This is a genomic window from Croceicoccus gelatinilyticus (assembly GCF_018398395.1).
Taxonomy (GTDB): domain Bacteria; phylum Pseudomonadota; class Alphaproteobacteria; order Sphingomonadales; family Sphingomonadaceae; genus Croceicoccus; species Croceicoccus gelatinilyticus.
In genome coordinates, this window is record NZ_JAHCBF010000002.1 from 169574 (window position 1) to 227244 (window position 57671).

52 protein-coding genes and 1 tRNA gene (2 of these 53 running past the window's edge) are annotated in these 57671 nt (G+C 63.5%); 28 read left to right on the top strand and 25 right to left on the bottom strand.

Going from position 1 to position 57671, the window contains the following annotated elements:
- On the bottom strand, positions 1 to 556 hold the 5' portion of the coding sequence (locus KIH45_RS04670; RefSeq protein ID WP_213174848.1) for an IclR family transcriptional regulator domain-containing protein. 251 nt of this gene lie to the left of the window's left edge; only the first 556 of its 807 coding nucleotides appear in the window; its start codon is at positions 554 to 556; its stop codon lies off the left edge, out of view.
- 285 nt (positions 557 to 841) lie between these two features.
- Here KIH45_RS04670 and leuC point away from each other — a divergent pair, with 285 nt between their 5' ends.
- Genes leuC through KIH45_RS04690 form a run of 4 tightly spaced genes read left to right on the top strand, consistent with a single transcriptional unit; the run spans position 842 to position 4836 of the window.
- Positions 842 to 2254 (top strand): 3-isopropylmalate dehydratase large subunit, encoded by a 1413-nt coding sequence (gene leuC / locus KIH45_RS04675; protein ID WP_213174849.1) that lies wholly within the window; start codon positions 842 to 844, stop codon positions 2252 to 2254.
- Positions 2251 to 2865: a 3-isopropylmalate dehydratase small subunit gene (locus tag KIH45_RS04680; protein ID WP_213174850.1), complete on the top strand. Its 615-nt coding sequence runs from the start codon at positions 2251 to 2253 to the stop codon at positions 2863 to 2865. Before leuC ends, KIH45_RS04680 begins: the two co-directional genes overlap by 4 nt.
- Positions 2858 to 3712, top strand: coding sequence for an isocitrate lyase/PEP mutase family protein (locus tag KIH45_RS04685; RefSeq protein ID WP_213174851.1), 855 nt, complete (start codon positions 2858 to 2860; stop codon positions 3710 to 3712). The genes KIH45_RS04680 and KIH45_RS04685 overlap by 8 nt, the downstream gene beginning before the upstream one ends.
- Positions 3709 to 4836, top strand: coding sequence for a zinc-binding dehydrogenase (locus tag KIH45_RS04690; protein WP_213174852.1), 1128 nt, complete (start codon positions 3709 to 3711; stop codon positions 4834 to 4836). The genes KIH45_RS04685 and KIH45_RS04690 overlap by 4 nt, the downstream gene beginning before the upstream one ends.
- Before the next feature lie 16 nt (positions 4837 to 4852).
- On the opposite strand, the gene KIH45_RS04695 is transcribed toward KIH45_RS04690, so the two are convergent.
- From KIH45_RS04695 to KIH45_RS04705, 3 genes are read right to left on the bottom strand one after another with little or no spacing between them, the layout of a single operon-like run.
- On the bottom strand, positions 4853 to 5485 hold the full coding sequence (locus KIH45_RS04695; protein WP_213174853.1) for an isochorismatase family protein: 633 nt from the start codon (positions 5483 to 5485) through the stop codon (positions 4853 to 4855).
- Positions 5482 to 7365 carry a hydantoinase B/oxoprolinase family protein gene (locus KIH45_RS04700; protein WP_213174854.1) on the bottom strand — a complete coding sequence of 628 codons (1884 nt, stop codon included), beginning with the start codon at positions 7363 to 7365 and terminating at the stop codon, positions 5482 to 5484. The genes KIH45_RS04695 and KIH45_RS04700 overlap by 4 nt, the downstream gene beginning before the upstream one ends.
- Before the next feature lie 19 nt (positions 7366 to 7384).
- On the bottom strand, positions 7385 to 9433 hold the full coding sequence (locus KIH45_RS04705; protein WP_213174855.1) for a hydantoinase/oxoprolinase family protein: 2049 nt from the start codon (positions 9431 to 9433) through the stop codon (positions 7385 to 7387).
- A 169-nt stretch (positions 9434 to 9602) separates the two neighbouring features.
- Between KIH45_RS04705 and KIH45_RS04710 the strand changes: the two genes are divergently transcribed.
- Positions 9603 to 11111, top strand: coding sequence for an MFS transporter (locus KIH45_RS04710; RefSeq protein WP_337925403.1), 1509 nt, complete (start codon positions 9603 to 9605; stop codon positions 11109 to 11111).
- 25 nt (positions 11112 to 11136) lie between these two features.
- On the opposite strand, the gene KIH45_RS04715 is transcribed toward KIH45_RS04710, so the two are convergent.
- Positions 11137 to 12489, bottom strand: coding sequence for a dihydroorotase (locus KIH45_RS04715; RefSeq protein WP_213174856.1), 1353 nt, complete (start codon positions 12487 to 12489; stop codon positions 11137 to 11139).
- Complete coding sequence (locus KIH45_RS04720) at positions 12486 to 13457, bottom strand: CobW family GTP-binding protein (RefSeq protein ID WP_213174857.1); 972 nt, start codon at positions 13455 to 13457, stop codon at positions 12486 to 12488. Before KIH45_RS04720 ends, KIH45_RS04715 begins: the two co-directional genes overlap by 4 nt.
- A 135-nt stretch (positions 13458 to 13592) precedes the next feature.
- Here KIH45_RS04720 and KIH45_RS04725 point away from each other — a divergent pair, with 135 nt between their 5' ends.
- Genes KIH45_RS04725 through KIH45_RS04750 form a run of 6 tightly spaced genes read left to right on the top strand, consistent with a single transcriptional unit; the run spans position 13593 to position 19084 of the window.
- Complete coding sequence (locus tag KIH45_RS04725; RefSeq protein ID WP_213174858.1) at positions 13593 to 14465, top strand: isocitrate lyase/PEP mutase family protein; 873 nt, start codon at positions 13593 to 13595, stop codon at positions 14463 to 14465.
- The gene (locus KIH45_RS04730) at positions 14462 to 15157 is read left to right on the top strand and encodes an isochorismatase family protein (RefSeq protein WP_213174859.1); all 696 of its coding nucleotides are present in this window, start codon (positions 14462 to 14464) and stop codon (positions 15155 to 15157) included. Before KIH45_RS04725 ends, KIH45_RS04730 begins: the two co-directional genes overlap by 4 nt.
- On the top strand, positions 15154 to 15513 hold the full coding sequence (locus KIH45_RS04735; RefSeq protein ID WP_213174860.1) for a hypothetical protein: 360 nt from the start codon (positions 15154 to 15156) through the stop codon (positions 15511 to 15513). Before KIH45_RS04730 ends, KIH45_RS04735 begins: the two co-directional genes overlap by 4 nt.
- The gene (locus KIH45_RS04740) at positions 15500 to 16321 is read left to right on the top strand and encodes an alpha/beta fold hydrolase (protein ID WP_337925404.1); all 822 of its coding nucleotides are present in this window, start codon (positions 15500 to 15502) and stop codon (positions 16319 to 16321) included. Before KIH45_RS04735 ends, KIH45_RS04740 begins: the two co-directional genes overlap by 14 nt.
- Positions 16322 to 16325: 4 nt before the next feature.
- A complete protein-coding gene (locus tag KIH45_RS04745; protein ID WP_213174862.1) occupies positions 16326 to 17540 on the top strand; it encodes a class I SAM-dependent methyltransferase in 1215 nt (404 codons plus the stop codon).
- Positions 17537 to 19084, top strand: a complete 1548-nt coding sequence (locus KIH45_RS04750) for an FAD-binding oxidoreductase (RefSeq protein WP_213174863.1) — start codon at positions 17537 to 17539, stop codon at positions 19082 to 19084. Before KIH45_RS04745 ends, KIH45_RS04750 begins: the two co-directional genes overlap by 4 nt.
- A 7-nt stretch (positions 19085 to 19091) precedes the next feature.
- Here the strand turns inward: KIH45_RS04750 and KIH45_RS04755 are convergent, their stop codons facing one another.
- The gene (locus KIH45_RS04755; RefSeq protein ID WP_213174864.1) at positions 19092 to 20069 is read right to left on the bottom strand and encodes a VOC family protein; all 978 of its coding nucleotides are present in this window, start codon (positions 20067 to 20069) and stop codon (positions 19092 to 19094) included.
- Positions 20070 to 20209: 140 nt separating this feature from the next.
- On the opposite strand from KIH45_RS04755, the gene KIH45_RS04760 reads away from it, so the two are divergent.
- Positions 20210 to 21352 carry an FAD-dependent monooxygenase gene (locus tag KIH45_RS04760; protein ID WP_213174865.1) on the top strand — a complete coding sequence of 381 codons (1143 nt, stop codon included), beginning with the start codon at positions 20210 to 20212 and terminating at the stop codon, positions 21350 to 21352.
- Here the strand turns inward: KIH45_RS04760 and KIH45_RS04765 are convergent.
- Positions 21325 to 22149, bottom strand: coding sequence for an alpha/beta fold hydrolase (locus KIH45_RS04765; protein ID WP_213174866.1), 825 nt, complete (start codon positions 22147 to 22149; stop codon positions 21325 to 21327). The genes KIH45_RS04760 and KIH45_RS04765 overlap by 28 nt on opposite strands.
- A gap of 267 nt (positions 22150 to 22416) precedes the next feature.
- On the opposite strand from KIH45_RS04765, the gene KIH45_RS04770 reads away from it, so the two are divergent.
- Genes KIH45_RS04770 through KIH45_RS04780 form a run of 3 tightly spaced genes read left to right on the top strand, consistent with a single transcriptional unit; the run spans position 22417 to position 26658 of the window.
- Complete coding sequence (locus KIH45_RS04770) at positions 22417 to 23247, top strand: alpha/beta hydrolase (protein WP_213174867.1); 831 nt, start codon at positions 22417 to 22419, stop codon at positions 23245 to 23247.
- Complete coding sequence (locus tag KIH45_RS04775) at positions 23244 to 24506, top strand: MFS transporter (protein ID WP_213174868.1); 1263 nt, start codon at positions 23244 to 23246, stop codon at positions 24504 to 24506. Before KIH45_RS04770 ends, KIH45_RS04775 begins: the two co-directional genes overlap by 4 nt.
- A gap of 46 nt (positions 24507 to 24552) precedes the next feature.
- Complete coding sequence (locus KIH45_RS04780) at positions 24553 to 26658, top strand: TonB-dependent receptor (protein WP_213174869.1); 2106 nt, start codon at positions 24553 to 24555, stop codon at positions 26656 to 26658.
- Positions 26659 to 26735: 77 nt separating this feature from the next.
- Here the strand turns inward: KIH45_RS04780 and KIH45_RS04785 are convergent, their stop codons facing one another.
- The 12 genes from KIH45_RS04785 to KIH45_RS04840 form a co-directional block, all read right to left on the bottom strand.
- Complete coding sequence (locus KIH45_RS04785; RefSeq protein ID WP_213174870.1) at positions 26736 to 27506, bottom strand: GntR family transcriptional regulator; 771 nt, start codon at positions 27504 to 27506, stop codon at positions 26736 to 26738.
- A 90-nt stretch (positions 27507 to 27596) separates the two neighbouring features.
- Positions 27597 to 29000: an MFS transporter gene (locus tag KIH45_RS04790; RefSeq protein WP_213174871.1), complete on the bottom strand. Its 1404-nt coding sequence runs from the start codon at positions 28998 to 29000 to the stop codon at positions 27597 to 27599.
- Positions 28997 to 29851, bottom strand: coding sequence for an alpha/beta fold hydrolase (locus KIH45_RS04795; RefSeq protein WP_213174872.1), 855 nt, complete (start codon positions 29849 to 29851; stop codon positions 28997 to 28999). The genes KIH45_RS04790 and KIH45_RS04795 overlap by 4 nt, the downstream gene beginning before the upstream one ends.
- Positions 29848 to 31119, bottom strand: coding sequence for an NtaA/DmoA family FMN-dependent monooxygenase (locus KIH45_RS04800; RefSeq protein WP_213174873.1), 1272 nt, complete (start codon positions 31117 to 31119; stop codon positions 29848 to 29850). Before KIH45_RS04800 ends, KIH45_RS04795 begins: the two co-directional genes overlap by 4 nt.
- Entirely contained in the window at positions 31116 to 32009 is an 894-nt protein-coding gene (locus tag KIH45_RS04805) for an LLM class flavin-dependent oxidoreductase (protein ID WP_213174874.1), read from the bottom strand. The genes KIH45_RS04800 and KIH45_RS04805 overlap by 4 nt, the downstream gene beginning before the upstream one ends.
- A gap of 16 nt (positions 32010 to 32025) precedes the next feature.
- On the bottom strand, positions 32026 to 33330 hold the full coding sequence (locus KIH45_RS04810; RefSeq protein WP_213174875.1) for a M24 family metallopeptidase: 1305 nt from the start codon (positions 33328 to 33330) through the stop codon (positions 32026 to 32028).
- Positions 33323 to 34651, bottom strand: a complete 1329-nt coding sequence (locus tag KIH45_RS04815) for an MFS transporter (protein WP_213174876.1) — start codon at positions 34649 to 34651, stop codon at positions 33323 to 33325. The genes KIH45_RS04810 and KIH45_RS04815 overlap by 8 nt, the downstream gene beginning before the upstream one ends.
- A gap of 22 nt (positions 34652 to 34673) precedes the next feature.
- Complete coding sequence (locus KIH45_RS04820; protein ID WP_213174877.1) at positions 34674 to 35690, bottom strand: phosphotransferase enzyme family protein; 1017 nt, start codon at positions 35688 to 35690, stop codon at positions 34674 to 34676.
- Complete coding sequence (locus KIH45_RS04825; RefSeq protein WP_213174878.1) at positions 35690 to 36532, bottom strand: alpha/beta fold hydrolase; 843 nt, start codon at positions 36530 to 36532, stop codon at positions 35690 to 35692. Before KIH45_RS04825 ends, KIH45_RS04820 begins: the two co-directional genes overlap by 1 nt.
- A complete protein-coding gene (leuD, locus tag KIH45_RS04830; RefSeq protein WP_213174879.1) occupies positions 36529 to 37125 on the bottom strand; it encodes a 3-isopropylmalate dehydratase small subunit in 597 nt (198 codons plus the stop codon). Before leuD ends, KIH45_RS04825 begins: the two co-directional genes overlap by 4 nt.
- Positions 37122 to 38540 carry a 3-isopropylmalate dehydratase large subunit gene (locus KIH45_RS04835; protein WP_213174880.1) on the bottom strand — a complete coding sequence of 473 codons (1419 nt, stop codon included), beginning with the start codon at positions 38538 to 38540 and terminating at the stop codon, positions 37122 to 37124. The genes leuD and KIH45_RS04835 overlap by 4 nt, the downstream gene beginning before the upstream one ends.
- A gap of 176 nt (positions 38541 to 38716) precedes the next feature.
- Positions 38717 to 39817, bottom strand: a complete 1101-nt coding sequence (locus KIH45_RS04840; protein WP_213174881.1) for a CaiB/BaiF CoA transferase family protein — start codon at positions 39815 to 39817, stop codon at positions 38717 to 38719.
- A gap of 72 nt (positions 39818 to 39889) precedes the next feature.
- On the opposite strand from KIH45_RS04840, the gene KIH45_RS04845 reads away from it, so the two are divergent.
- From KIH45_RS04845 to KIH45_RS04890, 10 genes are all read left to right on the top strand, one after another.
- A complete protein-coding gene (locus tag KIH45_RS04845; RefSeq protein WP_213174882.1) occupies positions 39890 to 40834 on the top strand; it encodes a hydroxymethylglutaryl-CoA lyase in 945 nt (314 codons plus the stop codon).
- The gene (locus KIH45_RS04850; protein WP_213174883.1) at positions 40831 to 41508 is read left to right on the top strand and encodes an isochorismatase family protein; all 678 of its coding nucleotides are present in this window, start codon (positions 40831 to 40833) and stop codon (positions 41506 to 41508) included. The genes KIH45_RS04845 and KIH45_RS04850 overlap by 4 nt, the downstream gene beginning before the upstream one ends.
- Positions 41508 to 42425 carry a polysaccharide deacetylase family protein gene (locus tag KIH45_RS04855; protein ID WP_213174884.1) on the top strand — a complete coding sequence of 306 codons (918 nt, stop codon included), beginning with the start codon at positions 41508 to 41510 and terminating at the stop codon, positions 42423 to 42425. Before KIH45_RS04850 ends, KIH45_RS04855 begins: the two co-directional genes overlap by 1 nt.
- Positions 42425 to 43354, top strand: a complete 930-nt coding sequence (locus KIH45_RS04860; RefSeq protein WP_213174885.1) for a polysaccharide deacetylase family protein — start codon at positions 42425 to 42427, stop codon at positions 43352 to 43354. Before KIH45_RS04855 ends, KIH45_RS04860 begins: the two co-directional genes overlap by 1 nt.
- An 18-nt stretch (positions 43355 to 43372) precedes the next feature.
- Positions 43373 to 43693, top strand: a complete 321-nt coding sequence (locus tag KIH45_RS04865; RefSeq protein WP_213174886.1) for a hypothetical protein — start codon at positions 43373 to 43375, stop codon at positions 43691 to 43693.
- Entirely contained in the window at positions 43690 to 44853 is a 1164-nt protein-coding gene (locus KIH45_RS04870) for a class I SAM-dependent methyltransferase (protein ID WP_213174887.1), read from the top strand. The genes KIH45_RS04865 and KIH45_RS04870 overlap by 4 nt, the downstream gene beginning before the upstream one ends.
- Positions 44823 to 45851, top strand: a complete 1029-nt coding sequence (locus tag KIH45_RS04875) for an alpha/beta fold hydrolase (RefSeq protein ID WP_213174888.1) — start codon at positions 44823 to 44825, stop codon at positions 45849 to 45851. Before KIH45_RS04870 ends, KIH45_RS04875 begins: the two co-directional genes overlap by 31 nt.
- A gap of 50 nt (positions 45852 to 45901) precedes the next feature.
- Positions 45902 to 46927: an alpha/beta fold hydrolase gene (locus KIH45_RS04880; RefSeq protein WP_213174889.1), complete on the top strand. Its 1026-nt coding sequence runs from the start codon at positions 45902 to 45904 to the stop codon at positions 46925 to 46927.
- Positions 46928 to 46966: 39 nt separating this feature from the next.
- Positions 46967 to 47797, top strand: a complete 831-nt coding sequence (locus KIH45_RS04885) for an alpha/beta hydrolase family protein (RefSeq protein WP_213174890.1) — start codon at positions 46967 to 46969, stop codon at positions 47795 to 47797.
- A 268-nt stretch (positions 47798 to 48065) separates the two neighbouring features.
- Positions 48066 to 50540, top strand: a complete 2475-nt coding sequence (locus tag KIH45_RS04890) for a TonB-dependent receptor (RefSeq protein WP_213174891.1) — start codon at positions 48066 to 48068, stop codon at positions 50538 to 50540.
- A 162-nt stretch (positions 50541 to 50702) separates the two neighbouring features.
- Here KIH45_RS04890 and KIH45_RS04895 read toward each other — a convergent pair whose 3' ends face one another.
- The 5 genes from KIH45_RS04895 to KIH45_RS04915 are packed head-to-tail and all read right to left on the bottom strand — an operon-like array spanning position 50703 to position 56029.
- Entirely contained in the window at positions 50703 to 52133 is a 1431-nt protein-coding gene (locus tag KIH45_RS04895; RefSeq protein WP_213174892.1) for a flavin monoamine oxidase family protein, read from the bottom strand.
- On the bottom strand, positions 52130 to 52591 hold the full coding sequence (locus KIH45_RS04900; protein ID WP_213174893.1) for a (2Fe-2S)-binding protein: 462 nt from the start codon (positions 52589 to 52591) through the stop codon (positions 52130 to 52132). The genes KIH45_RS04895 and KIH45_RS04900 overlap by 4 nt, the downstream gene beginning before the upstream one ends.
- The gene (locus KIH45_RS04905; RefSeq protein ID WP_213174894.1) at positions 52588 to 53478 is read right to left on the bottom strand and encodes a formylglycine-generating enzyme family protein; all 891 of its coding nucleotides are present in this window, start codon (positions 53476 to 53478) and stop codon (positions 52588 to 52590) included. Before KIH45_RS04905 ends, KIH45_RS04900 begins: the two co-directional genes overlap by 4 nt.
- Entirely contained in the window at positions 53475 to 55640 is a 2166-nt protein-coding gene (locus KIH45_RS04910) for a xanthine dehydrogenase family protein molybdopterin-binding subunit (RefSeq protein WP_213174895.1), read from the bottom strand. The genes KIH45_RS04905 and KIH45_RS04910 overlap by 4 nt, the downstream gene beginning before the upstream one ends.
- Positions 55637 to 56029 carry a c-type cytochrome gene (locus tag KIH45_RS04915; RefSeq protein WP_213174896.1) on the bottom strand — a complete coding sequence of 131 codons (393 nt, stop codon included), beginning with the start codon at positions 56027 to 56029 and terminating at the stop codon, positions 55637 to 55639. Before KIH45_RS04915 ends, KIH45_RS04910 begins: the two co-directional genes overlap by 4 nt.
- 172 nt (positions 56030 to 56201) lie before the next feature.
- Between KIH45_RS04915 and KIH45_RS04920 the strand changes: the two genes are divergently transcribed.
- The 3 genes from KIH45_RS04920 to KIH45_RS04930 all read left to right on the top strand — a co-directional run.
- Positions 56202 to 56277, top strand: a tRNA-Thr gene (locus tag KIH45_RS04920).
- A 95-nt stretch (positions 56278 to 56372) separates the two neighbouring features.
- The gene (locus KIH45_RS04925; RefSeq protein ID WP_213174897.1) at positions 56373 to 56831 is read left to right on the top strand and encodes a MaoC family dehydratase; all 459 of its coding nucleotides are present in this window, start codon (positions 56373 to 56375) and stop codon (positions 56829 to 56831) included.
- On the top strand, positions 56828 to 57671 hold the 5' portion of the coding sequence (locus tag KIH45_RS04930) for an HpcH/HpaI aldolase/citrate lyase family protein (RefSeq protein WP_213174898.1). It continues 47 nt past the right edge of the window; 844 of the gene's 891 nt are visible here — the first part of the coding sequence; the start codon lies at positions 56828 to 56830; its stop codon lies beyond the right edge, outside the window. Before KIH45_RS04925 ends, KIH45_RS04930 begins: the two co-directional genes overlap by 4 nt.

Here is a 57671-nt window from a genome sequence, read left to right on the forward strand (position 1 = left end):
GGATCTTGTTCAGCGTGTTGACCGAAACATAGGCGGTCATCTCCTGCTCTTCCGGCGCACCGACGAGCGAGATCCAGCCCATGACCGAATCCAGTTCCTGCTGCGACATGTGCGCAAGGCAGACCCGGCCCGACGCGCAATCCATCAGGGGCAGGCGGAAGCCCGGATAATAGCGTTCGAAGGTCAGCGAGGTATCGGCGTGCGTAGAATCGCGCACCACCATCTGCGTCCCGACGCGAACCGTGACCGATACCGGCCAGCCGATCTTCTGGGTCAGTGCGCGAATGTGGCGGCGGGCAGTTTCGACCACGACGCTATCGGCCTGGAAGCCCTGCGAAAGCGACTGCACCAGCGCGGTCGGGCGATAGTACTTGCGGGCAGGTTCCTGTTCCAGCAAGCCTTCGTGGATCAGCGTCTGCACGATGCGGCAGGCCGTCGGGTAAGGCAGGTTGCCGCGCTTGGCGATCTGCATCATCGACAGCGATCCCAGCTGGTTGACTGCCTGCAATACGCCGATCGCCCTGCTGACCGATCGAATGGGTACACCTCGTTCCATATGTCCGTCCTATGGCTGTGTTACACATCCGTGAACATGACTGTTCCGCTGTGCGATCATCCGCCCTTCGGAACATTTATCCGCACTGCGGATAAAAAGCGAGGGTCAAAAAGCCGATCGCACTGATCGCCTGTCGGGCACGACTGGCTCGATCGGAAATAATATACATATACTTTCAATGTCTTATAAAATTCAGGACATCGTTTCCGCCCTCTGACTATCCGCGCGTCGGACAGGGCCGTCTGATTTGTCGCGAAAGCACCAAAGCTGCGCCATCGCAGGGTCATGGGAGAGCAGACACCCTTCGAATCGCCCGGCGCCGCCACTCTGTATGAGCGTCTCTGGACCCGCCATGTCGTGGCAGGGGACCCGAACGGGCGCGCCCTGCTCTACATCGATCGCCACCTGCTGCACGAAGTCAGCACGCCGCAAAGCTTCGAACTGCTGCGCGCGAACGACCTGTCGGTCCGCCGCCCCGCAACGAACCTTGCCGTGCCCGACCATGCCGTGCCGACCCGCAATCGCGCGCTGCCCCTGCCTCCGGGGCTTGCCCGCGACCAGGTGGACCTGCTGCGCCGTAACTGCGGCGAATTCGGGATCGAACTGCTGGACCTCGATGATGTGCGGCAGGGTATCGTTCACGTCATTTCGCCCGAACAGGGTTTCACTCTTCCCGGCATCACGCTGGTCTGCGGTGACAGCCACACCGCCACCCACGGCGCTTTCGGGGCGCTGGCCTTCGGCATCGGTGCCAGCGAATGCGGCACCGTCATGGCGGCCCAGTGCCTTTGGCAGACGCGGGCGAAGACGATGCAGGTCCGCTTTGACGGCAAGCTGGACGACAACGTCACGACCAAGGACCTGATCCTTGCCCTGATCGGCCAGATCGGGGCCGCTGGCGCAACCGGCTATGCCATCGAGTTTACCGGAGACGCCATCGCCAGCGCATCGATGGAAGCGCGGATGAGCCTGTGCAACATGGCGATCGAAGCCGGTTCACGCACAGGCCTGATCGCGCCCGATGACACAACTTTCGAATACCTCGCCGAACGCCCCCGCGCGCCCAAGGGCAAGGATTGGGATGCGGCCCTCGCCTATTGGAAGACGCTGAAAAGCGATGCGGGCGCGCATTTCGACAAGACGGTCGTGATCGACGCGTCGGAAATCGCGCCACACGTCAGTTGGGGCACCTCGCCCGATCAGGTTGCACCAATCGACACGGCCCTGCCCTCCCCCGCCGCCGGATCGCGCGACGCCAAGGCGCAGGATTACATGGGTCTCGAACCCGGCAAGCCACTGCTCGGCACCCAAATCGATTTCGCTTTCATCGGAAGCTGCACCAACGGGCGGATCGAGGATCTGCGCAAGGCCGCTGGTATCGTGAAGGGCCACAAAGTCGCGCCGCACGTGCAGGCGATCGTCGTACCCGGATCGGGGCAGGTCAAGGCGCTGGCAGAAGCCGAAGGGCTGGACCGCGTGTTTACCGAGGCAGGCTTCGAATGGCATTCGGCCGGCTGCTCGCTCTGCGTTGCGATGAACGGCGATACCGTGCCCACCGGCAAGCGCAGCGCATCCACCAGCAACCGCAATTTCGAAGGGCGGCAGGGCCCCGGTGCCCGCACCCATCTTGCCAGCCCGGCCACGGTCGCGGCTTCTGCCATCGCCGGCCATCTCGCGGACCCGAGAAAGACGTCATGAAACCTTTCGACACCCTTGCCGCCAAGGCGATCTCGCTGCCCGATGACGATGTCGACACCGACATCATCTATCCGGCGCGCTTCCTCCTCATCACCAGCCGCGACGGGCTTGGTGAATACGCCTTTGCCGACCGTGTCGCCGGCGGCGATACCCGCATCGGGGCAGGCACCGGCGCACCGATCCTGATCGCGGGCCGCAATTTCGGTTGCGGTTCCAGCCGCGAGCACGCCGTCTGGGCCATTGCCGATCTGGGCGTGCGCGCGATCTTCGCCACCTCTTTCGGAGAAATCTTCCGCGGCAACTGCGCCAACAACGGCATCGTTGCAGGCGTGGTCACCGAAGACGTCGCCGAAACCCTGCACGCCGCAGCGCAGGCCGGAGACCGGATCGAAGTCGATCTGGTGGGCCGCACCGTCGCGTGCAGCGCGGGTACGTTCGCGTTCTCCATCGGAGAGGCGGAGCGCGAGAGCCTTTTGAACGGGTGGAACGAGACCACCCGCATCCTTGCCCTTCACGAACAGCAGATCGCCCGTTTCGAAAAGCGCCAGCGCGTTGCCGAACCGTGGCTCTGGGCGAACGAAACCGAACAGGAGATCACCGAAAATGTCTGACACCACCCTGCGCGACAAGCTGGCCACCGGCGAGTTCTTCGTCGTCCCCGGCGTCCAGGACATGATCACGGCGGTCGTCGCAAAGAAAGTCGGTTTCGACGTGCTTTATGGCAGCGGCTACTGGCTGACCGCCTCGGCGTACGGCCTGCCCGATGCCGGCCTTGTTTCCTACAACCAGATGCTGGACCGGATGCAGACGATCCGCACGACCACCGGCCTGCCGCTGATCGCCGATGCCGATACGGGCTTCGGCGGTTTGCTCAACGTCGATCACACCGTGCGCGGCTATGAGGGCGCCGGCATCTCGGCCATCCAGATCGAGGACCAGGAATTCCCCAAGAAGTGCGGCCACACCCCCGGCCGCCGCGTCGTGCCCATCGAGGACATGGTCGAGAAGGTGAAGGTCGCGGTCGAGGCGCGTGACGAAATGCTGGTCATTGCGCGCACTGATGCGCGCCAAGCCGAAGGTCTCGACGGCACGCTGCGCCGTCTTGAAGCCTATGCCAAGGCCGGTGCCGACATCCTTTTCCCCGAAGCGCTGGAAAGCGAAGAGGAAATGCGCAAGGTCTGCGAGACTTTCGAACAGCCGGTTCTGGTCAACATGGCCAATGGCGGGTCGACCCCGCCGATGAAGGGCGACGTGCTGGGCGAGATCGGCTTTGCCTTTGCAATCTACCCCTCGCTGACCAGCCTTGTCGCGGCGCAGGCCGCCGAAACCGCGCTGACCCGCCTTCGCGACGATCTGGACGGTGAGCCTGCCGATGTGCCGCTGTTCAACTTCAAGGAATTCTGCGGCCTGATCGGCTTCGAACACGTCTGGGAATTCGACCGCAAGTGGGCGCGATGAAAACCCGGCAGATCACGGCGGCGGTTCTCGACCGATCGGGAGAGAACCCCCGCCCATACGTGCGGAACGAGGCGATGCGCGTCGCCTCGCTCGATCTTGACCCTCCGGGGCAGGACGAGCTGCTGATCCGCATGGAAGCGGCGGGGCTGTGTCACTCCGACCTTTCGGTCGTGAACGGTGACCGGCCCCGTCCAATGCCCATGGCGTTGGGCCACGAAGGCACCGGCATCGTCGAACAGGTCGGCCCCGGTGTCACGGGCTATGCCAAGGGCGACCGTGTCGTCCTGGCTTTCCTGCCGTCGTGCGGACAGTGCGTGCCGTGCCAGTCGGGCGAAGGCTACCTTTGCGAACGCGGCGCAGCCGCCAACGGCAAGGGCGAGATGCTGAACGGCGGCTTCCGCCTGCATGAATGCGGGCATGACGTGCACCATCACCTCGGCGTGTCGGCATTTGCCAGCCATGCTGTCGTCGATCGCCGCTCCGCCGTGAAGGTCGATGCCGACATCCCGGCAGAGATCGCCGCCGTCTTTGGTTGTGCGGTGCTGACCGGCGTTGGTGCGGCCATGAACAGCGCGAAGATCACGCCTGGCGAAACGGTCGTCGTCTTCGGCCTTGGCGGGGTCGGCCTTGCCGCCGTCATGGGCGCATTGGCAAGTGGCGCAGCCAAGGTGATCGGCGTCGATCCCGTGGTCGAAAAGCTGCGGCTTGCCGAGGAAGTCGGCGCTTACGCTGTCGCTCCCGACGATCTGGAAGCGGTCATGAAGCGCGAGATGCCCGCAGGGCCCGACGTGGTGATCGAAACCGCAGGCCACGCGCGCGTGCTGGAAACCGCCTATCGCGCTGCGCGGCGCGGTGGTCGTATCGTGACCGTGGGCCTGCCCGCCCCCGACCAGACCTTCGGCATTCCCGCCGTGTCGCTGGTGGCAGAGGGCAAGACCCTGATCGGTTCGTACATGGGATCGTCGATCCCGGCGCGCGACATCCCGCGTTACATCGCCCTTTGGCGTGCGGGTAAGCTGCCGGTCGAAAAGCTCATCACGTCGACCCATGAACTGGGTGAGTTGAACGCGATGATGGACCGGATGGCTGACGGACAGGGTGTCCGCCAGATCATCCTGTTCTGATCGGGCCCGAAGCCCGTCAGCGCTGCATTAGCGCGACGGCTTCGGCCTCGCTCAGGACTTCTGCATATTTCTGCGAAAGGTCAAACAGGTTCGATTCGTGCGGGCGCGCATCGCGGTCGCCGCAGGCATCGGCCACGACCAGCGGAACGAAACCGTTCTGCATCGCGTCGAGCGCGGTGGCCCTGACACAGCCCGAGGTCGAGAACCCAGTGATGAACAGGGAATCGATGCCCATCGCCGTCAGCGTAGCCGCCAGCGACGTGCCGAAGAACGACGAGGCATATTGCTTGGTCACCACGACCTCGTCCGCGCGCGGGTCGAGATCAGGCGGGAAAGCGCCTAGCTCAGAACCTTCAAGGAACGACTGAAGCGCAGGCACCTTGCGATAGAACAGCCCGCCGTCGAGCCCGCCTGCGCGGTAGACGACGTTCGTGAAGATCACCGGAACGCCGGCCTCTCGCGCCGCGGCGACGAGGCGGCGGCAGCTGTCAGCCGCATCCTCGAATCGCGGGGAATAGAGCGGGCAATCCGGCGTCAAATACGCCATCACCACGTCGACGAGGATGAGAGCGGGGTTCTTCCCGCTCTCCAGCGCGCCGCCGAAACCGCCGCGCGCATAATCCTCGTTAAGGTCCTTTTCCTCGCTCACTCCGCGGCCTCCGCCAGCGAAGAGTGCCACTGCGGCTGCTTGGGAGCGGGCAGGCCCGTTTCCTCAAGGCAGTTGGCGCGCAGCGTCTCGATGTCGGGGCCGAAGTTGAACGGGCCACCATCGGCGGGACGTTCGGCCCGCATCGTCGTGCGCAGGACTTCCGTCGCATCGGCATCGACCGAGCCGTCGTCGGCAATGACCACGCCGTAATCCAGCGCGCCCTGCGCCGTGACTAGGCCCTGGCCAATTTCCTTCAACACCAGTGCCGGATCGCGTTCCAGCGGGTCGCCCCAGCCGCCACCGCCCCAGGTGATGAAGTGCAGCATGTCGCCCGCTTCGACCGGATAGTCCTCGACCTTGTTGCCCATGACGATCTCGGTCCCGTCGGCCTTGACCAGCAGCTTGCGCGCTCGCTTGCCCGGAAGGCCGCCATTCACACCCCAAGGCGGAACGAACCAGCGGTCGTCGTGGATGGCGATGACGCCGGGTTCGAGAAAGCGGTAGACCATGTCGATGCCGTTACCGCCGCGATGCAGGCCTGCGCCGCCGCTGTCGGGCACGGTTTCATACCGTTCGATCCGCAGCGGGAAGTAACGCTCAAGGAACTCGTTCGGCACGTTGGTAAAGCCCGGCCAGAGCGAGTGGCCGTCCGGCCCGTCGCCCAGCGGACGGCCCGGAATACCACCGAAGCCGATCTGGAAAAGCTGGAACCACTTACCGTTCTTGTCCGTGCCCGCGTAGAACAGGTGCGGCGAGGACGAGAAGCCCGCGGCATTGAGGAATTCCGGCGTCTTCTGGCCCAGCAGGCCGCCGAGAATGTCGAAGAGGCGGCCCAGCGCGTGGGTGCGGCCCGACAGGGCGGCGGGGAACTTGGGCTTCAGCAGCGAGCCCTTGGGAATGCGAACCTCGATCAGGTCGTAGAACCCGTCGTTGAACAGGATCTGCGGATCGAAAACCATGATCATGTAGATGCCGAAGAACATCTTCATCATGTTTTCATTGAGAAAGAAGTTGATCGAGGCCTGGCTCTGCGGATCGGTGCCATCGAAGTCGAGGATCACCTTCCCGTTCTCGCGCCACATCGTGCAGCGGATCTTGTAGGGGCCGTAGCCAAGGCCATCGTCGCAGATGTAGTCCTGGAAGCTGACCTTCTCTTCCGACACCGACGTTTCAACCAGGTGCTTCATCGCGCGGTAGTTGCGATCGAGCAGCAGGTTCGTGGCCGAGGCATAGACGTCGTCGCCGAAACGCTCGCAAAGCTCGACAACGCGGCGCGCGGCCACGCGGCAGGCCGCGATCAGGGCGTTGAGGTCGGCCGAACACCATTCGGGCGTACGGACCTGGTGCAGCACCAGCTTCATAAGGTCTTCGTTGTACTGGCCCTGCTTCCACAGCTTCACCGGCGGAATGCGCACACCTTCCTGGAAGATGCTGGTCGCGTCGATCGGCATCGATCCGGGCACCTTGCCGCCGATGTCGGACTGGTGCCCAAACATAGAGGTATAGGCGACGAGGCGGCCGTCCTTGAACACCGGCATCAGCACCAGCCAGTCGTTCGAGTGGCTGATCGCGCCGCCGACCGAATAGGGGTCGGACAGGAAGATCAGGTCGCCGTCTTCGACCGTGCCGTCGAACCCGTCGAGGAACGGGCCGATATAGCTGCCGAACTGGCCGACGATCATGCGGCCCTTGCTGTCGGCGATAAGGGGGAACGCGTCACCCTGTTCGCGAATGCCGGGCGACATGGCGGTACGCACCAGCGTCGCGTCCATTTCGATGCGGGCGTTGCGAAGCGCATTTTCGATGACCTCCAGCGTGACGGGATCGATGTCGACCGTCGCGAAGGGGGCTTCGTTTTCCTGGATGATCCGTGCAGGCATCGGTGATTACTCCCTTCGCTCAGGCGAGGTTGATGAGGATGTTGCCGACGGCATCGACGGTGCCCACGCAATCGGCTTCGATCAGCGTGGTGGAATCCATCTCGATGACGATGGCAGGGCCCGGGATCACGTCCCCGGCGCGCAGTTTGGAACGGTCGTAGATCACGGCAGGCGCCATCTTGCCGTCTGCCCACAACTCGTGATCGCGGATCTTTGCCTCGGACGGATCGCCGTTGCCTTCGGGCAGGTTGAACCGGCCGAGTTCGAGTGCCGGGCCAAGCGCCACGGCGCGAAGGTTCACCAGTTCGTGGGCGCTGTCCATGTTGAATGTGAACAGGCGCTCATGCTCTTCGTCGAAACGGGCGCGCACGGCGGCCAGGCCATCCTTGCGCAGCGTTTCGGGGTCGATCGACAGCGGGACTTCGAAGGCCTGACCTTCGTAACGCACGTCGAGTTCGAACGAGGTGTTGATGTCGGACGGGCTGATGCCTTCCGCTTCAAGTTCAGCGCGCGTTTCGGCGGCCATTTCCTCGAGGATGGCAATGACGCTGGCCTCGTCGGTTTCGTCGAAACGCTTCGAAAAGCTGCGCGCCGTTTCGGTGCGCATCTGCGTCGTCGCGTCGCCAAGGGCGCAAAGCACGCCCGGGCTGACCGGCGAGACCGCGGGCCAGCTACCCATCAGGCGGGCGACCGCGTTGACGTGGAGCGGACCTGCACCGCCAAAGCCCATCAGGGCGAAGTGGCGGGGGTCATAGCCCTGCTGGACCGAGATCATGCGCAGCGCGCCGAACATGTTCTCGTTCACGATGTCGATGATGCCGCGGGCCGCTTCCATAAGGCCGATACCCAGTGCATCCGCGATCTTCTGAACCGCAGCCTTCGCGCCTTCGCGGTCAAGCTTGAACGAACCGCCCAGCAGGCTTTCGGGCAAATAGCCTAGCACGACGTTGGCGTCGGTCACCGTCGCCTCGGTCCCGCCCTTGCCATAGGCGACAGGACCCGGAACCGCGCCCGCCGACTGCGGGCCGACGCGCAGCGCGCCGGTCAGTTCGGGGACATAGGCGATCGAACCGCCACCGGCGCCCACCGTCTTCACGTCCAGCGCCGAAGCGCGGACCGAGAGGTGTCCGACCTCGGTCGTGCGGACGCGGCGAGCTTCGAGATTCTCGATCAATGCCACGTCGGTCGAAGTGCCGCCGACGTCGAGGGTAAGGATGTTCTTGAGCCCCGCGTTCTTCGCGACCCAGAGCGCGCCGGTCACGCCGCCAGCCGGGCCGGACATGAGCAGCGAGACGGGATGCTCTTCCGACTTTTCGGAGCTCATCAGACCGCCATCCGAACGCAGCAGCGAAAGCGAACCGGCCATGCCGCCTGCACGAAGCTGGCTGCGAAGCGCGCGGACATAGCTGCCGACGACGGGGCGCACGGCGGCGTTGGCAACCGTGGTCAGGGTGCGTTCGTATTCCTGCATTTCGGGCAGGACTTCGTGGCTGAGCGAGATCGGAACGTCCGGCATGATCTCTGCGGCGAGTTCGCCGACGCGGGTTTCGTGCGCGCCGTTGAGATAGCCGTTCATCAGGCTGACGGTCAGCGCCTCGACGCCTGCATCGCGCAGCGTTTCGAGCGCCTTGCGAATCTGCGCATCGTCGATCGGGCGCACTTCGTTGCCGTTGGCATCCATGCGGCCATCGATTTCGACAGTGTCTTCCAGCGCGGCGAGCGGTTCGGGCTTGGGCCACACGATCCAGCCGGCAAGACCGCCCGGCACGAAGCTGCGCGCGATCTGCATGACCTGGCGATAGCCTTCGCTGACGATCAGGCCGACGCGGCTGCCCTTGCCTTCAAGGACGGCATTCGTCGCAACGGTCGTACCGTGCAGGAAAAACTCGATATCGGCAGGGGTGATGCCCGCCTTCTCGCAGATAGCTTCAAGGCCGTTCAGGATGCCTTCGGAGCTGTCGTGCGGGGTGGAGGGGGTCTTGTGGCGCCAGAAGGCTCCGCTTTCCTGATCGAACAGGAGCAGGTCCGTGAATGTGCCGCCGACGTCAACGCCAAGCCGATAGGTCATATGTCTTGATCTCGCGTGTGGTTTAACGACGCGATGCAAGCATTGGCGCAGGCCCGATGGCAGGGGGCGAGCGGCTGTTGATCGCTAGGCGGAGAGCGCATTGCGCCGCGCCGTATCCGCAGATCGGCGGTTACACGCGGGTTCCTGCCACAATGCAGCGTATCGCTTGGTGGCCAATATCCGGCACGCGGTCATCGACGAGCATTTCCTGTTCGCCCTGCCCGGTCGGCTTCAGCCTGTGGCAACAGCAATTCGCGGAGCGCCCCCTTTGCCGCAAGACGCCAATTCTTCGTCCGCCCTGCCCGTCAACGTGCTGCTGCGCTATGGCCTTGGCCAGACGGGCGCACAGATCTTCCGGGATACGCCAGCCGCGCTTCTGCCGGTATTCATGACGACCATCCTGGGCATTCCGGCATGGATGGCAGGGGCGGCGATCCTGATCCCCAAGTTGTGGGTCATCATCTGCGATCCGTTGATGGGCGCATGGTCCGACCGCTCGGCCAACAAGGTCGGACGCACGCCGTTTCTCGCTGTCGGCGCGATCCTGACCAGTCTGGGTTTCTATGCCCTGTTCAGCATTCCCGATTTCGCAAGCGAACTGGTGACGGCAACGATCGTCAGCATCGTGTTCCTGCTATCGATGACGGCATTCAGCGCGTTCTCGGTCCCCTACCTCGGCATCGCCGCGCTATTGTCTACCGACACGCACGAGCGAACCCGCATCCTTGTCTACCGCATGATCTTCGTGACGGCGGGCGTGCTACTGGGTGTCGGCGTTGCCCAACCGGTCGTGTTCTGGTTCGGCGGCGGTTATGCCGGGTGGCATTCGATGGGGCTGATCTTCGGACTGATCTGCCTTGTATCAATGCTGGGCAGCGCGATCGGGCTGCATTCGGTGCTGAAGGATCACAAGACTTCGGAAGAACAGGCAACGCCTCCGCTGAAAGAGCAGTTCGCGGCGCTGGCCCGCAACAAGCCGTTCCGCCTGCTTTTGATCATCCATTTCATCCAGACGGTCGGTCAGGCCTGTTCCTATACCGTCGTCGCGCTGGTCTTCATCTACCTTGCCGGTAGCGTCGAACTGCTGCTGCCCTTCGTCATCGTAATGTCGATCGTCGGCTTGTCCGTCCAGCCGCTGTGGCTTTCGCTGTCGAAGCGGATGGGCAAGCTGCCACTGTTTGTCTGGCAGGTTCTGGCATGGTGCCTCATCACGCTCAGCTGGCTGTGGATCGACTACGGCTCGGACATGTTCGTTGCCCTGCCCGCAGTGGGCGAAGTAAGCGTGAAGGAACTGCTCATCCTGCTGCGCGGCGGGTTGATCGGGGTGACCAATGCGGGCTTCCTGCTATTGCTCACCTCCCTTTTCACCGACAGCATCTACCAGGGCGAAACCGGATCGGGCGCGGCGATGGAAGGCAGCTATGCCGGCATCTGGTCCGCGTCGGAGAAACTGGCCTTTGCGCTCGGCCCGCTGATTTCGGGTGTCACGCTGTCGGCGTTCGGCTTCCAGTCATCGCGCGGCGGAATCATCGAACAGGATGCAGGCGCGCTGACCGGCATCATCATGTCGTACTCGGTCGTGCCGATGGCATTCTTTCTTGCCAGCATGGCTTTCGTGCCTGCGCTCAACCGGGCGCTGAAGGCCGCGGATCAGGCAGGCGAGCCCGTCCCCGCCTGACGCGGACGGGTTCAAACCGGCGGGATCAGCCGCGCGAAAGGTAGCTGCCGTAGCCGCCTTCGCCGGTGATCTCGTGGTCGTGCATGATCGTCTTGCCGCGCAGGATCGTACGCACTGGCCAACCTTTCAGCGAATGTCCTTCGTAGAGGCTATAGTCGGAGAACGAGCCCAGCTTCGCCGGATCGACCTCGTGCACCTTGGCAAGGTCGACCAGCGTCACGTCGGCGTCGCTGCCGGGCGCGAGACTGCCCTTGCTTTCCAGCCCGAAGATCGCGGCCGGCGCGCTGGTCAGCAGTTCGGCAATGCGCGGAAGACTGAGCCTGCCCTTGTGGTACCCGTGGTCGAGCAGGACCGGCAGGATCGTCGCCGTGCCGGGGAACCCCTGCGAGGCGGACCAGATCGAGGTTTCCTTCGTCGCCCGCTTGCGCGGGACGTGGTCAGAGGCAACGACATCGATCGAACCGTCGGCCAGCCCTTCCCATAGCGCGGCGACATCGTCGGCGCTGCGGAACGGGGGGTTTGCCTTGCCGATGGGCCCGATGTCGGCATCGAGATCGTGGGTCAGATAATGCGGGCATGTCTCGACGAAGACGCGGTCATAGCGGTCGCGCCAGCGCCGCACCTCGTCCAGCGCCATGCGCGTGCTGAGGTGCGGGATGTAGATCGTCGCGCCCAGGTGCTCTGCAAAATAGAGCGCGCGCACGACGCTTTCCGCCTCAGTGAACGGAGGCTTCGACAGGTTCCAGTCGCGCAAGGTACCGCCGCCTGAGGCAATCGTGTCGCGGCGGAAGCGGTTCACCAGTTCGATATTCTCGGTATGGACGACGATGGTGACGTCGCCGATCGACGCGGCCTTTTCCAGCAAGGCGTAGAAGTAGCCGTCATCGGTGCCATCAAGGCCCAGATAACGTCCCTCCTCGCCCTTGAAGTTCATGAAATACTTGAACGAATTGACGCCATAGCGGGAACAGTATTCCTGCATCTCGCCAAGATGCGTGTCGTTCGCGACGCTGAAGTGAAAACCGAAATCGACGTGCGAACGCTGACGGGCGTGGGCGATTTCGGCGTCGAATATCTCGCCATAGGGCTGACTGGACAGAAAGTAGCCAACGATCGAAGTGAACCCGCCCTGCGCGGCATAGACGGTTTCGGTCGTGTATTCGGTCACCGGCTCACCGAATCCGAAATGGACATGTGCATCGATCAGGCCAGGGAAGACGTGAAGGCCGGTCGCGTCGATCACGTCTTTCGCCTCGGGACCTGATCCGGGGAGAAACTGGCCTACTACGATGCCCGAGGAAATCGCGATGTCGCGCGCCTCCACCGTTCCGGCCGGATCGACAACCTTTCCGTTCGCAATCAGCAGGTCGCAGGTCATGTCAGTGTCTCCGGTGCAGGTGGCGGCGTGCCTTCTGGAATGGCGAGCCAGTGCAGTTCGTTCTCGAAGTCGGCGCGTGCCGCGTTTTCGGCGATGAAAGTCAGGTGCGGGGTAACGCCCTCAGGCACCGACGCGATCATCTCGATCTCGAAATGGTCGCCCACCCCCTGGACGAGGAAGGCACCATGCCGCCCCGGCACGATGCCTTTCACGCGGAGCAGACTGCTTCCCAATCGGACACTCAGAACCGTGGTTAAAGCGACTATGCCCGACCGTGTTGCCAAGGCTTCGATCGGTAGGCTGAACGCGCGCACATCGTGCGAATGGACGTGGCCCTGCCGGTCTTCGTCGAGGTCGGGGGAAATCAGCGACGGTGCAAAAACCGATCGCGGCGCTTCTGCCGCAGAATCCGCATCGGTAATCACGGCCAGTGGATTGACCGACCGGACCAGCCCCAGCATTCGCGCAGGCACTGGTCCGTGCAGGTCCTCTTTCGAAAAGACCAAGCGGTCCGCCAGCGCGATCTGGTTTCGCATTTCGGCAAAATGGGACAGCCGGTTTTCAAGATCATGATGATCGACAACCGTCACGACCACGCCCGCAGTCAGGAAATGAGCCAGCAGAGAGCTTTGCCGGATCACCCGCCGGATGGGCCCTGGATCGGCCAATCCGGTCGTTTCGATCACGATACGGTCGAAGGCGGGGATCTCGCCCGCAGCCCGCCGCCTGCACAGTTCCAGCAGCGTTTCGGGCAAGGAATCGACAACCGCGCAGCACAGGCAGCCGCCTTCCAACAATGCGATGTTATCGCTGCGTTCTGTCACCAGCAGATGATCGAGCGCGATGTCGCCCAATTCGTTCACGATGACGGCAGTTCCGGCCATATCCGGCGATGCCAGCATGCGGTTCAGAAGCGTGGTCTTGCCGCTTCCCAGAAAGCCGGTGAGGATGTCGACCGCAGTGCGCATAACGGCAGCCTATGTCGCATTTTGGCAACTACTGCGGGCCGGATGCCGGTTATCCGTCAGTCGGCTAAATCCACGTTGCGCCACTAGCCAAGACGCAGGTCGTCCGTAGCCTCCCGGTCAACAAAGGGAGTCCCGATGGCCAATTTCGATCTGTCCCACCGGCTGGAGGACGGCCCGCCGATTCTTCTGCCCGGCGTCGCCAATCCGCTTGCCGCCCGCGTGGCGCAGGATCTTGGCTTCGAAGCGCTTTACGTAACCGGCGCAGGCGTCGCGAATACCGCGCTGGGCCTGCCCGACATCGGCATTCTCAACCTGACCGACATGGCCGAAACCGTGTCCGCCATCGCCGACGTTGTCGACCTGCCGCTCGTCGTCGATGCCGATACCGGATATGGCAATTCGGTCAGCTGCTATCACGCGGTCCGCCGGCTTGAACGCGCCGGTGCCAGCGTCATCCAGCTTGAAGACCAGGTCTTCCCGAAACGCTGCGGCCACTTCGAAGGCAAGGAAGTCGTCCCCGCGCACGAAATGATCGGCAAGATCAAGGCCGCCTGCGATGCAAGGGCCAGCGAAAAGACGCTCATCATGGGCCGCACCGATGCCTGCGCCACCGAAGGTTACGACGCCGCGATCGAACGCGCCGCCATGTACGCCGAGGCCGGTGCCGACATCCTTTTCGTCGAAGCCTTGATCACCGAGGAACAGCTTCGCGATGCGCCTACGCGCAACAGCGGCAAGCCGCACCTCGTCAACGTCGTCCACGGCGGCAAGACCCCGCCCTTCCCGGCCGAGGAATTCGGCGCGATGGGCTATCGCCTCGTGCTCTATGCCAATGCCGCGCTGCAGGCATCGGTCGCGGGGATGCAGCACGTGCTGGCAGGCCTTCGCGATCACGGTTCACTGGAGACTGTCAGCGACCGTCTGGCTGGTTTCCCCGAACGCCAGCGCATGGTCCGCACTGCCGAGTGGGACGAAATGCGACGCCGCTATGAAGGTGCGGGCAAGTGAGCCGTCCGTGGACGGGCATCGTCTCGGCTGACGAGGAAAAACGCTACCGCGCGGCCGGGTTCGGACGCGCCGGCGGCATCGGCAAGCGCCCTGCCCTGCTGATCATCGATGTGCAGTACCGCACGATCGGGACGGCGGAAAAACCGTTCTGGGACAGCATCGAGGAATTCAAGACCAGTTGCGGCGCGCCTGGCTGGGAAGCGGTGCGCAACATCGCGCCGCTGATGCACCGGTTCCGCGAACTGGGCCTGCCCGTCATCTATCCGCACGTCGCGCCCAAGGAAGCGTTTGACCAGGGCCGCCTTGCCGCCAAGGTGCCCGAACTGATGACGATCTCGCAGGAAGGCTATCGCTTCGTCGAGGAAGTCGTTCCGCAGGACGGCGATGTCCTGCTGCCCAAGAAACACCCCAGCGCATTCTTCGGCACGCCGCTTGCCAGCTACCTGATCGATCTGGGCTGTGACGGGGTCGTCGTGACCGGATGCACCACCAGCGGTTGCGTGAGATCGAGCGTCGTCGATGCGTTTTCCTACAACTTCCACGTCACCGTGCCGGAAGAATGCGTCTACGATCGCAGCGAGGCGGCCCACGCGGTGAACCTGTTCGACATGGCCTACAAATACGCAGACGTCCGCCCCGTAGGCGAGATCGACGCCGAACTCGCGGACAGGGCTGCAGGAGAAGCGGCATGAGCGACAAGCCCGACCTTCCCCGCACCGTTCGCGGCAAGCGCCCCACGTTCTTCGACACGCCCGGCGTGGACGAAGCGTTCAGCATGATCATGACGCTGGCGCAGGAAACATGGGTCCTGCGCGACCGGCTGGACGCGGCAGAGCGGGTCATGGCGGGCCACGGTATCGACCTTGCCGGAGGGATCGAGAGCCTGAAGCTGGACGAAGCTGCGCTCAAAGAGCGCGAGGCCGCCCGCAACGCATTCTACGACCGCCTGTTCTTTATCTTCGCGCAGCAACGCGCCGAAGTCGAACAGCGCACCGGCGGCGACGCCTATGACGAAACGCTGGAGAAGATTGCCCGTGGCGACATCTGAACAGACTTTCCCCCGCCGCGGTTACGCCGACGGCCCCTTCGGACAGGTCCATTACCAGGTCATGGGCACCGGCGCCCCGCTGGTCATGTTCCATCAAGCCCCAATGACTTCGGGCCAGTTCGACATGGTTTATCCCCTGCTGGCCGAACGCGGCGTGATGGCCATCGGTATCGACATGCCCGGCTTTGGCGGGTCGGACCCGACACCCGATACACCGACAGTGGCCGACTATGCCGCGGTCGCTCCTGCCGTTCTCGACGCGCTCGGGATCGGGAAAGCGGCGATGCTGGGTCACCACACTGGCGCGCTTGCCGCGACGGAGGCGGCGATCCTTTTCCCCGACCGGTTCGACAAGCTGATCGTGAACGGCGCGCTGCTCGTCAGCGAGAAGGACCGCGAGGATTTCCTGTCGGGCCTTCACGTCTGGGAAAAGAACTTCACGGCGCGCGAACACGCAGGCCACATGGCCGAACTTTTCGACATCCGGCACCGCTTTGCCGATGGCACGGTCGAGCTTGACCGCATCAGCGATTACGTCGTGCAGGCGCTCGTCGGGCGGGGCCAGTTCTGGTGGGGGCACCACGCCGCCTACATGTACGATCAGGGCCCGCGCCTGCCGCTCGTGACGCAGCCCGGCCTGTTCCTCACCAATAGCGGCGACATGATCAATTCCCATTCGCACGAGGCGCACAAGCTGCGCCCCGATTTCGCGTTCGTCGAACTGGACGGCGGTGGGGTCGATATCGTGGACCAGCAGAGCGAGGCGTGGTCCGACGCAGTGGCGGCATTCGTGCTGGGCAAGGAGTAAGGCAATGGCGGTCGGCAACATCTTCCAGCAGGCCGACCACCCGGTCCTGCCGCGTCCCAACCACGACGAAAGCAGTCGGCAGGATTTCGCGAAAAGCCTGCGCGGTTACATCCAGCGGGCCGTTCTGCCCGGCCTGACGCCGCTCTTCGCGAAGACCGCGAAGGAACAGAAGGCGCAAGGCGTCGACCTGCAAAGCCGCCACGAAGTGCGGCGCGCGATGAAGTCGAAGCCATATTTCCAGGCCTATGCCGCGATGACCCGCGGTGCGCAGGAGATGATCTGGCACTCGGTTATCGACACGCTGGAGCGCGACTGGGACCGTCTGGAAGGCGAAGTCAGCGCGCGCGAAGATGATGGCGGCGCGCTGAAGCTCGACCCCGGGATGGACGTGCCGCGCTATGTCACCGCGCTCGACATCCACTGCATGCCGGGCGGCTACGATTCCGGCGACGCGGCGGGCTTTGCGGCAGGCGCGCTCTACGAACGCGGGGTCTATCTCTATTCGATGGGGTTCGGCGGGCCGTTCAATGACGACAAGGGCCGGTCGGTCTGCAACTATATTCGCCGCAATCTGCCCGATTTCAAGCCGAAGCGGATCCTCGACATGGGGTGCACGGTCGGCCACTCGACTCTGCCCTACAAGGAGCTTTTCCCCGATGCCGAAGTATGGGGCATCGACGTCACCGGCGCGCTGGTGCGCTACGCTCATGCCCGCGCCGTCGCGCTGAACCACGACGTCAACTTCGCGCAGATGAACGCAGAAGATACCGGGTTCGAGGATGAAAGCTTCGACCTCGTCGTCAGCCACATCCTGCTGCACGAAACCAGCGGCAAGGCGATGCCGCGCATCTTCAACGAATGCCACCGGCTGCTGAAGCCCGGCGGCTACATGATCCACGCCGACTTGCCCCCGTTCGACCTGATGGACCCGTTCACGCAGTTCGTCCTCGACAACGAGACTTACTACAACAACGAACCGTTCTGGGGCGCGATGCGCGAGATGGACCAAGTGAAGCTGGCGAAGGATGCGGGGTTCCCTGCCGACACCATCAGCTTCGACACGGCGCCGATGGCCATCCGCGAACAGATGGCGAAAGGCACCGGATACGATGCCGACGCCGCCGAAAAAGTCGCCAATCGCAAGTTTCGCGCAGGGGAATATGCTCCGGGTGGCGGCTGGGAAGTGCTGATCGCTCGCAAAGCGGAGGGCGCTTCGTGAGCACGCTCGAAAAGACCATTGCCGACGACGCGGGCAACCTGTCCGCCGAGGACCGTGCGTTTCTGGGCGCCGATGTCTACCGCTCGCACGCGGCGCCTGCTGCTGCATTTCGTCCCGAGACCATCGAGGACCTGAAACGCATCGTGCGCAGTGCCGCCGCCGAAGGGCTTGCCATTCACGTTCGCGGCGGCGGAGTTTCCTATACCGACGCGCACTTGCCGAAGAGCGAGCGTTCGGTCGTCATCGACACCTCCGCGCTCGATCGCATCGTCGAACTCAACGAGCGCGACATGACCGTCACGGTAGAGCCGGGCATCTCGTGGCGCGCGCTTGACGCGGCGCTCGAAAAGCACGGACTGAAAGTGCCTTTCGTCGGCACCTTCAGCGGCCTTGCTGCCAGTGTCGGCGGTACGGTCAGCCAGAACGCGAACGGCCATGGGTCCAACGCCAATGGCATCTCGGCCGAAAGCGTCGTCGCCATCGATGTCATAACGCCCGACGGCACCATGATCCGCACAGGAACGAGCGGCAGCGGCGAAGTGGAAGGCCGGTTTCGCAACTATGGCCCCGACCTTGCCGGACTGTTCATCGGCGATTCCGGCGCGCTCGGCGTCAAGACGGCGATCACGCTGAAACTGCTGCGCCGCCGTCCGCATTCGGCCACGGCCAGCTTCGCCTTCCCCGATTTTGCCTCGCTCCACGCCTGCATGTCCGAAGTCGCCGCGACGAAGGTCGAGGAAAAGAGCTTCGGGCTCGACCTCAAGCTGTCGCAGGGCCAGATCGCGAAGCAGGACGCGGGCACCGTGCTGTCGGTCGCGCGTGGGGTCTGGAAATCGTCGCCCAACGCGGTCGTTGCCGCGCGCAGCCTGATCGGGCTTGCCAAGGCGGGCCGCCGCGTGCTCGCCAGCGCGCCTTATGCCGCGCACTATATCTGCGATGGGTTCACTCCACTGGAAGCCAAGGCCAAGCTCGCCACCGTTCGCGCCATAGGCCTGAAGCACGGACGCGAGATTGCGAATTCGGTCCCGACGGTCGTGCGCGCGATGCCGTTCCAGCCGCTACACAACATGCTCGGTCCCAATGGCGAACGCTGGGTGCCACTGCACGGACTGTTCCCGCACTCGCAGGTCGCCGCCTTCGAAGCGGAATTTGCGCAATACGTAGCGAACAAGGAAGCCGATATGCAGCGCCACAAGGCGTTCGTCGGCGCCATGTTCTCCTCGATCGGATCGGGCACGTTCCTGTTCGAGCCTGCGCTCTACTGGCAGGACGAACTTATGCCCTATCACGAACGCATGATGGAGCCGGACTACCTTGCTTCGCTGCCGCGCTATCCGGCCAATCCGGAGGGTGCCGCGCTGATCGAGACGATGCGTACCGACATGATCGCGATGATGGACCGCCACGGTGCGGCCCACTTCCAGATCGGCAAGCTCTACCCCTATGCCAAGGGCCGCGATGCCGGTGCGATCGGGCTGCTGAAAGCCATCAAGGCCGAGCTCGACCCGAAGAACCTGATGAACCCGGGCGCGCTCGGCATCTGAGGGCCGGTTAGCCGATCAGCGTCTCGTCCATGGGCGAGACGAATTCGATGATCGCACCTTCGGGACTGCGCACGGAAAACGTGGTGGCTTCGCCGAAAGGTGCGACTTCGAAAGTCGACGGCTCGGCAAACAGAGTGCCACCGCGCGCTACGATCTCGCTGGCGTAAGCCTTGGGATCATCGGCCGTGATGCGCAGCGCCAGGATGCCGACATTGGGCGCGACCGCGCGGGCCGAATAGTCGCGCCCGTCCAGCCCTTCGATCTCGATCAGTTCGACCGAACCGTCGTTGATCCCCTGCGGATGGACGATGGCGACCTTGCGCAGGCACGTTTCGGCGTGTGGCATCGGAATGCCCAGCACGTCCTGCCCCGGCTCGACAAAGCCGCTCACGTCTTCGCGGACCAGCACTTCCCAGCCCAGCGTCTCGCAATAGAACTCAAGCGCCGCATCGAGGTTAGCGACCAGTTGCGTCGAATTGAACACCCGCGACAGGGCGTCGAAATCGGGCAACTTGAAGGTCGGTTCCTTGTAAGGCTGGATGATGGCCAGCATAAGCCCGTCCGGCCCCCGCGCAACGACTTGGGCGACGTCGAATTCGCCCATCTCGTAGTCAACCGGCTCCCCGAACGCGGTCCAGCCATGTTCGTTCTGAAGCTCGCGATATGTCCCGCGAACGTCGGCGGAAAACAGATCGAGATCGAAGATACCGCCGGTGTCCCAAGTGCGCTGGCTGGGGCGGATCAGGTTTTGCTCGACCCCGTGGAACTTTACCGCCCTGATGCGGCCGCGACGGTCACCGGGGGCGTGGAACAGCGCCTGTTCAATGCGCGTGCAGCCTTCGGGCACTTGCCAGGCCGCGAACTGCTCCTTCGGCGCATCGGGCAGGTCCAGCCGCACAAAACCGGCCACTTCGACCAACGGCTTCATCGCGCGATCGATGTCGAAAGTGCTGAACACGATTTCGCAGATGCCGGTCGCCGTCATGAAGTAGTCCTTGTGCTGTTACGCATCGCACTGTCGCAGCAAGGAAATCGCGCTCGTTCGCCAATCGGAAATGTAGTCGCAGGGCGGGCAGAAGGGGCATAGCCGATGGTGTGCGCGGCGGCGGTCGGCGCCAATGTCGCATGGACCGGATGATCGTAATCGGCGGCGGGATTGCCGGACTGGCTCTCAGCCTCGCTCTCCTGAAAGATGGACGCCGCGTTACGCTGTGCGAACAGGCGAGCGCATTCTCACCCGTCGGCGCAGGCATCACCTTGTCGCCAAGCGCGTGCAAGGCGCTGGCGTGGCTAGGGTTGGAAGACGGCCTTGCCCGGCTGGCCGAACCGGGATCGCCGCCGGTGCTGCGCGACTGGAGCACCGGTAACGCGGGCACCACGATGGCCGCAGTGAAGCACTTGTCCGACACACGCCGCATCTCCCGCGCAGACCTTCATGCGCTGCTGCTGGATGCTGCAGAGAAACATCTCGACTTCGAGGTTCTCACCGGATCTAGACTTTCCGGCGTCGAGCAATCCGCAAGTGGCGTATCCGCAACGATGGACGACGGGCGCGAGATCGCGGGCAGCTTGCTGTTCGGTGCGGACGGCGCACGCTCTGTCGTGAGAGACGCCGTCTTCGGCGAAGCCGCGCCCGAGTTCACGGGCTACGTCGCGTGGCGCTTCATGTTGCCTGCAGACGCTGCGACCTTGCTGCATATGGCGGGGCATGGCGCCACGATCACTGCCGGGCCCGATGCTTCGCTGACCTGTTATACCGTCGGCCAAGGCAATTTGCTGAATTGCGTCGCGATTACCCGCAGCGACGAATGGGCCGCCGAAGGCTGGAGCGAACGGGGCGATCCCGCGGCGCTCGACGCAATCTTCGCGACCGCGCATCCAGACGCGCGCGCCCTCGTCGCCATGGCGGGAGATGTCGGACTTTACCGTTGGGGCCTGTTCGACAGGCCGGTCGTGCCCCGCTGGCATTCAGGCCGCGTCGCTCTCCTTGGCGATGCGGCGCATCCGATCCTGCCCTTTCTCGCCTTTGGCGCTGGCCTCGCGATCGAAGACGCCGTCGTGCTGGGGCGAGCGCTGTCTTCGTTCCCCACAGATGAAGCGTTCGACAGATACGAAGCCGCCCGCCGCCCGCGTGCAGCCATGATCCATGCGGCTTCTCGCAAGCAAGCAGAGGCATTCGCCAAGGCCAAATCGGGCGATCTGCCGGAAAAGTCGCCGATGCTCAGCCCCGAGATTTTCGGTCATGACCCGGTGGCGGTGCCGCTCTGATCGGTCAGGAAGTGCTCGACCGCAGCGGCGACGCCTTCGGGGTCGGCAGTCGCCTGGAAGTTGCCACCCGCCGTCGTCGCGGCGGTGGCGTCGGGGAACAGGTCGACCGCCCTGCCCAGCATCTCGTGGAAGAAGTCGTCAGGTGACGTCAGCAGCAGGACCGGCAAGTCCAGCCCGTTGGCCGCCTCTGCCGTGTCATGCCGCGCCACGGCCAGATAGGCTTGCGCCCGACCGCGCCACGCACGTAGCATCGAAACGACTTCGCCGTGCAGTATCTCGACCGGACAATCGGGATTGTATTTCGCCGCGTAGTCCCAGTTTGTCTGGAGGTGTGCACCTGACCGTTCAGGCGCGATCGCATCGCGGTAACCGGCTTCGAATTCGGCCCGCTCCGCATCGGTCATGAAGACCGGCCCGGCGAGCATGATCGATATTCCGCGAGAAGGCTCCATCCTTGCCATTTCGACCGCAAGGCTTGCCCCGGTGTGATGGCCGAACAAGTGGGCCCGCTCCACCCCCAGAACGTTGAGGGCATCAAGCGCCCAGCGCGCATAATCGCCCAGCATCGGCTCCCCATCCGGATCGAATGAACCGCCGAATCCGGGGGTATCGAGAGCAATCAGGCGATTCTTGCAATCCAGCGCGCGAAGCAGCGGATCGAAGCTTCCCGCACTGCTCGCCGTCTGATGCAGGAACACGATCGGAGGGTCCGTACCCTCCCGCTCATGATAGTGGATCTGGCCATCCGAAACGTCGGCATAGCCTTTGCGAAGCGCGGATTTCTGCGACTTTGTCATGCGTTGCAAATTATCGCGTGACGAATGCAAAACGGGCAATTCTGCAGGAACTCTCCGACCTGCGAATAATTTTCAGCAAGGCCGCTTCGTCCTGCGCGGTGCCATGCATCCTTAAGCCGGTTCCGACCAGAGGGAGGTCCGGCAATTGCGGTACTTGGTACTCGATCTTGATGACATCATCGCGTCGCGGAAGACGACGGGCGGTGTCATGCAGGGCGCGAAAGTTCCGCCGATCTGCCCGCACCCTTTCGCAGACGGATCGCAAGGTTGACCGTCCGCCGCCGCTTCCACGATCTGGCCGACCGGCAGATCCATTATCGCGAAAGCGGCAAAGCGGGCGACACGCCGACACTCTTCATGCTCCACCTCCTGCCGGGCTCGTCCCTGCAACTGGTTCCGCTGATGGAAGCGCTTGGCGACAGGCACCTCGTCGCACCAGATCTGTCGGGTCTGGGAGACAGCGAGGCGGAGCCTGAACCTCTGACCATCGCGGCGATGGCGAGCGACGTTCTTGCCCTGATCGAAGCGCATGGCGATCGTCCCGTCGACCTTTACGGCACGCATACCGGCGCCTGCGTCGCGATAGAGATCGCCGCCCGCCACCCCGGTCGCGTCCGCCGCCTGATCATCGATGGCGTCCCGATTTTCGACACTGCCACGGCGGAAGAGTTCGCGGCGCGTTACGCCCCCGTGATCGAACCCGACCACGACGGCACGCACCTGCTTCGTGCGCACAACTTCTGCCGCGACCAGTTCCTGTTCTACCCCTGGTACGACCACTCGGCCAAAGCCGCCCGCGGCGGCGGACTGCCGCCTGCGGACGTGCTGTTCACCTTCGTGAAGGAAGTGCTGAAGGCGTCCGCGGTCCTGCCCGCCGCCTACCGTGCCGCCTTCACCTACCCGACCGAAGCCATGCTGGCGCAGGTCCCGCACCGGACGCTCTGCCTCGTTCCGCAATCGGACACGCTGGCCGCAGCCACGCGCAAGGCGCTCGACTGCCTTTCCAACGGCCAGCTTGCCGAAGTGCCGGGCGACGAAAGCAACCGCTCGGCCTCTGCCGCCTGCATCACCGAATTCCTGTCTTCGGAGGTTTCATGACGACGATTGCCCCCACGATGTCGGAACCTCATGGCGAAGGCGGCCTTGTCCGCGAAATGCAATCGGGCGGCTGGAAAGTCCTCGTCGCCTCGCTCGTCGGGGTGACGTTCGGGCTGTCCGCCTTGCCCTTCTACACGCTTGGCGTATTTGCCGGACCGATGGGCGCGGACCTTGGCTGGACGCGGGCGGATATCCAGTCCGGCCTGCTGTTCTCGATGATCGCGACCGTTCTGGTGGCGGGCCTGACCGGCTGGGCAATCGACCGTTTCGGTGCTCGCGCGGTTGCGCTGGCCGGACAACTCGGTCTGGCCGCGGGTCTGGCCATACTGGGGCTTCAGGGCAGCAATCCTACACTATGGAAAGCCGCATGGTTCCTGATGGCGGCAATGGCCATCGGCACGACGCCGCTAACATGGTCGCGCGGGATCGCGGCCTGGTTCTCGCAAGGGCGCGGCACGGCGCTGGGCATCGCACTTTCGGGTAGCGGGATTACCGCCATCATTGCGCCGCCGCTGGTCGGCCATGTGATCGACCTGTTCGGCTGGCGCGTCGGATACTTCGCTATGGCCGCCGCCGTTCTGGTGGTCGCGGTGCCGACGACGTTCCTGCTGTTCCACGTCCGCCCCGCCGCCGCGCCTACGTCCGAAGGCGCGCCCGTTGTCGAACCCGGTCTGACTTTCGCGCAGGCGCTGCGCGGTTATCGCTTCTGGGTCATCCTTGCCGCTTTCGCGTTGATCTCGTTCGGCATCGGCGGATCGATCCCCAACCTCGTGCCGATGCTGCAGGAAGCAGGCGTGGCCGATGCCGCCTTTTATGCCAGCATCCTTGGCGCAATGGTCATCGTCGGGCGGCTGCTGGCAGGCTTCCTGCTCGACCGCATCTGGGCCCCGCTCGTCGCGGTGATGCTGCTTGCCGTGCCCAGCCTTGCCTGCGTGCTTCTGGCCAACGACATCGCGCCCGGTCTTGCCGCCGCTCTGGTTGGTCTTGCAGGCGGCGCCGAATTCGATCTCGTCGCGTTCATCTGCGCCCGGTACTTCGGCATGCGCAGCTATGGCCGCATTTATGCGTGGCAATGGGCCGGTTTCGCCCTTGCCGCCGGCATCGGCTCCACCGCCTTTGCCGCCGTTCGCGATGCCACCGGCAGCTATCAGCCCGTCCTTTACCTGGCGGCAGTCCTGATGGCGCTGGGCGGCTGCTCTCTTCTCGCATTAGGCCGCTATCCCGATTGGGAGCGCACTCCTCAGACGTCGGGAGGCTGAACGGCCAAGGACACAAGACGTCACGCTGACCACAGGGAGGTCCCCCATGAAAATGCTATCTACGCGCTCGTTACTGCTTGCCTGTACTTTTGCTTCATTCCCCCTGACCGCGCATGCACAGGACGATGACGATTACGGTTTCGACGAAATCGTTGTCTCGGCCCAGCGTACCGATCAGCGTCTGCAGGACGTTCCGGTCAGCGTCACGGCCATCACGTCCGAAGAGATCGAAACGCGCCAGATCCTGTCGCCGACCGACATTGCGCGCCTTTCGCCGAACGTGAAGCTTGATGGCGTGACCGGCGGGTCGGCGGGCCTCAAGGCCTACATCCGCGGCGGCGGCGTGACGGACAGCGCCTTCGTCCTGTCGGAATCCGAAGTCGCGCTCTACACCAATGATGTCTACAACTCGCGCCTTCAGGCCGCGCTTGTCGACTTTGCCGAAATCGAACGGATCGAAGTGCTTCGCGGGCCGCAGGGCGTGCTTTACGGACGCAACTCGTCGGCCGGTGCGATCAACATCATCACCAAGACGCCCGCCGACGAACTGACCGGCACGGTGCAGGTCGGCTACGGTTCATGGAACGAGCGCCGGTTGAAGGGCTACCTCTCGGTCCCCCTCACCGATGATGGCGAATGGGCTTTCTCGGTCAACGGCATGATCCGCGGCCGTGACGGCGGCAAGTGGTACAACGAAACGCTGGACAAGGACGTCGGCGAAGAGGACTTCCACGGCGGCCAGTTCGACCTCGCCTACAAGGGTGACGTGGTGCAGGGACGCCTGAATGTCTTCTACCTCGACCTGTCGAGCGAGGGTCTCTACGCCAGCAACACCATGGTCGACACCTCTGGCGAGATCGTGCCGGTTTCGGGTGATTACCGGACCGTCCTGTCGCCCGACATGTCGTCGACCGACGTGAAGCAGTGGGGCACCTCGCTGACGCTCGAGGCCGAGTATCCGGGCGGCGCTCTGAAATCGATCACGGCCTATTCCGACCTTGAGGATTCGTGGTTCATCGACTTCTCTGGCGGCGTCCCGCCGACGTTCCTCGGCATGCCCGACGGCACGGCGCTTGCCCTGTTCGAACGCGGCGCGGTCGCAGACCAGTGGCAGTTCAGCCAGGAACTGCAGGGCGCAGGCTCGATCGGCGCGCTGGACTACGTGGCAGGCGTGTTCTTCTTCCACGAAAGCGCGACGCAGGTCATCGATTCCAACATCTTCTTCGCCCCGTCGCAGACGGTGTTCAATGCGACTACTGACGCATGGGCGGGCTATGGCCAGCTCACGCTCAACGTCACTGACAGCCTCGCGCTTGTAGGCGGCGGTCGCTACACGATCGAGGACAAGGACCTCGACGCGACGATAGGCGTCCTGCCCGCCGTCAACAGCGCAAGCTGGGAACGGTTCACGCCCAAGCTTGGCGTGAACTACAAGGTGACGCCGGACGTCCTGCTCTATGCCTCGTTCTCCGAAGGCTTCAAGGCAGGCGGTTACAACGGCCTAGCCTCTACCGCAGACCAGCTCGCCGCGCCTTTCCGCCCGCAAATCACCCGTGCTTACGAAGCGGGCATCAAGGGCGACATCGGCCGCACGCTGCGTTTCACGCTTGCCGGCTTCTGGAACGACATCAAGGACCGTCAGCAGACGGTGAACCTTGGCGACGGCGGCTTCCTGATCGAAAACTACGACGTTGAGATCAAGGGTATCGAGCTCGAGTTCGCGTGGCGCCCGGTCATGGGCCTGCAGATCTGGGGCAATGGCGCGCTGAACGACGGCAAGTACACCAGCACCGATTCCTCGATCGGATCGCTGCTGGCGAACGAGCCGCCCTCGCTGCCGGACTACGAGTTCACGGTCGGCTTCGATTATGCCTTCGACCTTGGCGACGGCGAAGTGAAGCTGGGTGGCGATTTCAACCGCCGAGACTTCTACTACTCAACGCCGGACAACGCAGCCATCGGCGCGGTCGAACCGATCGAGCTGGTGAACGCGTACCTCGGTTACGAGACCGGCCCGTGGAACTTCCAGGTCGCGGGCAAGAACCTGCTTCAGGAAGAAGGCTGGCAGACAGGCTTCGGCTTCTCGGTCATCAACCCGCGCTTCATCATCGATCCGCGCACCTGGCTGGCGACGGCACGCTACTCGTTCTGACCTGATCGGAACCTGATAAAAAGAGAGCCGGTCGCCCCGTGGGGCGACCGGCTCTTTCAATAGGGCCAGAGCAATGCTCAGGCGATGGATACGTGAGGGTGCGGCACCGCGTCTGGATCAAGCGCGAGGCGATAGCGATCACCGCGGTAGATCGCGATGGTGCGCGCCACCGGCTGCTGGTTCTCATCCAGGACGAGACGCTCGATCCGCATGACGGGCGCACGCGGTTCAAGGCCGAGGCGCGCGGAAATTTCCGGGCTGGCGGCTACGGCGGACACGACCTGCTGGCCTGCGGTGATGCCCTTGCCGGTACCGCGCAGAAGCTGGAGCAGCGGTTCGGTGCGAAGCTTGTCCTCGCTGACCCAATCCAGCGCCTCGATCGGCAGGATGCTTTCGATGATGCCCAGCGGTACTTCGCGGATGGATCGCATACGAACCGCGCGGACGATCTGATCACCTGCCCCGACTTTCAGCGTTGCTGCTTCTTCGGGCGTTGCTTCGACCGTTCCGTAGTCGACCAGTTCGACACTGGTTTCGCGGCCGAAGGCGATGAGAGTGTCGATGGCTCTTTCACGCCCGTCACCGCCGGTGGGTTCGGGCATGCGATAGATGACCCGGGTACCAACCCTGCGGCGGCGTTCGACAAGCCCGCTTTCGGCCAGTTCGCGCATGGCACGGCGGGCAGTGATGCGGGAAACTTCGAACCGGTCCACGATCTCATGCTCTGTCGGGACGTTCGCGCCATAGGGCAAATCGCCCGACAGAATCTGGTCCCGAAGGGCCGAAAAGATCTGGTAGTAAAGCGGAAGGGCGGCCGCCCGCTGAACTCTCGCCGCGTGTTTTCTCAAGCGTCTTGCTCCCCCATGCAGATGCTATCCTTCAATGATGGACGGGCCGGCTGCAACACTGCATCCGGCCCGCGCTGTTGATATCGCCGATCAGGCAATCGGCTCCTGTTCCGGTTCGTCCACGACAGGCGTGGTCGCTTGCGGATAGCGTCCGCCGATCTTGTAGAAGCTGATGCACAAGGCATTGCAAGCAAAGAAGAAGACCGGAAGGATCGCGAAGCTTATGTAAAGTGCATTCACGGCCGTTTCGGGCTGTTCGATGATCTGGCCGCCGGTCGTGGGCACATAGTTCGCCCAGCTGAGGTAGATGCCCACCGCGGCAACGCCCAATGCGAAGGTCGTCTTCTCGACCACTGCGATCACGCTGGACAGGAGGCCCTCACGGCGCAGCCCGGTCACCTCGCGATCGTGGGCCAGCGTGTCGGCGAACATCGAGATCGACAGCAGGATCATACCGCCCGCGCCCCAACCCGCCAGCGCGCCGCGCCAGACGATGCCGAAGACGGTTATGCTCTCATCCGCGACAAGCCAGCTGAGCGATCCGATGGCCATCGTGAACAGGCCCACCATGTAGGCGTTCCGCTTGCCCATCTGCCGTTCCATCCAGAGCCAGAACGGCATAGAGATGGCAGACGCGATGTTCTGCGCCAGCGCAAGCTGCATCTGGCCGGTATAGCCGACGAGCAGGACGTTGAGTTTGAACAGCAGGCTGGTCGTCGCCATGCTGGCAAAGGCCAGGAACTGGAAGATCTTGGCACCTACGATGAGCATGAAGGGTTTGTTCGCCCACATCAGTTTAAGCGATTCCAGCGTCAGCGTCGGCTTTTCTTCCGACACCTCGATATGCGGCGCCTTTGATGTGCCGAAGAACGAGATGACCATGGCCGACAGGATGATCAGCGCCATCGTCCAGCCCATGATCATATAGCCGCGTTCGTCACCGCCGCCGATGTCGATCAGGAATGCCGTGCCCGCCATCGCCAGCGTCTGGCCGATCGACACGAACACCGTGCGGAACGACAGCAATCGCGATCGCTGGTACTTGGACCCCGTCATCTCCGACGGCATCGCCATGTAGGGGACGTTGAACAGCGAATAGCCAGTCGAATAGATGACCAGCGCGATAAACATGTAGATCGCGATGTGATCCTGCCCGATCTGGGGCGGAGAGAAGATCATCAGGAACGAGATCGCCGAAACCAGCGCGCCGACCAGAAGATAGGGACGGCGCCGGCCCCAGCGCGAACGCGTGCGGTCGCTCATCATCCCGATCACGACGTCTGCGAAAGCGTCGTAAAGCTTGGAAAGCATCAGCAGGTAGCCGGCGATCTCGGTGTTCTTGCCCAGCACGGTCGACATGAAGGCCGGGAAATAGGCCGTGACCGTGTTGAGCATGATCGAGACGCCGATCGTGCCGATGCCGAAACCGAGACAGACCGAAAGCGGAAGCTTCGGGTCGCTCGACCCGTCGGGATTTAGGGGCCGTGCGTTCATGAATGCGTCTCCTGAAGGAACCGGGCGATGGCCCGGGCCTTGTCCTGGGGGGCAGATGCAACTTCAACCGTGGTGCCGGCGGGAACGAGCGCGGCGAGCTTGTCGACCGCTTCGTTCAGGACCGCCAGTTCGCGTTCCGCCTTCATGAACAGGACCGGCCCCTTGATGTCGGACAGGCGCTCCGTCGCACGGTAGCGGAAAGCAGCAATGTAGGGCTTGGCGTAAGTATCCAGCGTCTTGAGCACGTCGATCGCCGCTTCGTGCAGGATCTGCGCAGGCGGCATGAAACCGGGCAGCCGGTGTTCAGGATCGCGCATGAAGTGCGGGAAATAGATCGCCTGATCGCGTACGAAGTGGAACGCCCAGACCATGTGCGTGCCATGGTCGTCGGGCTTCACCTGCGGCGCGTAGTTTTCGATGACCTTTTCGCGAAGGTCGTCTTCGTACTCCTTGATCCCGTCGAGGAACGTGGCCTCGATCCTGTCGGGAAAGGCCGCAGCCAGTTCGCAGGCGATGCGGGCACCGGTGTGCGATCCGTAGACGGCGAACTTGTCGATGCCCATCGCATCGGCAAGGCGCACTACGCTGTCCGCAAAATAGGCGATGTCGGGCTCGTCGCCGACGGGCGCAGGGGAATCCCCGTTGCCAAGCGTATCGGGGGCATGGACAGTCCGGCCTGTCGCTTCGCATATGGCCGCGGCCAGCGGCACCATGAACCGCGAAGAGGACGGAGAGGCGTGCAGGAGGAAGATAGGGGGGGAATTATCGTCCCCCTGCACCGACCGAAGGTGAACTTGACCTTCGGCAATACGAACGAAACGGCGTTCGGCCTCTCCGCCCGAGGCAATCACGCCGCGATACCCAGGTGGTCGCGCAGCGTTGTGCCCTGGTAGGATTTGCGCAGCAGGCCGCGCTCCTGAAGCAGCGGAACGACCTGCTGGCAGAACAGTTCGAGCTCGTTCGGCATGAAGCCCGGCTGCAGCGTAAAGCCGTCGCAGGCCCCGGCGTCGATCCAGGTCTCGATACGGTCGGCCATCTGTTCGGGTGTGCCCACGAAGATAGCGTGTCCGCGCGGTTTGGTCGCATATTCGCGGCAGTGTTCGCCCAGCGTCTTGCCGGCTTCCACGCTGGGGGTCAGCATCCCGCGGATCATCCCTGCCGGGAATTCGCAGGTCGCGCAGATCTCTTCGATCGGGATCGGGCCGTCGGGGTCATGCACCGTCAGGTCGTAACCAATCGATTCACTGAGATATTCGATGCATAGCGGCACATCGGCCAGTTCGATCATGCGTTCATGCTTGGCCTTGGCCGCTTCCTCGGTTTCACCAAGGACGAAGGCCAGACCCGGCATGATGATCAGTTCATCGGGGTTGCGGCCCTTTTCGGCAGCGCGGCGGCGCATGTCGTCGCGGAATTCCTTGCCTGCCTCGATCGTCGGCGCAGGGCAGAAGATCGCCTCGGCGCAGGACGCTGCAAACTCGCGGCCGTCCTCGGACTGACCGGCCTGCACGAAGACAGGACGCTCCTGCGGCGAAGTCGGCATGGTGAGCGGGTTCTCGATCTCGAACCAGTCGTTCTTGTACGCGCCCTCGGCCTTGCCGGCAGCGGCCTGCCAGTGGTGGCTGGCCGTATCGACGAAACCGGCAGCGCGCTTGTAACGAAGCGACTTTTCGAGAAGCTCGTCCTCGCCGAAGTTCCACGACGAATTGGGGTGCGCGGTGGTCACGATGTTCCAGCCAGCACGGCCATCGGTAACATAGTTCAGCGATGCGAATTTGGCGGCGACTTCGGCCGGTTCGGCATAAGTCGTGCTGACCGTGGCCACCAGGCCGACATGCTTCGTCACCGAACCCATCGCGGCCAGAAGGCTGAACGGATCGAGCGTCGGGATCGCGAGGCGGCCCGGCGTGCGGCCTGCGGCGTCGCGGCCCTGCAGCTGGTCACCGAAAACGATGGCGTCGAAACAGGCGTCGTCGACCATACGGGCGACGCGCTCGTAATATTCGCGCTCGAACACGCTGGCAGGCTGCGCCTTATCGTCGCGCCAGCCACCGGGGAAGAAGCCGATGCCCTGCAGAAAGGCCCAGAGGTGGACGCGGCCGTTTGCTTCCTTGCTCACGAGAGGGCTCCTTCAACATAGGCATTCGCGGGCTTGTCGAGGCCCAGAGACTGTCGCGCGGTCTTGGCCGAAGCAGCGGGCTTTGCCGCTTCTGCCCGCAGCGCGGTCAACGCGTCGAGAGCGGCCGGACCGGTAAGGTGCAGACCATTGGCCGTGCCAGCGGCAACTGCCGCCTTGGCATCGGCCAGCGCAGCGGCATCGGAAGCATCGACGCGGATCAGCTTGATACCAGCGTCATCGCCGGCCAGCGAGGCAACCGTACCGATCGCGATATCGGCCTTGGTCTCGGCTCCGCTGACGGTATCGACGTCACGGACGAGGACCGGATAGCCCTGCGGCGGGCGCGCAGCGTTGAGCGGGCCCATCGTGCTGTAGAACTTGCCGCGATAATCGACGCGGCGGACCTTCGTGCTGTCGAGGTATTCGCCCGACTGCTTGTCGATGATCAGCGCGTCCTCGTCCCAGCTGTCCCAAAGGGCCTGCGTGGCAAGGATGAAATCGTCGGTGCGGGCAACCAGATCGGCATCGTCGCGCGTTTCGCCATAGGCTCCGTCGAATTCCGCGCCGTTCGTGGCAATCGGCATCCAGCCAACGCGGCCTGCGCTTAGGAAGTCGACCGCCGAGAGGGCACGTGCGACGTGGAAGGGCACGGCGTGCCCTGCGGGAAGACCGGCAACGACGCAGGGCGTGCGCAGGGTGCCCGTAATCCACGAACTGTCGACCAGCGCTTCCAGCTTCGGCGGCAGGATCGCGCCGTCATCGCCTTCGGCCGCGAGGATCACGACGTCCGGCTCCGCCGCCTCGATGGCGGCAGCGCGCTGCTTGAAGGCCGAGATAGTCTCACCGCCGGGTCCGGCGCCGGCAATATCGAGACACATGGACAAGAACATGGTGTGCTCCCTTGGATCAGACTGTGATGACGTGATTTGAAATCGGGTGGATCGGAACGGCACCGTCGGGCGTGATCAGCACCAGATCCTCGATATGGATCGATCCGCCGATGCCGGTGGCCAACGACGGGCAGTCGACCGACAGGACCATGTTCTCTTCCAGCAGCAGTTGCTCCTTGGAATAGAACCCGCCGAGGTCGAGACCCGGTTCGTCGGTGTGCATCAGACCAACGCTGTGCGGCCCGAAAGTGACAAGGCTGTCGGCGCCGGTCTTGGCCAGGGCCTGCTGTCCGATTTCGGAAATCTGCGCGAAAGGCATACCGGGGCGAAGCTGTTCGCGAATGGCTTCCCAACCGCTGACGGCGGCGGCGGCTTCCTTCTTCGCGGCGGTCGTCCCCTCGCCCACGAAGACGGTGCGGGCATAGTCGCCGTGATAGTACTGGAAGTGGCTGACGCCATCGATGAACAGCGACTGGCCGTCGATGACGGCATCGTCGGTGGGAAGCTGCGATGACACGCGGTCGATCGTCATGAACACCGACTTGTTACCGCGCTTGGCCGCTTCGACATCGAACAGGCGGCGCAAGTCGCGGTAGCCCGCCCCTGCCCGCACCGATGCGACGACGGCATCGACCGCAGCGGTATTGGCCGCAGCACCGCGCTTCATCAGTTCGATTTCCAGCGGCGACTTCACGATGCGGATCCAGCGAAGGATGTTGTCCGCGTCGATCGTGCGGCCGGGGCGATCATATGTCTCGCTGACCGCGGACACGACCTGGTGGTCAGCCGCGATGGTGCCGTTCCAGATGCCCATTTCGCGCATCGCGGCGACGAGTGCCCCGCCCGCTTCGGAATAGAGGTGGTGTGTCGCCAGAACACGATCGGTTTCGCTGCGGCGACGGCTCTCGACCGAAGTCAGCGGATCGCCGGTCGGGTTGGCGAAGAACATCGGGTTCGCTTCGACCTGCTTCGCCTCGCCCGTATTGGCCGATGCCTCGAACAGGAAGGCCGGGATGTCGCCGCGCGAACCGCCGTCGGCAAAGCTGTAATAGTAGATGAAGTGCGAAGTCACGATCGCGGGCTTTTTCGCCGGATCGCGGCTCAGGATCGCGAAAGTCGTCGGCGGCTGACCCCAGCGGGTCAGGCCGATCTGCGGGTAGTAGCCCAGCACGTGATAGACGTTGAGCGGGTCGCCAAGGACCAGGCCGTCGATGCCGAAGCGCTCCATCACCTCATAGGCGCGGGGCAGGTTCATCGGCCCTTCCTGCGACAATGCCTTCAGCAGGGCATCGTCGTTCGCCATGATCGGATCTTCAAACATCTGCAGTGACTCCAAGAGGAACGTCCGTTTTTCCGCGATTGCGGCGTGCTGCCCAACCATAGAGCATGGCCGATGCGATGAAGGACGGGACCGCGATCCAGAAGATACCCCAGCCCACAGCATTGTGGTCGCCGATGATGTCTTCGGTCACGATAGCGACCAGCATCGGGCCAAGCGCATGGCCGACGATCGTATTGAGAAGGCCGGTCAGCGACACCGAAAGCCCGCGCATGTCGGACGGCATGGCCGACTGGAGGTAGGCGAGCGTCGCGCTGCCGACGACGGCGGCGACACCGGCCTGCGACGCGCACAGGATGATGGCGAGGTTGGCGTTGGGCGCCATGACCGCCGAGGCAGACGGGATCGCGAGGAAGGGCACGATCGCCAGCATGACCAGCAGGCCGTTGGTCCCGTGGCGATTGACGATCCAGTCAACCAGCGAACCGCCAAGCATCGGTCCAACGAGGCCGAAGCCGATCGCGATCGGTCCGAAGATCAGGGATACCGCCGCCGGGTCCATGTCGAACTGGCGCGAGACCATGACGATGTTCCAAAGGCCCGATCCGTAGATGCCGAGGAAGAATACCGCGAAACCGAGATAGAGCCCAAGGTAGCGGGTGCGGTTTGAAAGGAGATAGCCGAACGCCTTGCGAAGCTGTTCGCGCACCGGCACCGCGGCAGGCGCGACAGGGCGCTTGGGCTCTTTCGTCGTGAAGAACGCAAAACCGACCAGCGAACCGGCAAGACCACAGATGACGAAGACGATACGCCACGGGCTTAGCTGTTCCAGCACGGCGATGTGATCGAACGCGCCGTCTGCTGCAGCGCCCAGCAAAAGCCCCGCGATCCACAGCGACAGGCCGTTCGCGACCGCCTGTCCCATCAGGTAGAAGCCGATGGGCCGTCCACGCTTGCCGGCAGGGAAAAGGTCCGCGATCAGCGAGATCGCCGCCGGGGCCAGCGATGCCTCGCCCAGCCCGACAAGCATGCGCGAGAGGAAGAATTCGCCGAAGTTCTGTGCAAGGCCGCCACCGATCGTGGCAAGGCTCCACAGCACGATGCCGATGATGATGAGGTTGCGGCGATTGGTCCGGTCCGCGACCAGCCCGAGCCACAGGCCCATCGTCGCGTAGAACAGGCCGAACGCCAGTCCCTGCAGAAGACCGATCTGGACATCGCTGATGCCCAGGTCCGCCTTGACCGGATCGACGACGATGGACAGCAACGTCCTGTCGATCACCGATACGATCGAGGCGAGGAAGAGGAGCCCGACCGTCAGCCACGCTTGCCAGCGCGGCGGATACTGGTGGGTATCGGGCATGGTCGGGCTCGCTTCCATCAGATCAGAGCAGGCCCAGCGGACGGGCGCGCGTCTTGATGTAGTTGCCAAGCCAATCGAGGTTGCGGAAACGCAGGGTACCGCGACCGACAGCTTCCGAAGCCTTGGCCATACCGGCCACGAGGCGGAAGGCCTTCAGCATCAGGAACAGTTCGCCGTTTTCTTTCTCCGCATCGGTGAAGGGGCGGACGGTTTCATAGCCACGCTCGAACCCGGTGCCGATGGCGTCGTCAAAGCCGTAGAACAGGTTGCCCCAGACGAAGTTCTTGACGTCCTGCATCATGAAATCTTCGCCCGCGCCGTCGAAGTCGAGAAAGGTGATCGTGCCCTTCTCGTCAACGTGGACGTTGCTGGGGTGGAAGTCGCAGTGACAGATGCTCATCGGCACACCGGCCTTGAACAGCTCTTCCATCTTGGCGGGAAGACGTTCGGCGATCGTGCGATAATCGTGCAGGTCGTCCGGACGGTCGTAGACGAAGTCCAGCAGGGCCGGGACCGTTTCATCAAAGCGCAGGACGTTGTCGAGCGTGAAGGGCTTGTCGCCCTGGTACTCAAGGCCCAGCAGATGCATTTCGGCAAACTTCGCGCCGATGCGTTCTGCGGTCTCGACACTCAGCATATCGCCGAACTTCTTGCCCGGTGCCCAGGTATAGGCAGCCACGGCGCGGTCGCCTTCGGGCGTGTCGAGCTTGAAGTAGAGCTGGTTTTCACGGTCACGAATGGCGACCGATGCCGGGAAGCCCTTTTCACGCAGGAAATCGAGGAAATCGAGCTCGTAGCTGACTTCGTCGACATCGCGGTAGGTCTTGCGCCAGACGCGAACGGCGAAACGCTCATTCTTGCCCTGCACGAGGTACACGTCGTTCATGCCGCGATAGAGCAGGAAGGTGCTCAGCGGGCCTTCGATGTCGTACCGGCGGGCGATCTCTTCATTCATGAAATGAGGATCGACGACCGAGTGGCTGATCTTGGCGACGGTCAGCTTTTCCTGCGGACGGCTAGGGGTATCGACAGCACTCATCAGTTTTGCTCCTCGAGAAACGGTTGGCCGAAGAAGTCCCGCATGGCCGAGGCAATGGCGGTCACGCCCTCGGGCAGGTCAAGGACGTCCCGATCGAGATCGGGCAGTTCGGCAATGACGTGATTGGGAACGAGGCGGATCGCCTCGATGGAAACATCGCGCAGGCTTTCGGCCGGCTGGATCAGCATGGCGGGCTGCGTCACACCGCGCAGGCGTTCAAAGTCGTAGCTCCACACGCCGACATAGGCCCACGACGACCGGTCGAGCGCGCGGAACTTGTCCATCCACAGCGCGCCATAGCGGTCGAGCGAAAGGCCCGGCTTGCGCGCGCCCACGACATAGTCCCACAAGCCTCGGCCCATGGTAAGAGCAACGTCGCCGCTTTCGTCCAGCGCAGGTGCATTTTTCGCCTTGGCGAGCAGCTCCGCGCGCTCTTCATCGGTGCGCATCGGAAGGCCGGTGACGGCAACTTGCCGCACCTGACCGGGCAGCAAAAGTGCCATTTCGATGGCCAGCAGCGCGCCGGTGTGAAAACCGTAAACGTCGAACGCGCGGCCTTCCGGCAGTCCAGCCTCGGGCAAGGCATCGGCAAGCGCGGCGGTGTAATCCGCCATGGAGAGCGGTTCGGGCGGAGCGTCGGACATGCCGTAACCCGGCGTGTCGAGTGCGATGACCTGGCGGTCCTTCGCCAGTTCGCGCATCAGCGGTTCGTATTCGAAAGACGAAGACGGGTTCTGGTGCAGAAGCAGGACAGGCGCATTATCGCCCGGCTCACCGGCATGGCGATAGTGGATCTGGCCATAACGCCCTTCGGCGTAGGCGCGCTTGATCGCGATGCTCATGCTCGGTTCTCCAGATAGATCCACGGACGTGACGCACGGTCTTTCGCACGCCACGCACCGATCTTGTCCGCCGACAGCATTGTACGCCCGATTTCATCGAGACCGCTCGCCAGCACTTCGGCAGAACCTTCGTCGATTTCGAAAGTCCAGGTCTGGTCACCGCCGCTGATCGTGCGGGCGGCAAGGTCGACATGCAGCGGACCATCGACTTTCGCCATCGGCACCGGATCGGCAATCGCGGGCAGGACGAAGTTGCGCACGCAATTGCGGCGGAAAATTGGATTGAACGAAGGCGCGACGATCACGCGAAAGCCGTGCTCGGCCAGCGCCCAGACGGCCTGTTCACGGCTGGACCCGCAACCGAAATTCGCACCGCCCAGCAGGATCTGCGCACCCGCATATTCGGGACGGTTGAGCACGAAGTCGGGCTTCGGCTCGTAGCCGGCGTCATAACGCCAGCCTGCGAAAAGACCCTTGGCCAGCCCTTTCTTGGTCACCGAACGGATTTCGCGGGACGGAATGATGATGTCGGTATCGATATCGTCACGGATCAGCGGAACCGCGCGCGAAGTGACTGTCGTGAAGGCGTTCATCGCACGGCCTCCAGCTCTTCGAGTTCGCGCACGCTGGCGATCCGACCCAGCACGGCCGACGCTGCGACGCTGGCAGGCGAGGCAATGTGCGTACGGGTGCCCGCGCCTTGGCGGTTCTCGAAATTGCGGTTGGTGGAGGAGATGACCCGCTCCCCTTCCCCGAATGATTCGCCACCAACGAAGAAGCACATCGAACAGCCCGGTTCGCGCCATTCGAAACCGGCCTCGCGAAAAACGAGGTCAATCCCCGCATCTTCGGCGCGGCGCTTCACACCGCCCGATCCGGGCACGCAGATCGCGCGGACACCGTCAGCCACTTTGCGGCCCTTGAGCACGCGCGCGGCGATCTCGAGATCTTCGAAACGGGCGTTGGTGCACGAACCGATGAAAGCCCCGCCGATCGGCAGACCGGCGACCGGCTGGTTCGCCGAGACGTCCATGTAATCGAGCGAGCGGGCATCGCCGTCCGCGGCCTTGCCCGACGCGGGCGCGAGGCCGAACGGGGCGCTTTGCTGAGGATTGGTGCCCCAGCTGACCATCGGGGCGACGTCTGCAGCATCGAAAGCGAACTCTGCATCGAACGTCGCGCCATCGTCGCTGCTCAGGTCCTGCCAGCTTTCCAGCGCGGCATCCCAGTCGGAACCCTTGGGCGCATATGGACGGCCATTGAGGTATTCGAAAACTTTCGCATCCGGCGCGATGATGGCCGAAAAAGCGCCCATTTCCGCGGCCATGTTGCAAAGGGTCATGCGCCCTTCGATCGACAGCGCCTCGATAGCGGAGCCCGCAAATTCGATCACGTGGCCGCGCGCACCGGCAGAGCCGATCTGCGAGATGACGTAGAGCGCAAGGTCCTTCGCCTGAACGTCGCCGCCCAGCACTCCGCCGACCGAAATGCGCATCGTCTGCGGCCGGACGAGGTTCAGTGTCATCGTCGCCAGCGCGTGCTCCGCCTCCGTCGACCCAATGCCCCAGGCGAGCGCGCCGAAAGCGCCCTGCGTGCAGGTATGACTGTCGGGGCAGACCAGCGTGACACCGGGCAGGACGACGCCTTGCTCCGGCGAAATCACATGGATGATTCCCTGACGTTCGTCATCGAGGTCGAAGAAAGTCAGGCCCGCCGCCAGCGCCGCATCGCGGGTCACGCGGATGAATTCCGAACCGGTCGGCATGATCGTCTCGTCGGTCCGGCCCGGCAGCGTGTCGACGACATGGTCAAGCGTCACGAAGACATTCGCAGGCTCGGCGATGGTACGGCCGGATTCGGCGAGGCTGGTCAATGCGACCCCGCCCGTCCGTTCGTGCAGCCAGATCCGGTCGATCGCGACAAGGGCATCCGTTCCGCCGTCAACCACGTGGCCGTCCCAGATTTTCTGGAACAGCGTTCGCGGTGAGGAAGGGAACGAAAATGTCATGAGTTAATTGGTATAAGACTATATCATTTAAGGGAAGCTGTTTCTGTCATCGGCAAGTCACGCATCATGGCTCGAAAAATCGTAACAAACACCTGATTTAGCGTGATTTATCACCATCCCGACACAGATCCCACACTGCAGGGCAAATCTCCTTTGCCCGCAGAGTGGAGACTCGATCAGTCCAGCGACGCGAGGTCGTGGCGCAGCGGCAGACGTTCACCGTCAAATTCAATCGGCAGTCCCGGAAGCGCAGCGCGAGTCCCGTCTGGCATCGTGACTTCGAGCAAGCCGCCCGCATTGAGCTGCGGATCGTCGAACATGTCTTCCGGCCGCATGATCGGGGCGTAGGGCAGGCCGATTTCCTCGACTTTGGCGAGCAGTTCCTCGCGCGTCATCGCGCCCAGCATTTCGCGGATGTGCGGCAGGAATTCATCGCGCCGCTCGACCCGCTGGTTGTTGGTTTCAAGGTCCGGGTTGGCGAGCAGATCGTCCAGCCCGAACGCCTTGCAGAATGCCTGCCACTGCGAATCGCTGACCACCCCGACGAAGACCTGTTCGTCCGCGTTCGCAGTCTCGAACACGTCGTAGATCGCCCAGGCCGAGACGCGCACCGGCATCGGGCGCGCCGCGTTACCCGTGACCGCCTTTTGCGCCATGTGCTGACCGACAAGGAACGCCGTCGTCTCGAACAATGCACACTTCACGTAGGCGCCCTCACCGTCGCGGTGGCGCCGCTCAAGCGCGGCGAGGATGCCAATCGCGCCGAACATGCCGCCGGTAACGTCGATCACCGATGCGCCCGCGCGCAGCGGACGTCCCGGAGGGCCGGTCATGTAGGCAAGGCCGCCCATCATCTGCGCCACTTCGTCCAGCGCCGCGCGATGTTCATAAGGGCCGGTCAGGAAGCCCTTGGCCGAACAGAAGATCAGGCCGGGATTGTCGACCTTCAGCTGCTCATAGGAAAGGCCGAGCCGGTCGAGCGTACCGGGGCGAAAGTTCTCGATCACGACGTCGGCGGACAGGCACATGGAGCGCGCTTCGGCGAGGCCCTCCTCACTCTTGAGGTCGAGCACGACCGAGCCCTTGTTGCGATTGTACATAGGGAAATAGCCTGCGCCCGAACCCAGCAGGCGGCGCGTACGATCCCCGCCCGGCGGCTCGATACGGGTAACCGTGGCCCCCAGATCGGCCAATACGAGGCCGACAGTGGGCCCCATGACCATGTGCGTGAATTCGATGACTTCGATCCCGGCAAGGGGGAGTTCGCGTTGCGACATCAGTTGCTCCGTACTCGACAGCATTTCCTAATTGATATATGGATATGACAAATAGTCCACGGAGAATATTTCTTGCGCGTTCTGATCAGCGAAGTCGGGCCCCGTGACGGGCTTCAAAACGTTTCCGCCACCATGTCGACCGATGCGAAGAAGGCCTGGATAAAGGCCGAAGCAGACGCGGGAATCCGCGAAATCGAGGTCGGAAGCTTCGTTCCGGCCAAGCTTCTTCCCCAACTGGCGGATACTGCCGAGATTGTTTCCTATGCCCGCACCATTCCGGGCCTGACGGTTGCGGTGCTGGTGCCCAATGCCCGCGGCGCATCCGATGCGATCGCCGCCGGCGCGCACAAGCTGACCCTGCCGCTTTCGGTTTCCGAAACGCACTCGCTGCGCAACTTGCGCCGCACGCATGACCAGGTGATCGAAGAAGCCGGCAAGATCGTTGGCATGATTAAGGAGCTGCCCGAAGATCAGCGCCCGCATTTCGAAGGCTCTTTGTCGACGGCCTTTGGTTGCACGCTGGAAGGTGCCATTCCCGATGCACAGATCGCTTCGCTGGCCGAACGCTTGATGGATGCCGGATGCGACGAGGTCGGGCTTAGCGATACGACCGGTTACGCCGATCCTTCATCGGTGCGCCATCTGGTCAAGCTGGTTCGCGGCGTCGTCGGTGACGACCGCCTTACCGGTATTCATCTGCACAACACCCGCGGGCTTGGCCTTGCAAACGTTCTGGCCGCGCTCGAATCGGGGCTCGACACGATCGACGCATCGCTTGGCGGGCTTGGCGGCTGTCCGTTCGCGCCCGGTGCCAGCGGCAATATCGTGACCGAGGACCTTGCCTTCATGCTGGAGGCGATGGGCATCGAGACCGGCGTCGATCTCGACAAGCTGTTCGCAGTCCGGTCAATTGTAGAGGCGGCCCTTCCGGGCGAACCGCTCTACGGCTTCGTTACGGATGCGGGCCTGCCCAAGGGCTTCACTCAACACACCGGAAAGGCGGAACTGGCGGCATGACAATCGGTACTCACATGGTTCGGGACGACCGCACCGCGCGCCAGATCTTCGAAGACGTCATGGCCAACCCCGCCCGCGCCAAGTTCGGCTTTGGCGAGAAGCTGGCTATCGTGAACGTTGACTTCCAGAACGCCTATACCCGGATCGACGAATTCAAGACCGCGTACGAAACCGATCCGCGCCAGATCGAATATACCAACACGATCTCGCGCCTGGCCCGTGAACGCGGCATGCCGGTGATCTGGACCCACGTCGCCTTTGCCGACGACGCCAGCGATGCAGGCGTATGGGGCACGCGCACCGACACGCCCGACAGCCTGCAGAACATCAAGTACGATTCGCGCCGTCACGAATTCGACGAACGCTGCGAGATCGATCCCGCCGACACGGTTTATACCAAGCGTATGCCCAGCGCGTTCTTCGAAACGCCGCTGCAGAGCCTGCTGGTCTGGCACAAAGTCGACACCGTCGTCGTGACCGGCGGCTCTACCTCGGGATGCGTGCGCGCGACCGCGGTCGACAGCCTCAGCCGCGGATATCGCACGATCGTCCCGATCGAGACCTGTGCCGACAAGCACGAGAGCTATCACTTCGCGAACCTCACCGATCTTCAGCTTAAATATGCCGATGTCGAGCCGGTCCAGACCGTGATCGACTGGCTGGAGGCGCGCTGATGCGGGAGAACGCACCCGATCCCGGCCTTTACGACTTCCGCCGCTGGCCCGATCGCGCGCCGATCCGCTGGCCGGGTGACAAGAAGGTCGCGGTGTGGGTTTCGCCAAACCTCGAATTCTATGAAATCGACCCGCCGGCCAATCCCCACCGCAAGAGTTGGGCGAAGCCGCACCCCGATGTCGTCGGCTATGGCCATCGCGACTATGCCAACCGCGTCGGCCACTGGCGCATGGCGGATGTCATGACCAAGCACGGCTTCCCCGGTTCGGTCAGCCTGTCGGTCGCACTGTGCCAGCACGTGCCCGAAGTCGTCGCCGACGCGAATGAGCGCGGGTGGGAGTTCTTCAGCCACGGCATCTACAACACCCGCTATTCCTACGGGATGGATGAGGCTCAGGAACGCGCCATCATCGAGGATTCGATCAAGACCGTCCGCGACGCGACCGGCCAGACGATCAAGGGCTGGCTTGCCCCTGCCCTTACGCACACGCCGCGCACGATGGACCTGATCGCCGAATATGGCCTCAGCTATACCTGCGACCTTTATCACGACGATCAGCCGGGCGAGGTCCACGTGAAGTCGGGCCGTCTTCTTTCCATGCCTTACAGCCTGGAAGTGAACGACCACTACGGCTTCTTCGTCTACAACATGAGCCCGCGCGAATATGCCGATGCGCTCATCCGCCAGTTCGAGCGCTTGGCGGCAGAGGGCGAGGACGGCGGCACGGTGATGTGCATTCCGCTGCACAGCTACCTGATCGGCCAGCCTCACCGCATCGGGGCGTTCGAGGAAGTCCTGCGCCACATCGCAGCGGACGACCGCGCATGGATCACGCGTTCGGGCGACATCGCCGACCATTACCTTGCGAACGTGGCCGCCCCTGCCAAAGCCACTGCGGAAGAGGGAGCCGTCTGATGACCCTCGACGCATCCTATCTCGAATACCCGAAGCGCCGTCATGGCATGGATCATGACCGTTACGAGTGGAGCGCGCTGCCCCAGCGCCCCGCGATCAACTGGCCCGAAGGCAAGGCCGTGGCGATCCCGATCGTTGTCAGCCTTGAATGGTTTCCGATCCTGCCGGAAGACAAGCCGTTCCGCGCGCCCGGCCACATGGTCACGCCCTATCCCGACTATCGCCACTATACCTCGCGCGAATATGGTACGCGGGTAGGCCTCTTCCGCCTGCTCGATACGTTTGCGAAGCATGGTGTGAAGGCATCGATCGCGATGAATTCGGCGATTGCCACGCGCTATCCGGAAATCGTCGAAAGCGTCACGAACGCAGGGCACGAAATCGTGGCCCACGCTACCGACATGAACGCGACCATCGCTGGCGGTGTTTCGCCCGAACGTCAGGCCGAGATCGTCACGACCTCGCTGGACGAGATCGAGGCGGCATCCGGCACGCGGCCCAAGGGCTGGCTGTCGATCGCGCGTTCGCAGGCGTTTGAGACGCCGGACGTTCTGGCCGAGGCGGGCATCGCATACATGCTCGACTGGGTGAACGACGAACTGCCCTATCGCTTTGCCACCAAGTCGGGTTCGATCATCAACCTGCCGCTGAACCACGAACTGTCGGACCGACAGATCATCACCGTCACGCAGCAGTCGATCGATTCTTACGCGACGCAGATCGAGGACGCCTGCGACTGGCTCGAAGGCGAAGCAGAGACCCACGGCGGGCGCATGCTGCCGCTGCACCTCACGCCCTACATCACCGGCCTGCCTTACCGCATCGACGCGCTCGACGCGCTGATTGGGCGGCTGGCTGCGCGCGATACCACCCTGTTCGCCACGACCGGCAGCCTTGTTGCCAGCGCCGACGAACAACTGCCCCGATAACCGAGCACGAGTAGACCCATGACACGCACTCCCCTGCCGCGAACGCCCAACCGCCTCGATGCCATCGAAGGCAGCCGCGATCTCGATGAACAGATGCTCGGCATGATCGTGTCGCTGGCCAGCGAAGTCACGGTCCTGCGCGCGCGCCTCGATGCCTGCGAACGCCTGCTGGTGTCGACCGGGGCCTTGGAAAAGGGCGCGATCGACGCGTTCGAACCCGACGCCGAAGGCCAGGCCGAGCGCGAGGCACAGCGCCAGCAGTCCATGCAGAAGATCTTCCGTCCGCTGCGCGAAGCCGCGCTCAAGGACCTCGAAGCAACCGAAGGAGCCACGCAATGAGTTCCCTGCCCGATATCACCGAAGGCCGCGCCAAGATGGATCACCCGCTGATCGCGGTGCCGACGCATGACGAGATGATTGAACAGCTCTTCGTCCGCGATCTCAAGGTCTATGTCATGGGCCAGCTGGAACCGGTGCAGGCCAAGATCGCCTCGGCAGAGGAAAAGACGATCGACGGCAATGCCGACAACAGCCGCGTGGCGCGCCTGCGCGAAAAGATGTCGGAGCATGAATCGTTCCGGACCTGGCTTGCCATGAAGCGCGAAAGCCAGCGCCAGCTGTGGTCCACCATCGGCGACAGCGTGGAACGTCAGGCTGCCGACCTTGAGGCACTGGCCGACATTCCCGAGCCCAAGGGTTCGGTTCGCACCAATCCCGATTTCGTCGCGCCGGACTATATCCTGTCGGGTGACATCCACCTGATGCCGGGCGGCAATGCGCACGACGACAATTCGCTCATGCAGGGTGCGGTCATGGATCGCGGCGGCGCGGTCTACATGCTGGGCCGCAATGGCGGCATGTTGAATGACCTTCGCGGCCAGACCGCGATCGCCCACGCGCTGACCCGCTTCCCCGACTTCAAGCCCGAAAAGATCCTCGACCTCGGTTGCGGTATCGGCACCAGCACGGTTCCCGCCGCGATGGCCTTTCCCGAAGCCGAAGTCCACGGCGTGGACGTTGGCGCATCGATGCTGCGCTATGCCCATGCCCGCGCAGAACATCTGGGCGCGGCGGTCCACTTCTCGCAGCAGAGCGCGGAAAAGACCGACTTCCCCGATGCGAGCTTCGATCTCGTCTATAGCTGCGCGCTGTTCCATGAAACGTCGCAGGCAGCGGTGATGAACATTCTCGCTGAATCCAAGCGGCTCCTGCGCCCGGGCGGCCTTGCCGTCCACCTCGAAGTGCCGCTGCTGCACGACAACACCGATGCGTGGGTCGAGCTGTCGGGCGAACTGGAAGCGCAGTACAATAACGAGCCGAACTGGCGCGGTGCGCTGACGGCGGACTATGCCGCACTTTACGAAGCGGCCGGCTTCTCCGACGTCGAAATCGGTTATCAGCCGACCAGCCAGGACGCGCGCCAGGGTCCGTATCGCTTCGGCCCCGAAAGCGAAGGCGTCTTCCGTTCGTGGTTCGTCGCATCGGGCATCGCGCGTTGATGCGCGGCAAGCTCCCCGCAGCGCTCGCGCTGCTCGCCGCCAGCACCGCTCCCGCAGCTTGCGCAACCGTATCCGAGCCCATCGATACGGCGGCAAGCTGCAGCGCGGCCGATCGTACGCACGTGCCGGAACGCATCTCGCTGGCCGATTTGCGCCAGCGTTTCGAAAAGCCGGGTGACCAGTACGTCGATGTCGGCGGTGTCGAACTGCGCTACCGCGACGAAGGCGAAGGGCCGGTACTCCTGCTCCTCCACGGATCGCGTAGCACGCTGAATGCATGGGACGGCGTGGCCGCTCATCTTGCCGGACAGTACCGCATCGTGCGCTTCGACATGCCGCCGACCGGCCTGTCGGGCCCGCTGACCGACGAGGCGATCGCAGCTGTCGGCAGCCCCGAAGGTCTGGTTGCCGGCTTCCTCGACGCTCTGGGCATCGAGAAAGCCAGCGTCATGGGTGTCTCCAGCGGCGGCACGATGGGATACTACTTCGCTGCCAGCTATCCCGACCGGGTCGAAAACCTGATTCTCACCAACACGCCGTCCAACGCAGTTCCGGGCCTGAAGCCCGAAACGCCGCCGGCGCTTGATGCAGCCTATGTGCGTGCTGGCGAAGTCGGTGTCGAAGGGCTGGACTTCTGGTGCGAATATCTCGGCTCGCTGTGGGGTGACCAGTCGCGCCTCTCGTACGATTTCGTCCGCTATTACTACGAGACGAACTTGCGTGAGGACGAAGCGAACCCGCGCGGTCTTCATGCGCTGACTGCCAACATCGATACGACGATGGCGCGGCTCGATGCTGTGAAGGCGCCGGTGCTGATCATGTGGGGCATGCGCGATTACGTGCTGCTGCCCAATCAGGGACGCGACCTCGAAAGCTATCTGAAGAACGCCTCCTCCCGCTCTTTCGTGGAACTGGAAAGCGTAGGGCACTACCCGCCGATGGAATCGCCCGAAGCCGTCGCAGATCTCGCCGACGCGTTCATCCACCGCAACCGATAAGCCCCCATTTGCCCGCGCAAGCCGCAGGCCGCCATCAGGGAGACCACCAAGTGGCTCGCAAGATCATTCGTATCGTGGGCATTCTCGCCCTTCTTTCCGGCCTTGTCTTCCTGGGGTGGTTCGTCGCGGCAAAGGCCGGCTGGCTCGCCCCCGACCGCGCCGAAGTCGTCGAACGCTATGCCGACGCGCCTTCGCAATTCATGGAAATCGACGGCGTGCCGATGCACGTGCGTGTCGAGGGCAAAGAAGATGGCTATCCGCTGCTGATGCTGCACGGCTCCATCGTGAACCTGCACGAATGGGACCCCACGGTCGAACGCATGAAGGACGATTACAGGATCGTTCGCGTCGATTGGCCGCCCTATGGGCTCAGCGGTCCGAACCCGCGCGGCTACACGACCGCAGAGGCTGCGCGGCTAGTCGGACTCGTTCTCGACGAACTGGGCATCGAAAAGACGGTCGTCATCTCGACCTCCAACGGTGCAAACGTGGCGCTGGCACTGAATGAACAGTCGCCTGAAAAGGTCGCTGGCATGGCGTTTTCGATCATCCCGCTCGAACGGCCCAGCCAGACCCGCGAAGTGGACTGGAAGCTACGCGTTGCGGCAAAATTCCATGAAGCGGTCCTGCCCAACTATCACCCGCGCATCTTTTACGAATGGATGTTCAACGACACCGGCCACGAAGGCTGGGTCGCCCCCGACGCCCTGCCGCAGATGGTCTATGACATGAACAATCTGCCGGGCGCGACGCCGAACCAGAAGTCGTACATCGCCGACAACGTCCGCTTGTTCCAGACGACCGACGTTGGCGCGATTGCCGAAAAGGTCACGGTACCCGTGCTGCTGCAGTGGTGCTGGGAAGATACCGTGATCTCCCAAGGCCCGCAGCCGACGATCGACCGCTTTACCAATACCGAAGTGACCGTGGTCGAATACGATCATGTCGGTCACTGGCCGATGTGGGAAATCCCCGACCTGTTCGTGGAGGATATTCGCACGTTCCTCGACGCCAATGGTTTCGACACGCCGGTCGAAGCGTCTTCCGAACCCGCCTCGGCCGTCTCCGAGATCTGAACGATGGTCGCGTTGCAACGACGCTCCCTTCTCGGGTTCATGGCCGCCCTCCCCTTCGCGGGACGGGCGGCCGCTTACGCTGGCGATGCCGCTTCCGGCGAGTGGACGACGCTGACCGGCAGCACCGGACGTGACATTCGCGTGGCAAGCTGGACTCCTGCCGAAACGCGCGGGACGATCCTGTTCTCGCACGGCTTTGCCTCGGCCCCGCGCCACTACATGCGCATGATCGATCGCTGGGTCGCCGATGGCTGGGCCGTCCATGCGCCTTTGCACGTCGATTCGACCGAGCATCCCGACACGGCGCAATTCCAGGGCATGGCCGGATGGGCTGCGCGCATCGAGGACATGCGCGCCCTGTCCGACTGGCACGGCAGCGACCACGTTGCCATGGGGCACAGCTTCGGCGGTCTGACCGCGCTTGCCATGGGCGGGGCGACGACATTCCTGCCAGATGGCGTGGAAAGGCAGTTATTCGATCCGCGCACTCGCGCGGTCGTCGCTTTCTCGCCCCCGGGCCCCCTGCCGCCACTGATCGACAAGGCTGGATACGCAACCATCCGCGTACCCGCGCTCATCCAGACCGGCGACCGGGACGTTCTGCCCGGATCTGACGATCCACAAAGCTGGCGCGCGCACCTGTCGGCGTTCTGGGCTGGTCAGCCCTCGGGCGATCGCTTCGGCCTCGTTCTCGACGGCGTCGATCACTATTTCGGCGGCCTGATCTGCGATCCGGACAAGGTCGGTCCGAATCAAACTGCGCAGCTGGAAAGTGCGATCAACGCATCGCTCGCGTTTGCGGAACAGCTTCTCACTGCAAAGCCCGCGCAATTTTCGGCAAGCTCCACTGGGCGTTTCTATCGCCGCTAAGCGGACAGACTGCGTTTTTGGATATCGCTAACCGCCGACCAAACCGCTGAATTCCGGTCTTTTTGGCATTGGTTCCCACCTAAATATCCGCAGTGCGGCCAAGATATCCAAGGCCATCTCCCTGAAGTCCATTTGTCATATGATGATACCAATAGAAGCGGTCCTCCAGAGATCGCCACTTTCGCAGGGCTTTTGGGTCAGAAAGAAAAATTTCGGCCCCGAAGCGATGGAATCGACTTATCCAGCAAACTCTCACAGGGATCTCGGGATGATTGTCACACGCTACTGCAAATCGCTTCTACTCGCTGGCGCATCGGCTTCGATCGCGCTGACGGGCGGCACGGCCTTCGCCCAGGACGGCGAAGCCGAAGTCACCACGGGCAACGAAATCGTCGTCACGGCACGTAAAACGAATGAATCGCTTTACGAAGTGCCGCTCGCAGTTTCGGCCGTCACGGCCGAGGCCATGGAAAAGCGCGGCATCACGTCGATCAACGACGTCGCCAGCTTCACGCCGAGCGTCAACGTAAACAACAACGCCGCCAGCCGTAACGACCGTTCGGCCCAGCAGCTGATCGTTCGCGGCTTCACGCCGTCGGCCTTCACCAACCCCACCGCATCGCTGTTCATCGACGGCGTTCCGGTCAGCTCGTCGAGCGCGCTGAGCGTGATTTCCTCGCCCGAGCGTATCGAGGTCCTGAAGGGTCCGCAGACCGCGTACTTCGGTCGTAACACTTTCGCTGGCGCCATTAACGTCGTGAACGGCCGTCCCGCAGACTACCTGACCGGTTCGGTCGGTGGCACGATCGGCACGCGCGATTACTACCGCTTCCACGCAGACATCGAAGGCCCGCTGGTCGGCGACTGGCTGCTCTTCAAGCTTTCGGCGGACCACTACGAAAAGTCGGGTTCGTGGAAGAGCGAACTGAACCCGTCGGAAACGCTGGGTGACCAGCAGTCGCAGTCGGGCACGATCACGCTGTTCGCAGAACCGGCTCCGGGCCTGACCTTCACGGCTTTCGGCATGCTGTCGAAGGACAAGGACGGCCACTCGGACCAGGCACTGGTTTCGGCTTACGAAGTCCTTGACGGCGACGGCAACGTTGTCCTTCCGGGTCAGAGCAACTGCACCCTCACCGGTTCGGGCGGCGTCGCTGTTCCGTTCATGTGCGGCACGATCGGCAGCGGTTTCTACGCAGCCAACCAGCCCAGCGCCAACACCACCGAGGACGCGTTCATCCAGAACTTCCTCGCCAACCCGACCGGTCGCCTGATCGATCCGGAAGACGGTGTGCAGGGCTACGGCCTCGTGCGTGAATTCAAGCACGCTCACTTCGTCGCTGACTGGGAAATCGGTGATACCGGCATCACGCTGTCGTCGCTGACGGGTTACAACGACGAATTCTACAGCCAGCTTGCCGACATCGACAACTACGGCTCGACCGGTCTTTCGAACGACGCCTTCGGCGCGGTTCCGGCCGGCGCGCGTGACTACTTCGACTTCCCGTACCTCGTCGAACGTGTCTACAAGGACTTCTCGCAGGAAGTGCGCGCAAGCTATGACGATGGCGGCCCGTTCAACGGCACCGTCGGCCTCAGCTATCTGAACGCTCGCGGTCAGGGTGGCCTTGGCGGCGGCAACGGCGGTCTTGGCAGCACGGTCTTCTCCAGCATCAGCGGCAAGACCCAGAACAAGACCTACGGTGCGTTCTTCGGCCTCAGCTACGACGTAACCGACGCACTGACGATCAGTGCGGAAGGCCGTTACCAGATCGACAAGCTCTACGCTTTCGCGGCGCCGAGCGGCTTCAATGCCACGTCCGATGTGTTCGTTCCGGCAGGTTTCTACGAAGGCGGCTCGCTGCTGCTGAAGGAAACCTACAAGAACTTCCTGCCGCGTCTCATCGTCGAGTATAACGTGTCGCCGGACCTCATGGTCTATGCGTCGTACTCGAAGGGTGTGAACCCGGGCCTGTTCAACACTGCCTTCCTCAACTTCACCGAGGAACAGCGTCAGGCCGCAGCCGACAACGGCATCACCATCGCCGTCGATCCGGAAAAGGTCACGAACTACGAAGTCGGCTTCAAGGGCACCGTCCTCAACGACATGCTCTCGTTCGCCTTGGCAGCGTACTACGCACCGTGGCGCAACCAGATCAATCCGCTGACGTTCAACTACGTCAACGGTGACACGATGCAGATCCTGCGCGGTTCGGGTAACACCGGCTCGGTCGACATGATGGGTATCGAACTGGAAGGTCGTCTTGACCTTGGTGCAGTCGACATCGACTTCGCTGGCTCGATCAACGACAGCGACATCAACGACTTCACCAACGCGACCGTCACCGGCTTCTCGGGCATCACGGACTTCTCGGGCAACGAGAACCCGAACACCTCGAAGTACTCGGCCAGTGCGGGTGTCCAGTACACCGGCGCACTGAACGTCGATACGGACTGGTACGTGCGTGGTGACTGGACGTTCAAGTCCGGCGTCTGGGCTTCGGCGGCAAACATCGCCAAGACCCCCGACCTGCACCTGTTCAAGTTCCGTGCCGGTATCGAAACCGACAGCTTCTCGCTGAGCGCATTCGTCGACAATGCCTTCAACAACAAGACGCCTGTCTCGATCGATTACGGTTCGGTCCTGGTCCCCAGCTTCGCCTACAGCGCGCGCAGCTCGCGCCTGCTGCTCGGCCTGCCTGACCTGCGTACCTTCGGCATCGAAGGTAAGTACCGCTTCTGATCAGGCTCTATCGTCTGGAACAGGGAAAGCCCCTCCTGCCCAAGCGGCAGGAGGGGTTCTCTTTTTGAAGGCGAATTGTCGCAGGATTGATGGCCCAAGAGAAAACCCGCCTCGCGCTTTCGGCGCGGGCGGGTCTTTCGTTTCAGCCGTGAGGGCGAGGGATCAGGGCGCGAGAATTTCCAGCGCGACGCGTTCTGCCGCTTCCATCGCGCCTTCCATGCCGCGTGCCGCTACCGAAGTGTGCTCACCGCAGAAATGCAGCCCGTCACGCGCCTCGCTCAGAGCGAGCGGCAACTGGCTCGCCTGCCCCGGCGCCCAGACCACCCAGTCGCCGCGCGACCACGGATCGTTCTGCCAGGACTTGAAGCCCGCTACCCGGATACGCCCCTTGGCAGCAGGGCGGATGCGTTCGATCTCGGAGACGACGAGGCGTTTCGCCTCGGCCTCGGAAAGCCGGTCCAGCGCCGCTGCCGTATCGCCGCGCGCCCATGCCGTCAGGCTGGAGATTCGGGTCGGATCCTGACCACTGCGGGCAGCCAGAACGATGCCAGCGGCCGTATCGGTCCACATGTTCGCAGGCTGGCCGTCTTCTTCCCAGAAGGGTTCGGAAAACTCCATGTGCACCTGCGTGATCATCATCTGCGGCACGGTGTGGATCGCCATGCGGTGATCGAGCGGCAGGAGAGGATCGAACGCGATCCGGCGCATCGTGCCGAGCGGCAGGCTACACACGACCTTGTCGCTGCGTACGCGTTTCCCGTCGGCATACTCGGTGACGAACGTCCCGTCGGCCAACTTGCTAACCGCGCGCACCGGGCAAGACAGGCGCACATCGGCATCAAGGCCCTGCACCATCGCTTCGGGCAAACGCGAATTGCCGCCCACAACGGCCAGTTCCTCGGTCCCGCCCGCCATCTGTTCGGCAAAGAAGCGCGAGACGAACAACCAGTTCAGTGCGCTCGTCTCTTCCGCGTTGCGTCCCTGCCCGGGGTTGAGATCGTAGGCAAAGCGTATCTGGTCGTCGGTCATCCCGCGCTGACGCAGAAAAGCCGCCATCGAGATATCGAGATGCGCATTGGCCGGATCGGCCCACCCGGCAGGATCGGCCATCGCGCCAAGCGCGCCGAGTTCGGGGAAGACGTAATTTCCCGGCATGATCGATGCGCGCGGGCCGTCGAAGGGATTGGACGGCGCATCGGGCCACGAACCGGCATCGTAGGTCTTGCCACGGACGCTGTAGGTCATCGCGGCAGAGCGGTGCTGCGTTACGTCATAGAGCGGGAGGTCAAGTTCGCGGGCCAGGCCGATGGTGCGGCCATAACCCGCCAGCATCGTGTTCGCGCCGGCTTCCGGATTGCCGGAAACCGCGTCCATAGAAAGGATGCGCCCGCCGACGCGATCCCGCGCCTCAAGCACGACGGTCTTCATGCCATTGCCGGAAAGCAGGCTCGCGGCGTGGAGACCGCTCAGCCCTGCCCCCAGAACGACGACATCGACCTTTTCGACGGCCGTCGTGGCTCGCGCAAAAGCAGGGGCCAGTGCCGCTGCGCCCATCCCGCCGATAAGCGCACGGCGCGTAACCCTGTCGATCATGCCGACATGGCCTTTGCCGCGCGGTGGATCGCCTTGCGAATGCGCGGATACGTGCCGCACCGACAAACGTTGGTGATCTGTTCGGAAATCTGCGCGTCGCTGGGCTCCGGCGTTTCCTTCAGCATGGCGGATACGGCCATGATCATGCCCGGCTGGCAATAGCCGCACTGGGGTACTTGTTCGTCGATCCAGGCCTGCTGGATCGGATGCAGCCCGCCGCCCTGCGGCATGCCCTCGATCGTGGTGATCGCCATGCCTGCGACATCGCCGGTCGCGATCGCGCAACTGCGCAGCGCCATGCCGTCGACTTCGACGGTGCAGGCCCCGCACGATCCTACGCCGCAGCCGAACTTGGTGCCCTTGAGGCCAAGCGCATCGCGGATCGCCCAAAGCAGCGGCGTCTGCGGGTCGAGATCGACTTCGTGATCGGTGCCGTTGACGGTGATCTGCACGCTCATGGCAGGTCCCTCGCCAGGCGCACGCTGAACAGCGAACTGGTCCGGTCCACCGGATCGCGGCCGCGGAAAGTCGGGCGGGCGCGCGTCACGTTGGTCGCCCAGCTTGCCCCGCGGACGCTATGCCTGTCGCACGCGCCGCCAAGATAGGCACTGCCGTCGGTCGGCGTGTCGGCGGGATAGGGCATTTCGTAGCAGTCCTGAACCCAGGTCCAGACATTGCCGACCATCTCGCGCACGCCAAAGGCATTGGCAGGCATGCGTCCAACGGGGGCAAGCTGCGCATAGCCGTCGCTGCACCCCAGCATATCGCCTTCCACATTCGCCTCGCTCGGCGCGGAGGCATCCATGAAGTTGCCATGGTCACAGGCGTCTTCCGGATCGTCGCCCCACGGAAAGCGCGCCATCAGGCCGCCGCGTGCGGTATATTCCCACTCCGCCTCGCTCAGCAGGCGATAGGGCTTGCCGGTCTTTGCTGCGACCCATGCGGCATAGGCAGTGGCATCAGTGAAATCGATGCAGACCACCGGCTCGTTCGGTAAGGGCGGGCGGCCGAGTTGCGGATCGCGCCAGTCCGCGCCGGGCACGACCTTGTAGGTCCCGTCCATCGGCACGATGCAATCGCTAGCCGCTTCATAGCCGGTATCCGCAACAAAGGCGGAGAACTGCCCAACGGTGACCGGATCGATCCCGATGGCAAAGCGCCGTTCGATCGTGACTTCGTGCGGCGGGCCTTCATAGCGGCCCTCTTCACCCTCGTCCGCGCCCATGACGAAAGTGCCGCCGGGCACGACCACCATTTCGGGGCAATCGGTGCATTCGGTGAAAGTCGCACCATCGGCAAGACCGCCGGTGACGCTGGCCAGAAGGCCCAATGCAAACATGCTCATACTGCCACCTCGAAACCGGACTTGATGATGGGAAGCCTGCGCACCGGGGTTCCGGTCGCGGCAAAGATCGCGCTGGCAAGCGCCGGGGCGACAGGCGGCACGCCCGCTTCTCCCACCCCGCCAACGCCTGCGTCTGAGTGGATGAGATCGACCGTGATCTCAGGCGTGCTGGCCATGGAGACGACGGGATAGTCGGCAAACGAGCTTTCCTGCACCACGCCGTCCACGAATTCGATCTGGCCGAACAGGGCCGCGGAAAGGCCGAAGATGATCCCGCCTTCGACCTGCGCCTTCACGTTATCGGGTTCGAGCGCGAGACCGCAGTCGAAGGCACAGAAGACGCGTTCAACCTTCACGAAACCGTCGGTGACGCTGGCCTCCACCACTTGTGCGCAGCGGGTATTCCACCCTTCGAGCAAGGCGACACCCCTGCCCCGACCTGCGTCGAGCGGCGTATCCCAGCCAGCCATCTCGCCGACCCGCTTCAACACCGACACCGACCGCGCGTCGTCTTTCGCCAGCGCAATCCGGTATTCCAGCGGATCGCGACCGAGCTCACGGGCGATGTCGTCGATCGCGCTTTCGGCGAAGAACCCGTTTTGCGACATGGAGACCGAGCGCCAGTATCCGGCGCGGATCGGCAGATCGATCTCCGCCGTGTCCATGCGGCGACCTTCCATCGCGTAGACTTGCGGGATGAGGCCGCCGACGATCGAACCATCACCGAACTGCGGCAGACGATAGGGGGACGGCACCGTCAGCGGCTGCGCCGCGATGCGGCTGTGCATGGCCAGGATCGCGCCGTCATCGCTAAGCGCCGCGCGCGTGCGCACCATGCAGGCGGGGCGGTAGTAATCGTGCCGCATGTCCTGTTCGCGCGACCAGACAAGCATCACCGGAACGCCCGGTACGTCGCGCGCAATCAGAACGGCCTCGCGCACGAAATCACGTTCGTTTTTCCGCCCGAAACCGCCGCCCAGATACGTGCGGTGCAGTGTCACCTTTTCAGGCGCGAGACCGAGCAGTTCGCCGATCTCCGGCGGGATCGTGTCCGCCGACTGCATCGGGGCCCAGATCGTGCAGGCGCTCGCATCGACTTGCGCGGTGGCGCAGATCGGCTCCATCGTCGCGTGGGCAAGATAGGGCACTTCGTAGTCCGCGCTCATCGTGCGCGGTGCATTGGCAAAGGCTTCTTCGAACTCCGCGTCCGAAAGCCCCATGATGAATTCGCGCCCTTCCATCCCGGTCGGGAACGGAAGGATCTTGCCCTCGCCATCAAGCCCCTTGCGCAGCTTGTCGCGGATGGCCTCGGTGCCCAGCCGCACGTCCGCTTCGAAGTCCATCGTCACGGCATCGACCGCCTGCTGCGCCTGCCAGTAAGTATCGGCAACGACAGCCACGGCCTCGTCCAGCGCGACAACCTTCCGCACGCCGGGCTTGGCCAGCGCGGCGTCGGCGTCAAGACTCTTGAGGGTTCCGCCTGCCACCGGCACGTGGGCGATGGCGGCATAGAGCATGCCCGGCAGGACCACATCCATGCCGTAAACCGCTTCACCCGTAACCTTGGGCGGAATGTCCTTACGCGGCGTATCCTTGCCGAGCAGGGTGAAATCGGAAAACGCCTTGAGCTTTACCTCGTCCGGCACGGGCAGCTTCGCCGCGTCCGCAGCGACATCGGCAAACGCAAGCGTCCGCCCGCTGGCGCGATCGGTCAGGACGCTTTTGGCAACGTCGACCTGCTCAACCGGAACGCCAAAGCGCGCCGCAGCCGCCGCAACCAGCATCTGCCGCGCCGTCGCGCCGACTTTGCGCAACGGTTCGAAGTAGCTGGTCACGCCGTCGCTGTTCGCACTGCGTTGGCGGCCAAAGGAATTGGCGAAGGCCTTGTCAGCGCCGGACAGGCGAATGGTCACTTGCGACCAGTCGGCGTCCATTTCTTCGGCGATGATCTTGGGCAGGCTGCTGGCGATGCCCTGCCCCATTTCGGCAGCGGGCGTAGTGATCGCGATCCGGCCATCGGGCTGCACCTCGATATAGGCCGACAGCTTGCCGGAACCGGCGGCAGAGGTGCTGGCATGGGCGACCCGCCCACCGGCCATCACGGCCAGTGCAAGGCCTGCCCCTGCGAGAAAGCGGCGGCGATCCGTTTTCACCGCACTCATAGCGTTTCGAGATAGGCGACGATGTCGCGCCGCTTCGCTTCATCCGAAATACCGCCGAACGACATGCGATTGGCCGGGACCTTTTCGCGCGGCTTGGCGATGAAAGCATCGAGATCGGTGGCCGTCCACTTCAACCCGTCGGCCGCGGCCTTTTCCATTGCCGGCGAATAGCGAAAGCTTTCCTGCGCGGCCGCCTTCTTGCCGACGATCCCGGCAAGGTTGGGTCCGATCTTGGCTGGCGCGCCTTCCTTCACCGCGTGGCAGGCTGCGCATTGCATGAAGAGCATCTTGCCGCGCACGGCGTTGCCTGCAGGCTTGCCGCCCCCGGCTTGCGACTGGGTCACCAGAAGCAAGGAAAGAAGAATACCGCCCGAAACCGCCTTGATCATCAACGCCCACTCCCGTGATAGGTAAGGTGCGATGGTCGCCGCGAGAAGGTGCCTTCCGCATTACCTTCCTCGTTGTTATCCGCATGACGGACAATGCAATCGTTGTGCGGGAACAAAGGAAAGGCTGGACGTCCGGCGCGGCCTTGTGCATGGGGGCGCACCGATGCCTCGGGCCGGCTTAGCTCAGTTGGTAGAGCAGTTGATTTGTAATCATCAGGCCGCGGGTTCGAATCCTGCAGCCGGCACCAGGCACCCTTCCCGCGAAACCCACCTAACCGCCCCTGCGATTAGACATGCCCGACCGGCGTGCTAGAGCAGCGCGAAACACAGGAAAGGACGTTTCGTGGCAGGCAAGTGGTTCGACGAACTCGAAGTCGGAATGGTTTTCGAACATCCCATCAGGCGGACGGTGACCGAAACCGACAACGTCCTGTTCACGACCATGACCCACAATCCCGCGCAGCTTCACCTCGACGAGGAATACATGAAGGGCACGCCTTACGGGCAGCGGCTGGTCAATTCCTGTTTCACGCTGGGCCTGATGGTGGGCATTTCCGTGGGCGATACGACGCTTGGCACCGCGATAGCGAACCTTGGCTGGGACGAAGTGCGCTTCCCCGCACCCTTGTTCCACGGCGACACCGTCCGCGTGACGACCGAAGTGATCGACCTGCGCGAATCGAAGTCGCGCCCCAACGCCGGGATCGTCACGTTCCTGCACAAGGCCTACAACCAGAACGATGAACTGGTCGCATCGTGCAAGCGTTCAGGCCTGCAGCACAAGAAGCCGGTGGACGCATGAGCGCGCCGATCCGGTCCTTCCTGTTCGTCCCCGGCGACAGCGAGAAGAAACTGGGCAAGCTGGACGCGACGCCAGCAGATGCCTTCATCATCGATCTTGAGGATTCGGTCGCCCCGTCGCGCAAGGACGCCGCGCGCGAGTTAACCCGCTCGGTCCTTGCCGAACGTCCGCGCCAGGGGCGCCAATCGCAGCTGTGGGTCCGGGTGAACCCGCTCGACGCACCGCAAGTGCTGGACGACCTTGTCGCTGTCGTCGCAGCGCAGCCTGACGGGATCATGCTGCCCAAGGCACTTGGTCCGGCCGATGCGGTGCAGCTGGGCCACTATCTCGACGCGCTGGAAGTCCAATGCGGCGTCGCCAAGGGTTCGACGAAGATCCTGCCCGTCGCGACCGAAACGGCATCCGCGCCCTTCACGCTGGGCGACTACGCCAAAGTCGCGAACGAGCGGATTTACGGACTGACCTGGGGCGCAGAGGACCTAAGCGCCGCGCTGGGAGCGAGCACCAACCGCGATGCCACCGGTGCCTGGGCTCTGACCTATCGCATGGTCCGCTCGCTCTGCCTGCTTGGCTCACATGCCGCAGGGGTTGAAGCGGTGGAAACGCTGCACGCCGATTTCCGCGACGACGAAGGCCTGCGTGCCAGCAGTCGCGCCGCCCGGTCGGAGGGCTTCTCCGGCCGCATGGCGATCCACCCCGCCCAGGTCGAGATAATCAACGAGGCTTTCCTGCCATCTTCCGAGGAAGTCGATTTCGCCCGCCGCGTGGTGCAGTTGTTCGCTGACAATCCTGATGCCGGCACGCTCGGCCTCGACGGCAAGATGCTGGACATTCCGCACC

Excerpts from the sequence above, each read along its gene's own strand:
- leuC (WP_213174849.1), top strand. The coding sequence starts at position 842 with ATGGGAGAGCAGACACCCTTCGAATCGCCCGGCGCCGCCACTCTGTAT.
- KIH45_RS04680 (WP_213174850.1), top strand. The coding sequence starts at position 2,251 with ATGAAACCTTTCGACACCCTTGCCGCCAAGGCGATCTCGCTGCCCGAT.
- KIH45_RS04685 (WP_213174851.1), top strand. The coding sequence starts at position 2,858 with ATGTCTGACACCACCCTGCGCGACAAGCTGGCCACCGGCGAGTTCTTC.
- KIH45_RS04690 (WP_213174852.1), top strand. The coding sequence starts at position 3,709 with ATGAAAACCCGGCAGATCACGGCGGCGGTTCTCGACCGATCGGGAGAG.
- KIH45_RS04700 (WP_213174854.1), bottom strand. The coding sequence starts at position 7,365 with ATGCCTGCACGGATCATCCAGGAAAACGAAGCCCCCTTCGCGACGGTC.
- KIH45_RS04705 (WP_213174855.1), bottom strand. The coding sequence starts at position 9,433 with ATGACCTATCGGCTTGGCGTTGACGTCGGCGGCACATTCACGGACCTG.
- KIH45_RS04715 (WP_213174856.1), bottom strand. The coding sequence starts at position 12,489 with ATGACCTGCGACCTGCTGATTGCGAACGGAAAGGTTGTCGATCCGGCC.
- KIH45_RS04720 (WP_213174857.1), bottom strand. The coding sequence starts at position 13,457 with ATGCGCACTGCGGTCGACATCCTCACCGGCTTTCTGGGAAGCGGCAAG.
- KIH45_RS04725 (WP_213174858.1), top strand. The coding sequence starts at position 13,593 with ATGGCCAATTTCGATCTGTCCCACCGGCTGGAGGACGGCCCGCCGATT.
- KIH45_RS04735 (WP_213174860.1), top strand. The coding sequence starts at position 15,154 with ATGAGCGACAAGCCCGACCTTCCCCGCACCGTTCGCGGCAAGCGCCCC.
- KIH45_RS04745 (WP_213174862.1), top strand. The coding sequence starts at position 16,326 with ATGGCGGTCGGCAACATCTTCCAGCAGGCCGACCACCCGGTCCTGCCG.
- KIH45_RS04755 (WP_213174864.1), bottom strand. The coding sequence starts at position 20,069 with ATGACGGCGACCGGCATCTGCGAAATCGTGTTCAGCACTTTCGACATC.
- KIH45_RS04760 (WP_213174865.1), top strand. The coding sequence starts at position 20,210 with ATGGACCGGATGATCGTAATCGGCGGCGGGATTGCCGGACTGGCTCTC.
- KIH45_RS04765 (WP_213174866.1), bottom strand. The coding sequence starts at position 22,149 with ATGACAAAGTCGCAGAAATCCGCGCTTCGCAAAGGCTATGCCGACGTT.
- KIH45_RS04775 (WP_213174868.1), top strand. The coding sequence starts at position 23,244 with ATGACGACGATTGCCCCCACGATGTCGGAACCTCATGGCGAAGGCGGC.
- KIH45_RS04780 (WP_213174869.1), top strand. The coding sequence starts at position 24,553 with ATGAAAATGCTATCTACGCGCTCGTTACTGCTTGCCTGTACTTTTGCT.
- KIH45_RS04790 (WP_213174871.1), bottom strand. The coding sequence starts at position 29,000 with ATGAACGCACGGCCCCTAAATCCCGACGGGTCGAGCGACCCGAAGCTT.
- KIH45_RS04805 (WP_213174874.1), bottom strand. The coding sequence starts at position 32,009 with ATGTTCTTGTCCATGTGTCTCGATATTGCCGGCGCCGGACCCGGCGGT.
- KIH45_RS04810 (WP_213174875.1), bottom strand. The coding sequence starts at position 33,330 with ATGTTTGAAGATCCGATCATGGCGAACGACGATGCCCTGCTGAAGGCA.
- KIH45_RS04815 (WP_213174876.1), bottom strand. The coding sequence starts at position 34,651 with ATGCCCGATACCCACCAGTATCCGCCGCGCTGGCAAGCGTGGCTGACG.
- KIH45_RS04820 (WP_213174877.1), bottom strand. The coding sequence starts at position 35,690 with ATGAGTGCTGTCGATACCCCTAGCCGTCCGCAGGAAAAGCTGACCGTC.
- KIH45_RS04825 (WP_213174878.1), bottom strand. The coding sequence starts at position 36,532 with ATGAGCATCGCGATCAAGCGCGCCTACGCCGAAGGGCGTTATGGCCAG.
- leuD (WP_213174879.1), bottom strand. The coding sequence starts at position 37,125 with ATGAACGCCTTCACGACAGTCACTTCGCGCGCGGTTCCGCTGATCCGT.
- KIH45_RS04835 (WP_213174880.1), bottom strand. The coding sequence starts at position 38,540 with ATGACATTTTCGTTCCCTTCCTCACCGCGAACGCTGTTCCAGAAAATC.
- KIH45_RS04840 (WP_213174881.1), bottom strand. The coding sequence starts at position 39,817 with ATGTCGCAACGCGAACTCCCCCTTGCCGGGATCGAAGTCATCGAATTC.
- KIH45_RS04850 (WP_213174883.1), top strand. The coding sequence starts at position 40,831 with ATGACAATCGGTACTCACATGGTTCGGGACGACCGCACCGCGCGCCAG.
- KIH45_RS04855 (WP_213174884.1), top strand. The coding sequence starts at position 41,508 with ATGCGGGAGAACGCACCCGATCCCGGCCTTTACGACTTCCGCCGCTGG.
- KIH45_RS04860 (WP_213174885.1), top strand. The coding sequence starts at position 42,425 with ATGACCCTCGACGCATCCTATCTCGAATACCCGAAGCGCCGTCATGGC.
- KIH45_RS04865 (WP_213174886.1), top strand. The coding sequence starts at position 43,373 with ATGACACGCACTCCCCTGCCGCGAACGCCCAACCGCCTCGATGCCATC.
- KIH45_RS04870 (WP_213174887.1), top strand. The coding sequence starts at position 43,690 with ATGAGTTCCCTGCCCGATATCACCGAAGGCCGCGCCAAGATGGATCAC.
- KIH45_RS04885 (WP_213174890.1), top strand. The coding sequence starts at position 46,967 with ATGGCCGCCCTCCCCTTCGCGGGACGGGCGGCCGCTTACGCTGGCGAT.
- KIH45_RS04890 (WP_213174891.1), top strand. The coding sequence starts at position 48,066 with ATGATTGTCACACGCTACTGCAAATCGCTTCTACTCGCTGGCGCATCG.
- KIH45_RS04895 (WP_213174892.1), bottom strand. The coding sequence starts at position 52,133 with ATGATCGACAGGGTTACGCGCCGTGCGCTTATCGGCGGGATGGGCGCA.
- KIH45_RS04900 (WP_213174893.1), bottom strand. The coding sequence starts at position 52,591 with ATGAGCGTGCAGATCACCGTCAACGGCACCGATCACGAAGTCGATCTC.
- KIH45_RS04905 (WP_213174894.1), bottom strand. The coding sequence starts at position 53,478 with ATGAGCATGTTTGCATTGGGCCTTCTGGCCAGCGTCACCGGCGGTCTT.
- KIH45_RS04910 (WP_213174895.1), bottom strand. The coding sequence starts at position 55,640 with ATGAGTGCGGTGAAAACGGATCGCCGCCGCTTTCTCGCAGGGGCAGGC.
- KIH45_RS04915 (WP_213174896.1), bottom strand. The coding sequence starts at position 56,029 with ATGATCAAGGCGGTTTCGGGCGGTATTCTTCTTTCCTTGCTTCTGGTG.